Here is a 57,248-nt window from a genome sequence, read left to right on the forward strand (position 1 = left end):
GACCCACCATTTCAAAAAGAAAAAACTGACTGACACCATCCTTCGTCGAGGCTTAAGGCTCGGGTTTCGTGTCAAAAAAGTGAATCCGGCATATACCAGCGTCATCGGACGTTTCAAGTATATGAAAAAGTATGGGTTATCCGTCCATGAAAGCGCCGCTTTGGTGATTGGCAGACGGGGATTAGGGTATCAGGAACGATTGCCAAAAGAACTCATTGATATCATCAAAACGAAAGTGAAGCGCCATTTGATTGCGGTGTTAGGGTCGATGGAAGAATCCTACAAGCAATCGAAAAGCGGAACAAAACAACGACAATATTTAGGGATGATGTTAAAAAAGATAGAGAACTTCAAAGAGGAACATGAATGGTCATTATGGAACATCTTGCACAAATTCTGTTGGCTGAACCAGGATCAAATTCAACTGAAGGAGGTGTAGACCTGGTTACTAAAATCGTTGTCGTGTACGGACCGATGGAAGGAATGGTGCACGACAGGCGCCGTCGCTGACAGCGAGCCACGGGATGTCTTTCACAGCAGGTGAATGACAAGGGAAATTCCCTTCCTGATGGAACTCGGTGAGAATCCGAGCGGCAAGCGATGTTTCCTGGTTCCATCGCGATGAGTCGGTTTTTATAGATTTTAGTAACCAGGTGAAGAGGCGTGAGGCTGCCAAAATGGTTGCGTAAAACGCTCGTTGTTGCCATCACCGCCTGTACGTTTGGGCTCGTTACCCCGCCGTCTTCCTTAATGGCAGCGGACGAGCCGACCGCTGATGATGCCCCGTCTTCCGATTGGCAGCATGGCGGTCGCGTCTCGCAAACCGCATCTGTTGCGGTGGAATCGGCAACGCAAGCTCTGCCTGTTACCCGTGAGCAATTTATCGAACAGACGATGGAGAAAGCCACTCGGCAATCGTACGAAAAGTTCGGACGCAAAATCGCCCCCGTGATTGAAGACGAGTTTTGCGATGTAATTTTACCGCGCATCGAGGAAGTAATCGCTTCACTTGCCGAGCAATATCCGGAAGAACAGCTGCAGTATTTGGCGGTGACGGAAAACCCATCAGGCGGGATGGGAGAGCGCATTTTTCATATTTACCGCGTCGACACAGGAGAGGATATTATCCGTTTTCACGTCAGGCGCGAACACCCGCCGCAAGATGGGTATTGGTTTCAATTTCATTACCATACGTGCCACGACAATTTCCAAACCCATTACGAGCTAGGAAAAATTTATTGGGATAAAAATACGCCGCCGCAATGGCGGACGTGAGCAGTTTTTCCAATCCGTTTCTATGAACGTTTCCCGGTGATCCCGTTTCCTTTATTTTACACGTTTGTTCCCGTTTTCGCGTGTGCTATAATTTAATAGAAAAAAAGATTCTGAAATTGATAGTAAAGAAGCGGGGGAAAGGTTCATGAAACGGGTTCTTTTTTGGAGCATGGCGGTGTTGGCGATCGTTCCGCTTCTTTCGTTTTCCCCATATCCGGCCGCACACGGCGTTTTGCTTGATGATAGCAATATGGACATACAACATACAATGCCGTACGATATATTAAGAAAAATGATCATTGTTCCGGAGACGAACTTTTCCCATAAAGAAGCGAAAAAAATAATTGATACGCTTGCTCATATCGACCCATCCATATTGCAAAAAGCGGCGGATCATCATATTTATATTCAGCTGTTGGATGGGAAGATTACCGATGAACCATCGGCGAAACACTTACGCGGGAAAACGCCGCGCGGGTATTTATCCTCTTCGGCAACGTGGGATGATGTCCCAGGGCTTGGCGGCTCGCATTTAGTGCTTGTTAAAATTGGCCACAGTGAGAGGGGAAAAGGGCACGGCTCGATTAATTTGGAGTTGCACGAGTTCGCTCATTCCATCGATTATATCGTGTTCGATCATATTCACGAGACTGCGGCTTTCCATTCAATTTGGCAGGAAGAAGCAGCAAAACTGTTTCCGCATCACTATTATTTCCTTACGTATCCGGAAGAATATTTTGCCGAGTCGTTTGCTTATTACTATTACAACGAGAACACGCGCAAGCATTTGCAATCGACCGCTCCAAAAACGTATCAATTTATCCAGGATCTAGAACAAAGAGCTCGACGATGAGCTCTTTTTTATTGCTTTTTATGTCCGATAAATTTGTTATTTTCCATTTTGATAGAATGAGGTGAGAACAAAAAGTACATAAGTTGTATGCAGTTCATTGCTAACTTTCTATCATAAAATTTTCAATTGAAAAACAAATATATTAGCAATAAAATAAATAAAGAAAAGAAGCATTTTCGTATAAAAATAAAAGGAGATGACACCATGCTTTCCAATATCGGTGTACCTGGTTTAATTTTAATTCTCTTAATTGCGCTGGTTATTTTTGGACCGAAAAAACTCCCGGAAATTGGACGAGCTTTTGGAGAGACGTTACGCGAATTTAAAAAATCAACCAAAGGACTGAGCGATGAAGTGTTAGAAGAATTAGATCATAAAAAAGAGGCGCACAAATCATAATTGTATGAGGAAACGGCAACATCTTTCGTTGCCGTTTTTAACATCGGGAATTTAAATAAAGGTTGGTGCTTACGTTCGTGAAAAAAAAGCAATTGTACAATCAGGAAATGCCTTTAATTGAGCATTTAAATGAATTAAGAAAACGACTCATTATTGTAGCTGTGGCATTTATTGTTTTTTTTGTGTTAGGGTTTGTTTTTGTGCAAGATATTTATCGTTGGATGATTCAAGATTTAGAGGTTAAATTAACCATTTTAGGACCAACGGATATTTTATGGATCTACTTTATGTTGGCTGGCGTGTTTGCGATTACATTAACCATTCCAATATTTGTTTGGCAAACATGGCTATTTGTAAAACCAGCATTGACGCCAAAAGAACGGAAAATTACGCTCTCTTATATTCCAGCTACGTTTATCTTATTTGTATTAGGGCTATGTTTCGGATATTTTGTTGTTTTACCAATTGTGTTTCGTTTTCTTGTCGGATTAGGAAATGACATGTTTGCAACGATGTTTACAACCGAAAAATATTTTCGTTTCGTTCTGCACATGACAGTACCGTTTGCCGTTTTATTTGAGCTTCCAGTCATTGTCATGTTTTTGACAAACATTGGACTCATTAATCCATATGCGCTACAAAAAGTTCGCAAGTACGCTTATTTCGTTCTCATTGTTGTTGCTGTATCAATCACGCCACCTGATTTTATTTCCGATTTTCTTGTGACGATTCCGCTTTTACTGCTATATGAAATTAGTATATCCATCTCTAAATTTGTTTATAAAAAAAGAGAAAATAGTATGTAAACAAAAGTGCCTGTTTTATATGAGGCACTTTTTTGTATTTTTAATTTTTAATATAAACACTATGTTAATATAATTAAGAATATTTTGTGAAATATTTTTTTATATGCCATAAAAATGTCAAGAATATGTTATAGTGAGGTGTAAACGTTACCATGCAAAGGGGGAGGAATTACATGAAAAGAAAAACAATTTTGGAAACCGTTTTAGATCGTGGCTTTACAAGACGTGATTTTTTAAAAATGTGTACGGCGCTAGCGGCAACAATGGGGCTAGATTTCTCCGAAACAGATAAAGTTGTTGCAGCGATGGAAAAAAGCGCGCGTGTTCCAGTCATCTGGTTACAGTTTCAAGACTGTACAGGATGTTCGGAATCATTTATTCGTTCTACACATCCAAAAGTGGAAAGTGTGCTTTTCGATATGATCTCGCTCGAATATACAGAAGTTTTATCTGCTGCTTCCGGACATCAAGTTGAAGAAGCGAGAAAACATGTGATGAAAGACTATTATGGAGAGTACATATTGGCGGTGGAAGGCAGCTTGCCAATGGATGATGCGTTTTTGACCGTTGGCGGTATGTCGGCAAAAGAAACTTTCATTGAAGCAGCAAAAGGGGCGAAAGCGATTATCGCTTACGGAAGCTGTTCGTCATGGGGAGGTATTGCGGCCGCTCATCCAAATCCGACGAATGCCAAACCAGTTACGCACTTTGTAAAGGACAAGCCGATTGTAGTAGTTCCTGGATGCCCGCCGATTGCTGAAGTGATGACAGGGGTTATTGCCCATATTATTACGTTCGGTACATTACCGGAATTGGACCATCTAAGAAGACCGAAAGCGTTTTATCGTCATCGTGTTCACGATAAATGCAACCGTCGGGCGTATTTTGACGCAGGATTGTTTGCGGAGTCATTTGATGATGAAGGTGCAAAACAAGGATATTGTTTGTATAAACTCGGCTGTAAAGGCCCAACTACATATAACTCTTGTGCAGAAATGCGTTGGAATGGTGGGGTGAGTTATCCGATTCAATCTGGCAATCCATGCATCGGCTGTTCAGAAAAGGGATTCTGGGATAACGGGCCATTTTACGTTCGTCGTGCAAAAATCCCCGCATCACAAACGACGATTAATCCAGAAACGGTTGGTGCGATTGCAGCTGGTGTAACGGCGGCAGGAGTTGCCGCACATGCAGCGATCACAGCGGTAAAGAAAAAAGATCAAGAGAATCATGAATGAGGTGAACGGAAATGACAGAACGAATTGTTGTAGATCCAGTAACGCGAATTGAAGGTCATTTACGCATTGAGGCGGACGTTGATGAAAAAGGGATCATTCAAGATGCATTCAGCTCTGGTACAGCGGTGCGAGGAATTGAACTGATTGTTCGCGATCGCGATCCTCGTGATGTATGGGCATATGTGCAACGGATTTGCGGTGTCTGTACAACGGTACATGCGTTAGCATCAATTCGCGCCGTTGAGGATGCGCTTGATATTAAAATTCCAAGAAACGCTCATCTTATTCGTGACATTATGAATGCAGCTATTTTTTTACACGACCATGTTGTTCATTTTTATCACCTGCACGCATTTGACTGGGTGGATGTATTAAGTGCATTAAAAGCAGATCCAAATGAAACGAGTCGCATTGCGCAATCCATTTCGGACTGGCCAAAATCATCACCGGGATATTTCAAAGAAATTCAAACAAAAATCCAAAAAGTCGCGGAAAGCGGCCAACTTGGCATTTTTGCAAACGGATATTGGGGACATAAAGCTTATAAATTGCCGCCAGAAGTCAACTTGTTAGCGGTTGCACACTATTTGGAAGCACTTGATTGGCAAAAAGAAATTGTTAAAATTCATACGATTTTTGGCGGAAAAAACCCTCATCCTCACTATGTTGTCGGTGGAATGGCGACGCCGATCGATATTAACAGCGACAATGCGGTTCATGCGGAACGATTGATGCATGTTTCACAAATTATTGATGGAGCCATTGAATTTGTTAATAAAGTGTATATCCCGGATTTGCTTGCCATCGGCTCTTATTATAAAGATTGGACATACGGCGGTGGCTTAAATAGCTACTTATGTTACGGTGACTTTTCAACAGGAGACATTCGCGAGGTTAAACTTTACCGCTTCCCGCGCGGCGTGATTTTGAACGGAAACTTCCATGAAGTGCTAGATGTTGATTTGAAAGATCCAGAGCAAGTGAAAGAGTTTATTGATCATTCATGGTACACCTATGACGGAAAAGAAGGCGGAATTGGCAAACATCCGTGGGAAGGGGAAACATCGCTCCGTTACACAGGTCCAAAACCTCCGTTCAAAACGTTAAATACAGATGAAAAGTACAGCTGGATTAAATCTCCACGTTGGAAAGAGCATCCGATGGAGACGGGACCGCTCGCGCGTATGCTTGTCGGCTATGCGTTAAAACGAGACGAATTTGTCAGTTTAATAGACGACACATTGAAGAAATTGAATTGGCCGCTTGAGGCGATGCAATCAGCGTTAGGAAGAACAGTTGCGCGTGGATTGGAATCAGTTCTTGTTGCAAAATGGATGCGCGATGACATGGATGCGTTATTAAAAAATATTAAAAATGGCGACCAAGTCACCTTTGACCGGACAAAATGGGAACCAGAAACGTGGCCGAAGAAAGCGAAAGGAGTAGGCTGGATGGAAGCGCCGCGCGGGTCTTTAGGCCATTGGATTGAAATTGAAGATGGAAAAACAAAAAACTATCAAGCGGTTGTACCAACAACGTGGAACGCTTCACCGCGCGATCATAAAAATCAAATGGGTGCATACGAGGCTTCATTAAAAGGCACACCTCTTTTAGATAAGGAAAAACCGTTAGAAATTTTACGCATTATTCATTCGTTTGACCCATGTTTAGCATGTTCCGTTCATTTAACAGATGTTACTTCCAAACAAACGACTAATATTTACATTGGGTAGGGAGGGAAGCATTATGTCGATCCCGACAAATCCAAAAATTGAAAAAGAAACAGTGAAAATAGTTTGGAAAAAATCGCGCAAGCGCAAGGCTAAAACGATTCCGCTCAACGATCAAATGGTGAAAGTGTACGTCTGGGAGTTGCCTGTTCGCATTTTCCATTGGATTAATGCATTTTCCATTTTCATTTTAATGATTACGGGCGTGTTTATCGGCCGCCCGTTTGCTTCCGCTTCCATTCCAGAAGAAGCGTATTATTCCTATTTAATGGGATGGGCACGATATGTCCACTTTTTTACCGCGTTTGTCTTCACCATTAATTTGGCTGTGCGCTGGTATTGGGTGTATAAAGGAAACGAACATGCGACTTCGAACTTGCTTCGTCTCTCTTTCTGGAAAGAAACATGGGAAACTATTAAGTATTATTTGTTTTTAAAAAATAAAAAGAAACATTATATCGGTCACAACCCGCTTGCCCAATTAAGTTACTGGATTTTTATCGGTCTTGGCTCCATCATTATGATTCTCACAGGCTATTATTTATTATTTGAACCACAGCCGGAGTCGGTTTACGGAAAAATGTTTATGTGGGTTGCTCATTTGTTTGGCGGGGACAGTTTCTCTGTTCGATCATGGCATCATTTAGTCGCATGGGGATTTATGATCTTTACCATCGTCCATGTCTATATGGCGTTCCGTGAAGACTATTTACAGCGAAACGGCACAATGTCTTCTATTGTCACAGGCTACAAGATGGAGCGTAAAAAAGAAACTTTAGGTGAACAGGATGAGAAGTAAACGGAAAATTACTGTTCTTGGCATAGGGAATTTACTCTATTCGGATGAGGGAGTTGGCATTCATCTTTTGCCTTTATTAGAAGAACGGCTTTCTCACTACGAAAACGTGGAAGTGATAGAAGGTTCAACAGATGGGATGAGATTGTTGGGAACCATTGAAGAAACGGATTATTTAATTGTTGTTGATGCGGTGAATGCGGGGAAGGATGCTGGGACGATCGTGACGCTTGTCGATGATGAAATTCCTGCTTACTTTGGAGTGAAAATGTCGATTCATCAATTAGGGTTTCAAGAGGTTCTCTCTGCGGCAAAAATTCGGGAAACATGTCCCAAACATATGATTTTGTTTGGCGTCCAACCCGCTTCACTTGAACTTGGATTACAATTATCCCCCATTGTTCAAGCACAACTTCCTCAGTTAGCAGAAAAAGTGGTTCAACAAGTGAAAAAGTGGTGGGAAGCTTTATGAATCGCTTGCAGTTTTTAAAAGAAATGCGGAACAGTTTAGTTGAAACAATTAAAGAAGCTTCGGCCCCATTATTAGAAGATGAGATAAAAAAAATGAAAGAAATTTTCTCATCTGTTCATTGTAAGTGGCATCTTCTTGGGATGTACGATGCTAATGAATTAAAAGGGGCGGAAGTGAAGCACGTTCATCATGTTCCTGTTGTTATTTATGCACAAAATGGCGAGATAAAGGCGAGAAAAGCTATTTGTTCTCATTGTCATGTCATGCCGCATTATATCCAGTTAGAACATCGTTTTATCTGCTTATATTGTGACCGTGAATTTGATTTGGCATCGGAGATGGGGACATTAAAGATGCCGTTGCTTGCGACAAAAAAAATAAAAAACGAATGGCACGTCCAACTAGAAAGGGATTTATATGCATGAATTGGCTTTAATGGAGGAAATTGTCCGTTTGATTGAACAAGATGCGGCCAAACGAAACATCGGTTCTGTTACAAAAATAGAATTGCTTGTAGGAGAGCTTAGCAATGCGCTTCCTGAAGCTTTAGAAATGGCGTTTGCTGCTTATAAGTTGCAAAAAGATAACCGATTAACTGAAGACGCGCAGCTGATCATTCATTTTGAACGGGCGAAAGCGTTTTGTCCTATTTGTGAGCGGGAATATCTGCCGCAATCGAGACTCGTTCAATGTCCGTCGTGTCTGTTGCCGAGCGGCCGAATTATTGCTGGAGAGGCATTTCGAGTATTGACATACGAAGGGAGTTCGACAGCATGAAAGTAACGCTAGAGGTAGATGTTTTAACGAATAACAATCGCGCCGCAGAGTTTAACCGTCGTCTGTTTGAAGAATCGAAAACGCTTGTCATTAATTTGATGAGTTCCCCGGGAGCGGGAAAAACAACGATTTTAGAAAAAACGATTGAAACATTGGCAAAAGATTTTCGGATCGGTGTCATTGAAGGAGATTTAGCAACGGAAAAAGATGCCGAACGAATTCGTGCACTAGGCGCGCAGGCAGTACAAATTAATACGCATGGCGGCTGCCATTTAGACGCACGAATGATTGCTGCGGTTTTGCCACAATTTGATTTCAATGAAATCGACCTTTTGTTTATTGAAAATGTTGGCAATCTCGTCTGCCCTTCTGGCTACGATTTAGGGCAACAGCATAAGGTCGCCGTATTAAGTGTTCCTGAAGGAAATGATAAAATTCCAAAATACCCGACGATGTTTATGCGTACCGAACTTGTTTTACTAAATAAAATTGATTTATTACCTTATCTCGATTTTGATGTGGAACAAGCGAAAGAGGACTTAAAAGGCATTAACCCGCAATCTTTGCTTATTCCGTTATCTGCGAAAACCAATGAAGGAATGGACCAATGGTTCCATTGGATTCGAGAGGGTATTGCACGATGCAAAAATCAATAAAAGTGACGATTAAGGGACGGGTTCAAGGCGTCGGGTTCCGTCCCTTTGTCTTCCAACTCGCTCATCGCTATCACATAAAGGGAACGGTTCAAAACAACATGGACGGTGTTACCGTTTTTGCAGAAGGAGAAGAGAAGGAGCTGCAGTCATTTTTACTTTCATTACAGACGGAAGCCCCTCGTTTATCTCGCATTGATCAATTGAACGTTTTGGAGGTAGCCTATCAAGGTTTTCAACAATTTTCCATTATTGAAAGTGAGCGAAAGGGGGCTTCTTCCCTTGTCATTCCAATCGATACAGCTGTTTGTGATGATTGCTTGCAAGAAATGAACGATCCTAATGATTATCGCTATCGCTATCCGTTTATTAACTGCACCCAATGCGGACCGCGGTATACGATTATTGAGCAGCTGCCTTACGATCGCCCGTATACGTCGATGAAATCCTTTCCAATGTGCGAACGTTGCCGGAAAGAATACGAAGACCCGCTGAATCGACGTCATCACGCGCAACCGATTGCTTGCCCGGTATGCGGACCGCGCGTTACGCTCATCGATTGCAATGGCCAAACGCTTGATGGGGATGCGATTGAAAAGGCGAAACAACTGTTGTTATCGGGAGCGATTGTAGCGATTAAAGGATTAGGTGGTTATCATCTTGCGTGCGACGCTACAAATGAACAAGCTGTGCAACAATTACGAACGAGAAAGCGACGACCGAATCGCCCATTAGCGGTGATGGCAGCCTCCCTCTCCGTTGCAGAGCAAATGTGTGAGGTGAAGGAAGAGGAGAAGCGGATGTTAAAGTCGCCTGAAGCTCCGATTGTTGTTTTAAAAAGAAGGAAAACGTATCCGCTCGCTCCGTCGCTTGCTCCGGGATTACAAACGGTTGGAGTGATGCTGCCTTATACACCGCTTCATCATTTGTTGCTAGATGAAGAACATATGCCTGTATTAGTGATGACAAGTGCGAATCGGTCGGGCGTACCAATCTTGTATAACGATGAGCAAGCTCTTCAAGATTTAAAGGCGATTGCTGACTATTTTCTTATCCATAATCGGCCAATTGTTCATCCGATTGATGATTCGGTTGTTCAAATTCAACATGGCAACGTTGATTTTTTACGTCGGGCACGTGGGTTTGTCCCTGATCCATTTTTTACAACAAGCGATGTTCACGAAGTGGCCGCTTTAGGCGGACAACAAAAAAATGTGTTTGCTTTTGGGCGAAACGAACAAATTTTTCTCGGACCACATATTGGGGATTTGCAAAATATGGAGGTCGTCGAACATTTTCAGCGCGAATATGAACATTTACGAACATGGATGGGAGTAGAGCCGAAAGTCGTTGCTGTTGATATGCATCCAAACTATGAAACATGGAACATTGTAAAAGAATGGGATGTTTCAGTTATTCCGGTGCAGCATCATCATGCGCATATGGTGTCATGCATGGAGGACAATGGTATAAAAAGCAGCTGTTTCGGGTTGATTTTGGATGGAACAGGGTATGGAGAAGATGGACATATATGGGGATTTGAACTTCTGTATGGCGATGCTTCTCATTATCAACGGCTCGGACATTTAACGTACACCCCGTTGCCGAGTGGGGAGCGATGCATCAAAGAACCGTGGCGTACTGCAGTCGGGATGTTAGGGTTTTATTTAGGAGAAAAAGGATATGAACTGGCTATAGAACGTTTTCCTGATAAACAGTATGAAATTCGAATTTTAAGACAGATGATGGAAAAGAATATCCACGCTCCGAAAGCTGGAACGTGCGGGCGATTATTTGACGCAGTGAGCGCTTTTCTACATGTTTGCACGCAATCCACATATGATGGAGAAGCAGCGATTCGTCTAGCAGAATTGGTGGATGAAGAGCATATATATGAACCTTACCCGTTTAAATTAAAAGAAAACAATATGATGGAAATCGATTTAGCAGCGATGTGGCTTGCGATTGCAGAAGATGTAAAGCGAAACAAAAACATCGAAACCATTGCGGGGCGATTCCATCAAACCGTTGTGTCCGCAGCCATTGAGATGATTCGTAAAGCGATAGAGAAGCATTCGCAATATCATCGTAAAATTGTCTTATCCGGCGGCAGTATGCATAATCGTTATTTGGTTAAACACCTGATCACAGGCTTAAGAAAATTAGGTTTTATCGTTTATACCCATCAAAAAGTTCCGTGCAATGATGGTGGATTAGCGCTTGGTCAATTAATTATTGCCGCGAATCGAAGGGAGAGAAAATAATGTGCGTTGGTGTTCCTGCCAAAGTGATTGAAATCAATGGTTTCTCTGCATTAGTCGATGTTATGGGGTCACAAATGAACGTAGGGATTATTTTTGTTCCAGAAGTAAAAATCGGCGACTATGTCATTGTTCATGCTGGACAAGCGATGTCTATTATCGATGAAGAGTACGCAAAAGAGAGCCTGGAAGAATGGAGGAAGCTAGCCGATGCATGGGCTGATTGATCCGTCTACGAGTTCGAAAATTAGTCGGGCGTTATTAGATGAAGTAAAAGAGTTGGCGAAACAATTTCAAAGAAAATTCCAACGCATCCCTGCATTTATGGAAGTATGTGGTTCACATACGATGTCTCTTGCAAGAACAGGAGTGAAGAAAGCATTACAAGATGATATTCGGCTCATTTCAGGACCGGGGTGCCCGGTTTGCGTGACGGACCAAGCTGCCATTGATGCGATGATTTCTCTTACCGGTGGAGATGACCGCATTATTTGTACGTTTGGAGATATGATGCGTGTTCCAGGTTCTAACGGAACATTGATGCAAGCAAAAGCAGAGGGCAAAGATATTCGTGTTGTTTATTCGCCGATTGATGCCGTTCGCATTGCGGAGCAAAATCAACAAAAAGAAGTGATTTTTTTAGGGATTGGTTTTGAAACGACCATTCCGATTTTAGCGGCAGCGCTAAAAGAAGCAGAAGAAAACGAGGTTCGTAATTTTTCCATCTGGATGTCGACCAAATTAACGGAACCGATTTTACGCCATCTTCTCAATAACAAAGAAGTAGCGTTAGATGGCTTTCTTCTCCCTGGTCATGTTTCGATGGTCATGGGGCGAAAGCATTTTGAATTTTTAGCTGCGGAATATCATTTGCCAGGAGTTATAAGCGGATTTGAAGCGATTGAGTTGCTTAGCAGCTTGCGTCGATTACTGGTGTTGGCGCTGGAGCAAAACGCGCTTGTGATGAACGAATATCGAAATGTCGTATCCGAAGAAGGAAATAAACATGCGAAATATTGGATGAATCATTATTTTTCGTTATGCGATGAACCATGGCGCGGAATCGGCATCATCCCTCAAAGCGGGATGGATTTCCGCGAGGAATATCGTCAATTTAATGCAAAAGAAAAGTTTTCCGTTCCTATGCAAAGTCCACGAAAAACAAAATGCCGTTGTGGAGAAGTTATTCGTGGGTTAATCGATCCACCTGAATGCGCCTTATTTGGAAAAGCGTGTACACCACTGAATCCAATCGGACCATGCATGGTTTCATCCGAAGGCAGCTGTGCGGCTTACTATCAGTATATGAGGGAGGAATAAAGATGGATCGTATAACGCTCGCCCATGGAGATGGGGGGGAGTTGGCGCATCAACTCATTCAGCAAGTATTTGTTGCCTATTTTCATAACGACGCTTATGCAAAGTTTGATTCGGCTCTTTTTCCTATCGAAAAAGGCCAAATCGCAATGACAACCGATAGCTTTGTTGTGAAACCGATCTTTTTTCCAGGGGGCAATATCGGAAAACTTGCCGTAGCAGGAACGGTAAACGATTTAGCTGTATCAGGAGCAATTCCAAAAATGATGACATGCAGTTTTATCATTGAAGAAGGTTTTCCGCTAAACGATTTAAAACAGATTGTTCGTTCCATGGCGGAAGAAGCGAAAAAAGCGAATGTGCAAATCATCGCAGGCGATACGAAAGTGGTCGAACGTGGATCCGCGGATGGCATTTATATTAACACAACAGGGCTTGGTGTTGTCCCTCAACCATTAACCGCTTCTATTCAAGAAGGAGATTCCGTCATTATTAGCGGTTCGGTCGGTGATCATGGCATTGCCGTTTTGACTGCTCGAGGGGGACTTGGATTAATGACAAATGTAGAAAGTGATTGTGCTACTTTATATCCGATGATTTCAGCCGCGATGGAGGCATCAAAGAACATTCGAATCATGCGTGATCCAACTCGGGGTGGTTTAGCGACTGCTCTTGTTGAAATTTGTGAAGATTTTCAAGTGACGATTGAATTAGAAGAGGAAGCGATTCCTCTAAAAAGAGAAGTAGAAGGGGCATGTGAGTTGCTCGGATTTGAACCAATCTATTTAGCGAATGAGGGAAAAGTGATTTTCATCGTCGCTAAAGAAGATGAACAAAATGTTCTTGATGCGATTCGTTCGTTTCCAGAAGGAAAAGATGCCGCTGTCATTGGTACTGTGCGTTCGACGGACAAAGGCCAACTATTATTGAGAACACCGCTCGGAACAACGCGAAGATTATATCGATTATCAGGTCTTTTATTGCCGCGCATTTGTTAGTCACGGGAGTGCTCCCGTGATTTTTTTCTAGTGTTTACACCTGCTTTTATATATAATATTTGAAAGTAATACGTCAGAAAGGATGAAGCGGAGATGAGGCAGTATTTAGATTTACTTCAAGATATTTTAGAAAATGGCGTACATAAAGAAGATCGAACGGGAACCGGGACGCTTTCTGTATTTGGGAGACAATTGCGTTTTAATTTGCAGGAAGGATTCCCTCTCTTAACGACAAAAAAATTACATATTCGTTCGATTATTTACGAATTATTATGGTTTTTAAAAGGCGATACGAACGTTCGGTATTTGCAGGAAAACGGCGTGACGATCTGGGATGAGTGGGCGGATGAAAACGGCGATTTAGGCCCGATATACGGTGCGCAGTGGCGTTCTTGGAAAGGGGCCGATGGCAAAACGGTGGATCAAATCAGCTGGGTCATTGAAGAAATTAAACGAAACCCAAATTCCCGCCGCTTATTAGTAAACGCATGGAACGTCGCGGAATTGGACAATATGAAATTGCCGCCTTGCCATTATGCGTTTCAATTTTACGTCGCCGATGGAAAGCTCTCTTGCATGTGGCAACAACGTTCTGTCGATACGTTTTTAGGATTGCCGTTTAACATCGCCAGCTATGCGCTGTTAACGCATATGATCGCCGAGCAGTGCGATTTAGACGTCGGCGAATTGATTTTTAGCGGTGGCGATGTGCATTTGTATAAAAATCATTTGGAACAAGCAAAACTGCAGCTAGCAAGAGAGCCGCGCCCGCTTCCGAAGCTGGTGATCAAGCGGAAGCCGGCATCGATTTTTGAATACGAATTTGCCGATTTTGAAATTGTTGACTATGATCCTCATCCGCATATTAAAGCACCGGTTGCGGTATAAAGGAGAGATACGATGATTTCGCACATTTTCGCCATGGATCAAAACCGCGTCATCGGCAAAGACAATCGCTTGCCATGGCATTTGCCGGCCGATTTAGCGTATTTTAAAAAAGTAACGATGGGCCATGCGATTGTGATGGGACGCAAAACGTTTGAATCGATCGGCCGGCCGCTTCCCGGCAGAGAAAATGTCATTGTCACGCGCGATCGCTCGTTTCAACTGGAAGGATGCAAAGTGCTGCACTCGATTGAGGAAGTGAAGCGGTTTGCCGCAATGCGCGATGATGAAGTGTTTGTCATTGGCGGCGCGGAGCTGTTTCGGGCGACGTTGCCGGTTGCCGATCGTCTTTACATTACGAAAATTGAGGCGAGTTTTCCGGGTGATACGTTTTATCCGGCTTTCGATGAGTCAGAGTGGCAGCTCGTTTCCTATACGAAAGGAATAAAAGATGAAAAAAATCCATATGATTATGCGTTTATCGTGTATGAACGCAAACGTTAACGTGTTTCGCCGTTTGGCGGGACACGTTTTTCTTTATGATCGAATAGAAGCAGCGCAAAAAAGGAACGATAACAGTAAACAATGAATGGAAATGGAGGAGTACGGATGAAGCATATCGTTCCATTGCTCGTGAAATTCGTTGGCTGGAGCATCGCGCTGCTTTCTATTTTTGCGATTTTTAACGCCCCGCCGCTGCTCGTTTTGCTCATGGCGGCAGGAACCACGCTCGCCTCTTATATCGTCGGCGATTTAATGATTTTGCCCCGCTTTGGCAATTTTGTCGCCGTTATTGCCGATCTTCCGCTCGCGTTTTTAATGATTTGGCTGACAAGCTATGCGCTCATTGAACCTACGATAAACATGGCATACGCTTCCTTTTTCTGTGCACTGGCCATCGGCGCCATTGAAGCGTTTTTTCATTTGTTTATGGAAAACCATATTCTTGAAGAAGCGAGAAAGGAAGAGAAGTACCGCTGGTATGACGAAGGGAGATGGGCGACCGAGTTTGCCGAGGAATATGAACAGGAGAAAGACGACCGCACGTAAGACGGTCGTCTTTCTTTTTAGTAAATCATCGCGCTAAATGTTTTTATAAACTTTTTGAAAATTCCCTTTTCTTTTTTTAAATTTGTGCTATAATTTACAAATTAAAAAAACAACTTAGAAAGAAAGGGAACGAAAGCATGGAACAACAATTGAAACGAAAACAAGGGACCGTTTACGTGGAAGACATTTTAATTGCTTATCATACGTTAAAAGACGTTGTCTATCATACTCCGCTGCAAAAAAATCCGCTGTTGTCGGAACGGTACGAATGCAACGTCTATTTAAAGCGCGAAGACTTGCAAGTAGTCCGTTCGTTTAAAATTCGCGGCGCTTACAATCGAATGAAGCATTTAAGCGAGGAAGAACGGAGAAAAGGAATCATTTGCGCGAGCGCGGGCAACCATGCGCAAGGGGTCGCGTATTCATGCCGGGCGCTCGGTGTGCATGGCAAAATATACATGCCGGCAACAACGCCGAGACAAAAAGTATCGCAAGTGCAACTGTTTGGAAAAGATATGGTAGAAATTGTGTTAGTAGGCGATACGTTTGATGATTCCTTTAATGAGGCTATGAAATGTGCGAAGGAAGAAGGCCGTACATTCATCCATCCGTTTGATGATGAGTATGTCATTGCTGGTCAAGGAACCATCGGCGTTGAAGTGCTCAATGACTGCGAAGAGCCGATCGATTTTGTGTTTGCGAGCATCGGTGGCGGCGGATTGATGGCTGGGCTTGGTACATATATTAAGAGCATTTCCCCGGCGACCAATATTATCGGAGTGGAGCCGGCAGGAGCCCCATCGATGAAATCCGCTCTTGAACAAGGTCATGTCGTGACATTAGAGGAAATCGATAAATTTGTAGACGGTGCGGCGGTCAAAACGGTTGGCGAAAAAACGTTTGCCCTTTGCAAGGAAATCCTTGATGACGTCGTTGTTGTGCCGGAAGGGAAAGTATGCACGACGATTTTGGAATTATACAATGAAAACGCGATCGTCGCGGAGCCGGCGGGGGCACTTCCGATCGCGGCGCTCGATTTTTACAAAGAGAAAATCCGCGGCAAAACGGTCGTCTGCATTGTCAGCGGCGGTAACAACGATATTGACCGGATGCAGGAAATTAAAGAGCGGTCAATGATTTACGAAGGGCTGCAGCATTATTTTATTGTGAATTTTCCGCAGCGCGCCGGCGCACTGCGTGAGTTTTTGGATGAAGTATTAGGACCGACCGATGACATCACCCGTTTTGAATACACAAAGAAAAACAATAAAGAAAGCGGTCCGGCTTTAGTCGGCATCGAGCTAAAGCGCCGCGAAGATTATGCGCCGCTGATTGAACGAATGAAGAAAAAAGGCTTCCCGTTTCAAGAAGTGAATAAAGATCCGAATTTATTCCACTTGCTCATTTAGGCTCGAAAAAAGTCGGAAAGATTTCGCGCATTTCTGACATACTTTTTCACCGATTTGGTGTATAATAAAAATAAATCGGTGAAAAAAGAGGATTGATATTTTGCTATTCAAAAGCCTAGAGTTTAAAAATGCTTATGGGCAGAAGGTGAAGATTATCGAAATTCCTGTATTGGAGGAAGATAACACGTACCGATTTATGATTCAACTCCGTTTAGAAATGTTTATTGCCAAAGTATATCGATCCCCAAATGCTCGTTCTGTGTATTCGTTTCGCGAATATTTGAAAAAAGTATTAAAATGGCCGGTGTACGAACAAATTTTTAAAACAAATGTGTTGAAAAACAATGCCTAACATCTTCGAAAGTTGTTTTGCCTCGGCAAAACAACTTTTTTCTTTGGCGCTTTTGTATAGGAATTTTTCTCATTTCATTATATAATTGTACAGAAAGCTATATTTAGGAGTGAATGCATGAAAAGCGTGAAAATTGTAACCGACTCGACGGTGGATTTATCGAAAGAGGTACTCGAGGAGCACGGGATTGAAGTCGTCCCGCTTCATTTTACGATTGACGGGGAAGCGTTTATTGACCGCGTCACGATTACGCCTGATGAGTTTATGAAAAAAATGAAAGCGGCAAAGGAACTGCCGAAAAGCTCGCAGCCTTCTGTCGGTGAGTTTCTCGAAGTCTACGATCGTCTCGGCGAAGATGGAAGTGAAATCCTTTCCATTCATATGTCTGGCGAGCTAAGCGGCACAGTCCGCTCCGCCCAGCATGCCGCTACCATGTCCAAAGCGAACGTAACGGTCGTCGACTCCCAGTATATTTCGTTTGCGTTAGGTTTTCAAGTGCTGGAAGCGGCACAATTGGCAAAAGAGGGAAAAAGCGTAGCAGCCATTGTCAGCCGTCTGCAAGACGTTCGCCGTCATACCCGATTATACGTCGTGCTTGATACGCTCGAAAATCTCGTAAAAGGCGGACGGGTTGGCCGCGGGAAGGCACTGGTCGGTTCGCTTTTAAATATTAAACCGATCGCCGCGCTGGCCGATGGCATGTATACGCCGATCGCGAACGTGCGCAGCTATTCGCAAGCTATTAAATATTTGACGAATCAATTGATTTCAGATATCGCGGATAAAACGGTGCGGAAGGTGGCAATTGCTCATGTCGATGCGTTCGCTTTCGCAGAACGGCTGAAACAATCGATTATCGAGGCGATAGGATACCAGCACGTCTATATCGTTCAGACGACGCCGGTCATTTCGATTCATACCGGAGCGGGGGCGATTGGACTTATGTATTATACCGACTAAGATATAGAATAGAATATGGAGGAACGAAAAGATGAAACGAATGTTGCTTCTTCTTGCTATCGTTCTGCTTGCTGCATGCGGAAAAACAATTCCTGATGCCAAAAATTGGCCGATTGCTGATTTTACGTTTACCGACCAAAATGGGGAGTCATTCGGTTTAAAAGATTTAAAAGGAAAAGTATGGGTTGCCGACTTTATTTTTACAAATTGTGAAACGGTCTGTCCGCCGATGACAGCCCATATGGCCAAGTTACAAAAAATGGCGAAAGAAAAAGGGCTCAATGTTGAATTTGTCTCATTTAGTGTGGATCCGGAAGTAGATACACCGGAAAAATTAAAAGAGTATGCGAAAAAATTTGACGGTGATTTATCAAACTGGCATTTGCTTACAGGATACAGCCAGCAAGAAATTGAGAAATTTGCCGAGAAAAATTTTAAAACGATTGTAAAAAAACCGGAAAATGAGGATCAAGTGATCCATGGAACAGAGTTTTATCTTGTTGACCAAAACGGTACGATTGTTCAATCTTATAGTGGAGTACAAGATGTTCCGTATGATAAGATTTTAGAGCATATCGAAATTTTGCAATCGTCCTAAAGGGCAAAAATGTAAGGGCATTTTTGCCTTTTCGTGTTTTCTCCGTTTTGCGGTACAAGGTAGGTGTAGATTCATGAAAAAATGGGGATTGCTTTTTTTGTTATTATTTTATTGTGCGGGATGTTCCGCCAATCAGGCCATCGGCGACACCAGCTTGCCGGAGCGGCAAATAGAACTCAGACCTCATGAAGTTGCCGCTGATTTTTTTCCAAAAGATGTTCGCCTTCTTGCCCTTGGCGATTCGTTAACGGAAGGGGTAGGGGATCGCCAGGGACAAGGAGGCTATGTTGGTCGCTTGCAGCAACAGCTCGAACAGCATAAAGGGGTGCGGACGGTTTCCGTCATCAATTTAGGAAAGCGGGGATTGCAGCTGAACCAGCTTGATGAGGTCATCGATCAATATGCAACGCAAATAGAACGAGCCGATTTAATTTTGATTACGATCGGTGGCAATGACATGATGAAAGTTGTCCGTTCACATTTTTTTGATTTATCATACGAGCTGTTTGCTAAAGAACAAAAGCGGTTTGCCGCACGGCTCGATCATTTATTGGCCTCGATTCGTGCCGCCAATCCCGATGCTGCCGTTGTGCTTGTTGGATTGTATAATCCGTTTGCTAATTCGCTTCCAAACATTCCGGAAATCGATGAAGTGATTGAGCTGTGGAATAATGGCAGCAAACAAGTATTAAAACGCTATGATCGTACGATATTTGTCAACGTGAAAGATTTATTTGACAATCGCGATGATGTGTTATACAGCGACGAGTTCCATCCAAATGAAATCGGCTATGAACAAATGGCAAGACGAGTATATGACGAGCTAACAAAACACGAAGAGATGTGGCTAAGGAGATCGGAACAATGAATTGGAAAAAGTGGTTTTGGGCATTAGTGATACTGGACATTGCCGTTGTCGCGCTGCTTGCCGCGTGGCTGTTTCAGCCGGTTAAGCCGATTTCGGTGCCGCCGCCAAAAAAAGTAAAAGGGGCGACGTTTACGGTATATTCGCACAAAGAACATTTGAATACGGTGATCAATGATTATATTCGCAAAAAGACAAAAGATCATCCGCTGCAATATCGCGTCTGGCTGGATGACCGCGTGTATGTGGCAAGCAAGCTCCCGGTGTTCGGCCGGGAAATTGACCTCGTCGTTTCCTTTATTCCGAAAGTGGTTAAAGGTGGAAATGTGGAGCTGCAAAGTCCGGAAATATCACTGGGAGATTGGGAACTTCCCGTCACCTATGTGTTAAGATATTTGCGAAAACATGCGTCGCTGCCGGATGAAGTGATCATTGACCCGGCGGCAAACCGTGTGTATGTAGCGCTCACCGATATTCGTTTCGGCAACGGTTACCAAGTTTCCGTCCAGAAAATGGATTTGGCAAAAGATGAAATTGTATTCACATTGACGATTCCGACATCGGCAAAACAATAAGGGCCGCTTATGAGCGCGCCCTTTTTCTACACCATTCGCAATCCTTTCGGATAAAAGTTTTTCACCGTGCCTTTTACCTCTTTTCCCCAGCCGAGAGGATAACCATCAACGGTCACAAGCAGCCAGCCGCGGTCTTCACTTGTCTGGATTGTTTCCCCGCGCAAATATTTTAGACATTCGACGCTGTCGCTTGACAAGTCAAGGGAGTAGCGAACTTCTTGCGGCTTTAGCGATAAGGCAAGCGCATGGTTCGGCTCAAACCGCTGTTTTTTCGCTTCTCCTAAGTGAAGACCTGCTCGTACGACTTTCAGGCCATCGAAGTTCGGGCAATGATCAGGCAAGGCGAAAAGATGGTGTTGAAAGGCATACATTGGTTGTTCGATTTCTTTTTGCAATACTTCTTGTTCAAACTGTCGATACTCCCGAACCATTTGTTTGGAGACGTTTGGCTTGGCATAGCGCCCATTCCACGAAGGGGACGGGCCTGTTTTTTTTATTTTCGCGACAAAATGACCTTCCCCTTTTAACGAATGCGGCCATAGCCGGGCCGTTCTCTCTATTTCCTCTAAGTTGGCATTCGTCCATTCCCGTCTTCCCGGCTGAATGCCATGAACTTTTTCAATCGATAACAATTCAAGATCATCGTATGTTTGTAAAAAAGCTTCTATTGTCTGTTCGTTTTCTTCCGGAGAAAACGTGCAAGTGGAATAAACGAGGATGCCTCCTTCTTTTAGCATCTCGTATGCACAGTCTAAAATATGCCGTTGTTTGATGGCGCATTGTTCGACGTGCGCTTGGCTCCAAAATTGAACAGCTTCTTCGTCTTTTCGAAACATGCCTTCCCCTGAGCATGGAGCGTCTACTAAAATTTTGTCAAAAAATCCAGGGAAATATTTCGCGAGCTTTTCCGGTGTTTCATTCGTAACAAGCGCGTTTGTAATGCCAAACCGCTCGATATTTTCCGAAAGGGCTTTGACGCGCTTCGGATGAATTTCATTGGCGACAAGCAGCCCTTGATTTTCCATCATCGCCGCAAGCTGAGTCGTTTTTCCGCCAGGTGCGGCACAAAGGTCAAGAACAAACTCCCCTGGATTTGGCTTTAACACTTCAGCTACAAACATTGCGCTCGGTTCTTGGATATAATAAAGCCCGGCCGCATGATACGGATGCTTTCCAGGTTGTTCGTGTGCATCATAATAAAAGCCAGTTGGGCAAAAAGGAACAGGGGAAAGCACAAACGGGACGAGCGTTAAAAACGTTTCGCGGTCGATTTTCAATGGATTAAATCGTAACCCGTTTGCTTTTTCTTCATGATAGGTGGAAAAAAAACGAGAAGCTTCGTCTTGCAAAAGCCTCTCCATTTTTTCGATGAATTCGCTTGGTAATTTCAATGACCAAACTCCTTTCCTGCAGATCAAATGGCTTGTTTTTATTATGCGCTTGATCGTGTTAACGATTTTTGTACTATTTTCCACCCAGCCATTTGATTTTTGGTTCCGTTTTGTTAATGATGCGTTTAATATTCGCGCGGTGGCGGTAAAAGATAAACGCCGTTAATAACGATACTGCGATCATGAGTGGAACGTCATCCGTAAAGAAGATCGTATAAATAACCGCATATACACCGGCTAACATAGAAGATAGTGAAACATATTTGGAAATATACAAAACAATGAAAAAAACAACAAGAAGGGAAACGAAAAAGAACGGTGAATAAAACAACATTACACCTGCTGATGTTGCGACCGCTTTTCCGCCGCGGAATTTCGCGAAGACCGGGTAAATATGTCCGAGAACCGCGCACACTCCTGCTAAAAGCGGATGTATGTGCACGGAGAATAATACAGGCAAGCTTGCCGCTAATGTTCCTTTCAAAATATCTCCGCATGTGACAATCAATCCCGCTTTTACTCCAAGCACACGAAAGGTATTTGTCCCTCCTAGATTTCCGCTTCCATGCTCGCGAATATCGATTCCGTAGCCGATTTTCCCGACAAGAAGCGCAAACGGAATCGACCCAAGAAGGTAAGCTGCGATCAAAATAAGTGCTTTTTCCATCAATCTCCTTACACCCTTTACTCATCAAATTCGTGCATGCTTTTATTTTACCATGCATGAAAAAAAACGCTAGATCAGAAAATAGAACATATCAACGGAAAGGTATTTTTTTTGCATTTATTTTTTTGGCAAAGTAAACTAGATGATAACATTGTTGTTTTATCACTGGAATTGAAAGAGGAGGAAGAAAAAGTGCAAGCAAAAGTGAAATGGAACGGACAAATGTCGTTTACAGGGATGAGCGCGTCAGGAGTGCAAATCCCGATCGATGCTTCCAAAGAAGCAGGAGGACAAGATTCCGGAGCGCGACCGATGGAATTGATTTTACACGGGCTTGCCGGATGTACGGGAATTGACATCATATCGATCTTGAAAAAAATGCGGCTTGAGGTTCGGTCGTTTTATATAGAAGTGGATGGAACCCGTGCGGACGATCATCCAAAACGGTTTACAGATATTCACATTCATTACGTGTTAGAAGGGGATTTGCCAGAGGACAAAGTCGTCCGCGCTATTCAATTGTCTAAAGAGAAGTACTGTTCTGTATCCCATTCGTTAAATGCCAACATTACGGCAAGCTACTCGATTAATGGTGTGAAAGGGGAAAAACAGTTGTAAAAATCCAACAAGTCACGATTCACGCCAATGCAAGCGAATTTTAAAAGGGGCTGATTGGAAAGCAATTCTGCTTTTCGGTCAGCCCCTTTTTCTTGGATTACTAAAACGGATAGCGTCGATACTCTTTTTGAATCGATACCCATTTTGTCATCGTAAACTCTTCCACAACCCACGGGTTTCCGAACCGTCCGATACCGCTGGATTTTGTGCCGCCAAACGGAACGGTTGGGCTATCATTGACCGTCTGATCGTTAACATGTGTCATACCGCTTTCAATTTGTAAGGCTAATTGTTCCCCTTCGCTTAAATCTTCGGTGAAAATCGCTGAACTTAAACCGTATTCGGTATCGTTCGCCATCGCGATCGCCTCGTCATCGGATTCGGCTTTAATAATGGTTGCGATCGGGGAGAACAATTCGGTTTGTGCCAGTTTGCTGTTATTATCGACATCGACAAATACAGTCGGCGTTAAAATGTTGCCGATTCGCTTTCCTTCGAGCGCCATTTTGGCGCCTTCTTTTTTCGCTTCTTCAATGATCGCCAATGCTTTTTCGATTTGTTTTTCGTTAATCAGCGGACCGATGATCGTTTTCGGATCACGCGGGTCGCCATACGGAAGTTTTTTCGCCCGTTCGACGAATTTTTCGACAAATTCATCATAATGGTTTTTATGGACAATGATGCGGTTAATAATCATACAAATTTGCCCTTGATGGATAAACTTGCCGAATATTGCTGCGTCAACGGCACGGTCCACATTGGCATCAGCAAGAACGATAAACGGGTTGTTACCGCCAAGCTCTAGCGCGACGCGTTTTAACATTCCGCCTGCAATCGCTCCGATATGCTTGCCGACAGCGGTCGAACCAGTAAAACTAATAAGCTGTGAATTCGGATTGGTCAACATGTCGTCGCCGATTTCATCGATATCGGTGAGAATGATGTTTAAAACTCCTTTTGGCAATCCAGCATATTCAAAGGCTCTTGCGATGATGGAGCCGCCTGTGAAGCATGTTTGGATATCCGGCTTATGTACGACGCTATTTCCTAACGCAATCGCTGGGGCGATCGTTCTCATCGACAAATTCATCGGAAAGTTAAACGGAGAAATCGATGTGATGACCCCTAATGGCAGGCGATAAATCCGGTTGATTTTCCCTTCTGTTTCTGACGGGACTTCCCTCACTTTTGTCAATTCATCGACCATGTTGATTGCTTCTTCGACAAGCCCAATCGATAAATCGACTTCCACATTCCCCTTAATGATGCTCCCGCCTGTTTCGCGGGCGATCATATCAATAATTGCATCCCGATTGGAACGTAAATATTCCGCCGCTTTGCGGAGCACTTCCTTTTTCTCTTCTGGGGGTGTGTTCGCCCATTCTTTTTGAGCTTGTTTGGCGACGTCAAACGCTTCGGCAAGCTGTTTTTTCGTTGCCAGACGAATGGTTGCAATAACGGAATTGTCATACGGGTTTAAGTTATCATATGTCCGTTCGCTAAGTCCATCGATCCATTCGCCGTTGATGAAGCTTTTGTTGAATTGTTCATATCGTTCCATTAGAGACACCTCCTTTGTATACAGTGGCAATCCTATTTTTTACATTCATGATTTTTGTTATGCATTGTTAACGTTATTCAACTTTTAGGATAAAACGAGTGAATGACAAAAGATTTTTTCGTAGATTCATAGACAATCTACTATAAAAATTTATGAAAAATTTACAATAGTTTAGCAGAAAATAAGTCATTTGACTCTATTATTTTGATAGAACGAAAAATTATGCTGAATAGTAGAAAAACAAAAAGGGGGAGTGAATGTGATGAAAATTTCTTCTTTAAAATGGCTGAAGACGGCTGTCCCTGCCTTGATGTTATCGACGATGATCGCTTCGGGAAATGCCTTTGCGGCTGGAAAAGCTGGCGATGAAGGAAAACAGCTGAAAGCGGATGCGTATCAACATCGCTATATGGATGTGCAATTGCTGGGAATTAATGATTTTCACGGACAGCTTGATGTAACAAGAAACGTTGGGGGAAGAGCAGTCGGGAGAGCGGATTATTTAGCTGCGTATTTGAAACAACGGGAAGCGGAAAACAAAAATACGCTGCTGGTGCATGCGGGAGATATGGTTGGGGCAAGCTCACCCGTATCGGCTTTATTACAAGACGAGCCGACAATAGAGTTTTTAAATAAACTGGGATTTGATGTGGGGACACCCGGAAACCACGAATTTGATGAAGGGGTCGACGAAATGCTTCGCCTCATTTATGGAGGAACACATCCAAAAACCGGCTATTTTCGTGGCGCCGACTTTCCATACGTAAGCGCGAATGTAATCGATAAAAAGACGGGCAAACCGATTCTTCCGCCTTATGTTATTAAAAAAGTGAAAGGGGTGCCGATTGGCTTTATCGGAGTAACTTTATCCGATACGCCAAGCATCGTCATTCCAAGCGGTGTGGCAGGGGTCGCGTTTACAGATGAAGCAGAAGCGATTAACAAAGCGGTGAAACAGTTAAAGCGGAGAGGGGTACGTGCAATCGTTGTCCTCGCGCATAATCCAGGGGTTTCGAATAAAGATGGTTCCAATGCGAGTGGTGAAATTGTGGAAATTGCGAAAAAAGTAGATGATGAAGTCGACGTGATTTTTGCCGGCCATAATCATGCGTATTTAAATGCAGAAGTGGATGGCAAACTGCTTGTTCAATCGTATTCTTATGGAACTGCTTTTTCTGATGTCGATTTAAAAATTGATCGGCGAACAAAAGACGTTGTTGCGAAAAAAGCAGAAATCGTGACTACCTATCAAGATAGCATTAAGCCTGATCCGGAGATTACGAAACTAATTAACAAGTATGAAGAAAAAGTCGCGCCGATTATTAACCAAGTCGTCGGTACGGCAAAAACGACAATTAGCGCTGAGCAAAATGCAAGTGGTGAATCGGCTTTAGGAAACTTGATTGCGGACGCGCAGCGGACAGCGATGAAAACCGACTTCGCCTTTATGAATCCTGGCGGCATTCGCGCCGATGTGGAACAAGGGGAAGTGACATGGGGAGAGCTGTATAACGTTCAGCCATTTGGCAATCAACTAGTAAAAATGACGCTTACGGGAGAACAAATCCGCAAACTGTTAAATCAACAATGGCAGTCGAATCAAACGCGCATGCTGCAAATTTCCGGTCTCACGTATACTTGGGATGCAAGCAAACCGATAGGAGACAAAGTTGTCGATATTTATTTGCCAAACGACACCAAACTTGATCCAAATGCGGAATACACCGTTACGGCAAACAGCTTCCTGGCTGATGGGGGAGATAACTTCACGGTATTTACAGAAGGAAAAAATCGGGAAGTAGGACCGGTCGATCTAGATGCGCTCGTCGATTATATTAAACAGCTTCCGCAGCCATTTGATGCCCGCATCGAAGGGCGCATTCAAAAGCTGCACTAAAAAACAAAGCTGGTTCCAAGCCACTGTTTGGAACCAGCTTTTATGTTACGCTTTTTGCTCGAACAGCTTGATAATTTCAATAATCACATTTGTTGCTTTGATCATGTTGTCGACGGAAATATATTCGTAGCGGCCGTGGAAGTTTTCGCCGCCGGCAAAGATGTTTGGCGTCGGCAGTCCCATGTAGGAAAGCTGCGAACCGTCCGTTCCGCCGCGGATCGGCGAAATTTTCGGCTCAATATTTAAGTTTTTCATCGCTTCATAGGCGATATCGACGATTTCACGGACAGGTTCGATTTTTTCTTTCATGTTATAATATTGGTCTTTTATTTCAATCATGATTCGCTCTTTTCCGTACTTTTCTTGCAATTTTGCCGCGATTTCCTGCATTTTTGCTTTGCGTGCTTCAAATTGTTGGCGGTCAAAGTCGCGGATTATGTAATGAAGCATTGTTTCTTCGACATTTCCTTGGAAAGACAGCAAATGATAAAATCCTTCGTATCCTTCCGTATGCTCAGGCGCCTCGTTAGCAGGAAGCTGTCCGTGAAATTCCATCGCAATTTTCATCGAGTTGATCATTTTTCCTTTGGCAGTGCCGGGATGGACGTTTTTCCCTTTGATCGTGATTTTTGCTTCCGCGGCGTTAAAGCTTTCGTATTCCAATTCGCCGAGCGGGCCGCCGTCGACTGTGTACGCAAATTTAGCGCCGAACTTAGCGACATCAAACTTATGCGGGCCTCTGCCGATTTCTTCATCCGGCGTAAAGGCGACGCGCACTTTGCCGTGTTTAATTTCCGGGTGCTGAATTAAATAAGCCATCGCCGTCATAATTTCGGCGATTCCTGCTTTATCGTCTGCTCCCAATAACGTCGTGCCGTCGGTGGTGATGAGCGTATGGCCTTTATAGTTGGCCAATTCCGGGAAATCTTTTGGCGACAGGACAATGTTTAACGAGTCGTTTAAGACGATATCGCCGCCGTCATAATTTTCGACGATTTGCGGATTGACGTTTGCCCCCGTAAATTCGGTCGCTGTGTCCATATGGGCTAAAAAGCCAATGGTTGGCACATCTTTATCCGTATTCGCCGGCAATGTTGCCATCACGTATCCGTTTTCATCCATTGTCACTTCTTCCATACCGATTGCTTTTAATTCTTCCACCAACATTTTTCCAAGCTCCAGCTGGCCAGGTGTGGAAGGGCAAGTATCGCTGTTTGGGTCGGATTGCGTGTTGACTTTCACGTATTTCGTAAAGCGTTCGATGATTTCCTGTTTCATTTAGCCACTCTCCTTACTATTTGCTATCTTTTTCCGTTTTTATTTTATCATAAAAATGTTGTGCAAATAAAAAACTTTATTGCATAAAAAATGGTAGACAGAATTTATATAAAAATTGTATACTAAATGTACAATCGCATATAAAAAAAGATACGATTCATCTTCGGGGCAGGGTGAAATTCCCGACCGGCGGTGATGAAGCGATTGCGCTTCTCAGCCCGCGAGCCGCAAGGCAGGATCCGGTGCGAGTCCGGAGCCGACAGTATAGTCTGGATGGGAGAAGATGAAGGTTTGCCGGCGTTCGAATGTTGTGCACTCGAACGTCTATTTGAGCATACCCTTTTTCTCCCTTAAGTGTGAACACTTAAGGGTTTTTTATTTGACGCTCAAGATGGCAGCCTTCTTTCTTGTGAGGATGAATCACGAGAAGGAGAGGAGAATCGACATGAGAAAAATGAATGTCCGAGCGCTTGTCTTGATTGGGGTATTTAGTGCCATCTCGTATTTGCTGATGCTGTTAAACTTTCCGCTCCCGCCGTTTCCAAACTTTCTTTTGGTGGATTTCAGCGACGTTCCGGCATTGATCGCCGCGCTTTTGTACGGGCCGCTGGCGGGAGTGTTCGTGGAATTGCTAAAAAATGTGCTAAATTATTTCATGGTCGGCAGTCCTACCGGCGTTCCGGTCGGACATATCGCCAACTTCATGGCCGGGATTACGTTTATTTTGCCGACGTATTATGTGTACCGCAAAACAAAATCGAAAAAAGGAATGCTGGCTGGATTGGCCACTGGCACCGCCGTCATGGCGTTGATGATGAGCGTATTGAACTACTATGTGTTTCTGCCGGCATATACGATCTTTCTAGGCGCACCGGCGATGAGCGCGCCGGAAACAAAGGCGCTTGTTGTTTCGGCTATCTTGCCGTTTAACGCAGTGAAAGGATTGATGATCACGATTGTATTTATGCTCTTATTTGTTCGTTTGCATCAGTGGCTGCAAAAACAAACTGTGGCTAATCATGTTTAGTCATAGCAAAACGAGGACCCTTCCTGAGCGAAGCGGTCCTCGTTTTTTGTTCGGAAAGCTCCGTCACCATCACTTAAACGTGTCGGCTGGATTGGCAAAGCGTTCTTCTTTAAACGGATTGGCCGTCATCGAATAACCGCGCTGTTCCCAATATCCCGGCTCGTCTTTTTTCATAAACCGGATCCCGGATGCCCATTTCGCCCCTTTCCATAAGTAAAACGATGCGGGTGGAATAAAGCGGAGTGGATAGCCATGTTTTGGGGAAATATCCTGCCAGTCATGATGTTTATCTTTCCAGCGGTACACAAACAGCGCATCATCGCCCATCAGCGCCTCCAGCGGCAAGTTTGCCGAATAGCCGAAGCGGTCTCCGTTCAAATAGCCGTAAATTTTCACGTATTTCACATCTGTCTCCAGCTCAACAAAGCGCAAAAACTCGCGAAAGGCGATTCCTTCAAACGTTGTATCAAACTTCGACCACGTCGTCACGCAATGCATATCGATCGTCGATATTGTTTTTGGCAGCTCCATTACTTGCTGATAGGAAAGAGAGACTTCTTCTTTTACATCCCCAAATAAGCGGAATTCCCATGTTGATTCATCAAATGGATAGACATCTCCCTCATGGAGAATCGGCCATTTGTCGGTTTCGAATTGGCCTGGTGGCAGTTGTTTTGTCATCGGTGTGCACCCTTTCTATGTATGAATTTATATAAAATGATACGGCGAGAAAGCGGTGTACGCAACTATATTGGCAGGAAATAAATAGACATAGAGTGATGCCAGAAGCATTTTCTTGTATTGCTGCGATTGTGAACATGCAGAGTGTACCAGATAAAAATTCGAGCAGAAAATGGAAAAATTCGGAAAAAGACTTCGTGAAGTAAAAGAACGATTGAAGATGGAAGTATGTTGCTGATGGGTATCATGCTAAATCGGCTGAGTAACAAGTTTTTGAGTTGAGGAGAAAACATAAAAGTAATTGCAAAGTTCATTCCTGTTGAGACAGTTATTTATAAATTAATTCACAAGAAGTTCATAGTTTTACCACAAATGTTGGATATATTTTAAGAAGCAGCTTTTTCTTAAACATTGTGATTATAGGGAAAATGATTATGTACAAGGAAAGGAGAAAACGTGATATGAGTTTACAACAAGAGAGGCTGGATTATGCAAAAGAAACTGTCGCCAAACATGAAATCTCAAAGGCACAGTCGCTCTATCGCGCAGTCTGGCGCTGGCATTTCTATGCAGGTATTGTATTTGCACCATTTGTTATTTTACTAGCAATTACGGGTATTATTTATTTATTTAAACCACAGATTGAAAATGTAATGTACAAAGATTACTATTTTGTACAACCACAACCCGCACAAGAGAAGTTAACACCAGAACAACAAATTGAAGCAGTCAAAAAAGCCTATCCAGATGCCTCTGTAACACGGTATAAACCATCCTTTGAAGCAGATCGTTCCGCAGAAGTTGGAATTGCTGGAAAAGATGGAATGATGACGGTATTTGTTAATCCTTATAACGGTAAGATCATTGGGGATATAAAAGATGATGAAGAGTTCATGAATAAAGTGAGAAGACTGCATGGTGAGCTTATGATTGGAACAACAGGAGATCGTATTGTGGAAATGGCATCTTGTTGGGCCATGATTCTGCTCATCACAGGATTATATCTCTGGTGGCCTCGCAATAGGAAAGGTATATTTGGTACGCTTATTCTAAGGTTCTCAAAAGGAAAACGTACGATGCTACGAGACCTTCACGCTGTTCCTGCTTTTTGGTTTTCTTTATTTGTCGCCATGTTCATTTTAACAGGTCTTCCATGGTCTGGATTATGGGGGGATTTAATCAATCGTGTTGCAACCGCTACACAAACAGGGTATCCGACAGGCTTATGGGATGGAAATTTACCGAAGTCCACGATTCCTTCTAAAGATGTTGCTAAAGTACCTTGGGCGGCTGAGAATCTTCCTGTTCCAGAGTCAGGCCAATCAGGTGTAGCCGCTCCTTTATCAGTGTCGCAGATTATGAAAGTGGCCAATGAAAACAAAGTAGAGAAGGGCTATTCGATTACCTTCCCGCGAGGAGAAAAAGGAGTATATACGGTGTCTGTTTCTCCTGATAAACCGAAAGGACAAGCTACTTTGCATATTGACCAGTATAGCGGAAAGGTTCTGGCAGATTTACGTTTTGCAGATTACGGGGTGTTGGCAAAAGCCATCTCAATTGGGGTAGCGCTGCATGAAGGACATTACTTCGGATTAGCCAATCAACTCTTAGATTTAATTATTTGCCTTGGCTTGATTGGTAGTTCCGTTACGGGCATAATGATGTGGTGGAAACGTAAGCCATCTGGGACACTAGGGGCACCTTCATTACCTGAGAATTTTAAACTCTTAAAAGGTATAGCTGTCTTAATTATCATCTTAGGTATTGTATTCCCGCTTGTTGGAATTTCTTTACTTGTTGTTCTTGCTTTAGATTGGCTTGTAATCAAGAGGATTCCAGCAGTAAAACAATGGTTGGGATAAGTAAGAAAGAGCAGACTTTGTATATCGTCCATTTTACAGAAGGAATATGATGAAAAAAGCAATGGTAGCATTGCTCATCTTGACTGTTCTACACTCAAAATAATAATTGTTAATTGTTCTACCAGTCAACTAGAGGACACTGAATGTGCTAAATGCTTGTTTGGTGTCCTTTTTTATTGAAATAACGTGCAGAAGTGTTCAATATGAAATACAAACTAGGCAATCATGCCCAGTTATTTGTTTATTTATATTTAGTTCCTTTTATCCATTCTCGAAAAACATATAATCTATTATAATGATAATCAATATCAAATAAAAATGATAATCATTATCGAAGGAGGTTTTTTTGTGGTAATTAAATTCTTACGGGAAAATGTTTATGCTTCTTATGTACTCTTAGTATTGCGATTGTATCTCGGTTGGTCATGGTTGCAAGCTAGCTGGGGAAAAATTGTTGGCGGCAATTTTGATGCTACTGGATTTCTAAAAGGAGCATTAGAAAAAGTATCTGGTGACCATCCAGCAGTTCAACCTTGGTGGGCAGACTTTATCAGTGGTTTTGCATTACCTAATGTCGGACTTTTTAATATACTTGTTCCTTGGGGAGAATTTTTAGTTGGTCTTGGACTTATTTTAGGTATTTTTACTACTTTTGCAGTGTTAATGGGGCTGGTTATGAATTTTTCCTATATGTTTTCAGGAACGACCAGCACAAACCCGCAGATGGTTTTAATCGGAATGTTTATCATTATTGCCGGTTTTAATGCGGGGAAAATTGGGTTAGACCGTTGGGTAATTCCATTTATAAATAAACGGATACTAAAAAAGAAGAAGCAAGGAGATTTGCCCCAAAGCGCTTAATTAAATAAATCTATTATTTATATCCTACTGCAATAAGTATACAAAGAAGTACAAAATAAATCGGGAATAATTCGTTAGACAAAACTCGTTCAGAAGGCTGGAGTCTTACTCCGCCTTCTTTTTTATCTCAGTGGGAAGGGATTTCAGCGACATAAGAAGAAAATGTATGAAACAAATAAAAGCTAGACCGAATCGCAAATGCGCTTCAAAAAGAAACGATTTCGAGAAAGTAAGGGGGATAGGAGTGAACATTCACATCCATAGAGATTTATCCAATGCCAATTGGCAAGAGATGAAAGAAGTGTATGAATCCGTCGGCTGGACAAAACATACGGAAGAAGTCATCCAGCAGGTATTTAAAGCAAGCAATGTCATCGCACTTGCCCTTTGTGACGGCCGTATCGTCGGATTCGGCCGTGCACTTTCCGATGGGGTGTTTAATGCCGCGATTTATGATATCGTCGTTCATCGCGATTTTCAAGGGCGTGGCATCGGGAAAGCAATCGTCGAAGATTTGCTTGACCAGCTGCAGCATATTTCCTGTGTTCATTTGATTGCCACGACGGGGAACGAGCCATTTTACCAGCAAACAGGGTTTAAAAAGGTAAAAACGGCGATGGGGCGGTATCGTAGCCGCGATTTAGCGCAGGAATATTTGGAGGAGGATGGAAAAAGATGAACGTAAGGCATGCGACGGTAGACGATGCGGAAGAATTGGCACACCTTATCTTGCAAGTAGAAAAAGAATCGGACTTTTTGCTGTTTGAGGCAGGTGAACGAACACTCACCCCGGAGCAGCAGCGAAGCCAAATTGAAGCGATGCAGAATCAGGAAAACTCCACGATATTGGTGGCAGAGGCGGACGGGAAGCTCGTTGGGTATTTAGTCGCAAGGGGCGGGCGCGCCAGACGAAATAAACATACGGTATATATTGTCATTGGCGTGTTGGCTTCGTACAGAGGAAAAGGAATCGGTACGATGCTGTTTGCCGAATTGGAGCGTTGGGCTCGCACAAAAGGTATTCATCGGCTGGAATTAACGGTGGTCGTCGACAATCAGCGCGCCGTATCGTTGTATCGCAAAATGGGATTTGAACGAGAAGGAATCAAGCGGCATTCTCTTTTGATAAACGGAAAATATGTTGATGAATATTATATGGCAAAATTGTTGTAATGTGAGAAAGCAATCGTTTTTCCACGACAATGGAGTCGAATTTATATGATGATTAAAGCAGTGTAAAAGGATAGCATAAGTTGGACGAGAGGGGGGAACTGTCGATGGAAGAGATGAAGCTAATTGTTCGAATCGCTTTGCATCGGATGTATGATCATTATCTTCCTAAACTGCTTCATTCCATTCAAGCATTAAATACAGAACAGCTGTGGGAGCGCCATGGGCGGGGAATCAACTCAATCGGGGGCATCGTATTGCATATTTGTGAGCATGTAAAGCGGAATACAATCCGTTACTTGCATCCCAACAAAAAGTTTGATACAGGGATCGAAGAATATTTTCCGCAATGGGATGTTGAGCCAAACGTGCTTTGTACCATGGTCCAAGAGGTTTTTGATAACTGGAAGCGTGAGTTGGTTAACATTATTAATAAAAACGAATGTAATACCGTTGATATACATAGCCTTTTCCATTTAGTTGAACATACAAGCTACCATTTAGGACAAGTTGTCGATAGAGCGAAGAGAATGACGGGAATTTCATTTCAGTTTTGCCAAAACGGATTAAATGAAAAAACGTTACGGTTGATTATTGAAAGTGAAAAGTTCTGATTGGTGCTTTTTGTTATAAGATGTGTAAAGGTGGCAAGAAGTTTCTTGCCACCTATGATTTTTAAACAGTTAATGATGTAGATAAGTATATGGCGAGTTCGCGAATTTTTTCGTCCGTTTCTCTTTTCTTTTTCTGTTGGTCTGGATCTATAGTATAAAAAGTATCACCTTTGATAATGTGATCGGATAAATTAAGGAGCGCGACGGCTTTTTTGCCAAATTTTTTCGCCACGGCTAAGGTTGTCGCTGTTTCCATATCGACCCCAATATGCCCTTTTTGCGCCCACGTTTCTGCCATTTCTTTTGTCTCCATCATGATGGCTCCGGTTGTAAAGACCGTTCCGGTGACATAACGATACTGTTTCTTTTCGCAAAATTGGACTGCCGCTTCTACTAGTTGTATATCGGCTTGGACCATTTGTTGATCCGGCAAATACCAATGGGAAACACCGTCTGCCATTTCCGCTCCAGTAACAATGAAAATGTCGCCAAACTGTACATTGTGCGACAGACCTCCAAAGTAGCCAGTCTGAATAAACCGCTGCGTCCCAAGGGAGGCAAATTGGTGACAAATCACGGCGGCGCTTGGACCTCCAAACACATTGGCAAAGCCGATCCGCTCATGCTTCCAAAGACCGACGACACAGTTCCAATGTGGGCGCCATGTTGTTTCGTGCAAAATTTGTTTCCATTGTTGCAAGTTTGTTTCGTGTTCCCAAGCTCCATGGACAATCATGGCAGACGGCACGTCCTTTTCATCAATGCGAAAGGCTTGTAGCCAATCATGTTTCGTAAACTCTCCGTATAGCTTCAAATTACCTCTCCTTTATTCTAATGTTCTAATCATTTTTTCGCTTTTAGTGAAAGATTCCTATTTTTATTTTAAAATACGAATATATATTCGTATTTTTTGGGATTTATGGTATAATAAACATGCACAGCTACATGCAGGGTGGGCAGTGGCTACTCCCTTGAAGAGAGGGGGTGCTGCTGATGATGAACGTTACTGATGCGCTGACGTTAATGATTGCGTTTGCATCGCTAATCGTAGCCGTCATCGCTGTATCTAAAGACAAAAAGTAACCCACCCTGCTCGGCCTAAGTAAGGGTAGGTTACTATCCGCTTTCCGGGCCACTGCACTTCTTGCAGTAAGCTGTGTATCGATGGGACATTGGTTGCCGCCAATGTCCTGTTTTTATTTTATGCTATTCAACTTTATTATACGCATACTGTGTGTGTCATGACAAGAAAATTATCCGTTTTTCTGTAGAAAACAAGAGGAGAAATGGTTAAGAAGAAGGAATTTTAGATTATTCGCAAAATAGATTTAGTATAAGAAGACTGTGAAAAGGAGGGATGAACATAGGAAATGGTCACTTTTTACCAGCTCCCCTAGTTTTATCGCGAGTTTATTAGTCAAAGAGCTCATCAACAATGGCAGCTGGACAAGATCTATTTCTTGTGTTCCCTAGCATGAAAGAAAAAGTAGAACGAGAAATGGATAAAATTGCTTCTGCCAACGGCTATGTGCGTGAAAAATGGCCATTATCGCAGGGATATTACAAAAGCGATTCTTTCGTTTTTCATAAAATTTGATAGATGAATAGGGTTTTTTATGGTATAATTATCACAAGATTTGCAATTATTTAATTATTATTTTGGCAGCTAGCAAATAAGACAACGGTGTTGCCAAAATGACTCGCTTTTTATTCTGTGGAAATCGGGAAGGAGGAATCATAATGGGGGAAGCTGGGAAAGGAGCGGTCATGGAGACGACAATTGATCACTTGTTGGTTGAAAAGCTTTCAGATCCGCGAACGATAGAACAACTAATCCGCCTGCTCGATAAGCTGGAGAGTGTAACGTTTCTGCTAGATATGCTGGAAAATTTTCTTCGGCGCGGACCTGAATTTGCTGATTCGATCAACGAACTTGTTATTCTTTTGCGACAAAGCTTATCCAGACCAGAATATGTTACACGTTTCGAGCATGCCTTAACTGCGTTGCAGCGAATGCAAGAATTTCTCGATTCTCCGCAAGTTCAAGAGCTGTTCAAATCCGATGTTTTGGACGTGCGTTCGGTGCAAATGATTGGAAAAGTGTCTCGTTCATTGCTTCAGGCCTCTAAAGAGGCGGCGGAAACGGGAACGAAACGTGTGGGAATCATTGGTCTGATGCGGGCCTTAAGTGATCCCGAAGTGCAGCCAGCGCTTAATTTTGTCCTTAATTTTGCGCGACACTTATCAAAGGAGATCAACGATGCATGAGTTATCTATTGCCCACAGTTTAGTTGAATTAGCGATGGAAGCGGCGGAAAAGTCGGGAATAAAGCAAGTCAAAGCGCTGTATCTAAAACTCGGCGCTTTGTCGGGAGTCGTAAAAGAAGCTTTAGAATTTTCCTTCGATGTCGTCGTTCAAGGAACTTCTTTGGAAGGAGCAAAACTGGTCATTGAAGATGTTCCCGTAACAGTTTTCTGTCCTGACTGTCAAGAAGAGCGGATTTTGCCTGAACCGTTTCCTATGCGTTGCCCTGTATGCGGGACAAAAACTGGTCAAGTGATCGCGGGACGAGAGATGGAATTGTACGCTTTGGAAGGTGGGGAAGAAATTGCAAGAGCTGACGTTGAATCCTCGAATTGTTGAAATTCGTCAGAATGTTTTGAAGAAAAATGACCTTCTTGCTAGAGAATTACGGAAGCGGTTTCAGAAAGCAGGCGTTTATGTCGTCAATCTCGTTTCCAGCCCTGGAGCGGGGAAAACGACACTGCTTACAGAAGTGCTTACCCGCCTTGGCAAACGATATCGAGTCGCCGCTTTAGTTGGCGATTTGGCCACGGAAAACGACGCGGATCGCTTGCGGCAAAGCGGGGCAAAAGTACGCCAAATTACAACCGGCACCGTTTGCCATCTGGAAGCAGAAATGATTGAGCGAACGTTGCAAGATTGGGACTTGGAAAAAATCGATTTCCTTTTTATTGAAAATGTTGGGAATCTCGTCTGTCCTGCAAGTTATGACTTGGGAGAAAACCAGCGTGTCGTTCTCTTTTCCGTGACAGAGGGCGAGGACAAACCGGTAAAATATCCAACCATCGTCAACAGCGCTGATACAGCGATCATCACAAAAATTGATTTAGCGGAAGCGGTAGGTTTTCAACGAAACCGTTTTTACGAAGCGCTGAATGAGGTGCGGCCAGGCATTCGCATTCATGAAGTTTCTGCTCGCACCGGAGAAGGCATCGACGAATGGATTTTGCGTTTAGAGGCGGACAAATCAGCATTTCATATGTCCAGCTCCGTATAGATTATATAGAAAGGAGAGGAATAAATCCGAAAACGGTTGTTTAAAAGTAACGAAGATACATGTAAAGGGAGCATGCTTTAACGAAGATGAAAAAAGACTTGAATGTTTTTTAATTATTCACAACCTAGTCTAAAAGACTCATATTTTTATGGAGGTGGAGAAAGTGGTAAATCTCCTTTGGATGCACGGCGGTGCGTGCAATGGAAACACGCAATCGTTTTTAAATGCGGAAGAACCGACGGTCATTGATTTAGTTACCGATTTCGGCATTAACATTTTGTATCATCACTCTTTATCGATGGAGTTTGGCGAGCAAGTCCGTCGCCTTTATGAACAAATTCTCAATGACGAAATCCCGCTGGATATCTTGGTGGTAGAAGGGACAATTATTCAAGGGCCAAACGGAACCGGGCGCTATGATATGCTCATGGATCGTCCGAAAAAAGACTGGATTTGGGATTTCGCCCATAAAGCGCAATACGTTGTTGCAATCGGTGACTGCGCGTGCTGGGGAGGAATTCCGGCGACAAAACCGAATCCGTCTGAGTCGATTGGCCTTCAATACATGAAAGAAGAACGCGGGGGATTTCTCGGAACACAATTCCGTTCGAAAGCAGGATTGCCGGTCATTAATATTCCTGGTTGTCCGGCTCATCCTGACTGGGTGACACAAATTCTTGTTGCTATTGCTACTGGCCGTTTGGAAGACGTTGTTTTAGACGATCTTCAACGTCCGCAAACGTTCTTTAAAACGTTCACCCAAACTGGGTGTACGCGTGTGCAATATTTCGAGTGGAAAGAACCGGTCGAAGAGTTCGGACAAGGTACGCGAAAAGGATGTCTCTTCTATGAGCAAGGCTGTCGAGGTCCAATGACTCACTCGCCATGCAACCGCATTTTATGGAACCGTCAATCTTCGAAAACTCGGGCAGGAATGCCTTGCATTGGCTGTACGGAGCCTCAGTTCCCGTTCTTTGACCTGGCACCGGGAACCGTGTTTAAGACGCAAAAAATTCTTGGTTCGATTCCAAAAGAAGTGCCACAAGGCAGCGATCCGCTCAGCTACTCTGTGAATGCGGCATTGGCGCGGGCAGTGGCGCCGAAGTGGGCAAAAGAAGATATGTTTGTGCCGTGATAAAAACCGAAAGATCGAGACTTGAGCCATCGGGATGAAGTGGGAATCGGTTTTGAACCGAGCCAACAGGACGCAAAGCACCAACGAGGTGTGTGTCCATGACACTTAACGGAACATCTACACGAAGGTGTAGAAGCAACTCTTTTGTACGCTAGACATCGTGCAGAGGTTCAGATGCCATTTAAGGGAAACCATTTTAGAAGTGGGGTGCTTAAAGAGCATGAAAAAACAAGAAACAATTGTAAAAACAAACAAAATGGAAATTAAAGTACATTCTCTAGGCCGTGTAGAAGGCGATTTGGACGTAAAAGTAGCCATTGAAGATGGAGTGGTTGTGGACGCTTGGACGGAAGCAACGATGTTCCGTGGTTTCGAGATGATTTTAAAAGGAAAAGATCCGCAGGCCGGTTTGATTGTTACCCCGCGGATTTGCGGCATTTGCGGCGGAAGCCATCTCACGAAAGCAGTTTATGCGCTCGATACGGCTTGGGGCACGGAAGTACCGCCGAATGCGACGCTCATCCGCAATATTGCCCAAGCGGCGGAAACGATTCAAAGCATTCCTCGTTGGTTTTATGCTTTGTTTGCGATTGGTTTGACGCATCGAAATTACGCTTCTTCCAAGTTGTACGATGAAGTGGTTCGTCGTTGGGCTCCTTTTGAGGGAGAACATTATGAGATTGGCGTCGTTGTTTCAGCTAAACCAGTGGAAATTTACGCGATCTTTGGCGGACAATGGCCACATTCTAGCTTCATGGTCCCTGGAGGCGTTGTTAGCGCGCCAACTTTGTCCGATATTACCCGCTCTATCTCGATTTTGGAATATTATCGGGAAACCTGGCTGGAAAAAATTCTTCTTGGTTGTTCTGTCGAGCGCTGGCTGGAAAACAAGACTTGGGCCGATGTTCTTGCATGGCTCGATGAAAAGCCGGAACACCGCGATTCCGATCTTGGCTTGTTCATTCGCTACAGCATGGAAATCGGCTTGGACAAATATGGAGCAGGTCCGGGACGCTATTTAGCTGCTGGAAACTTTTTTAATCCGCAGCAATACCGCTATCCGACGATTGAAGGGCGCAATGCTGCATTGATTGCCCGTTCCGGCATATTTGATGGAGAAAAGTTCCATGATTTTGACCAAGCACGGATACGGGAAGACCATACCTATTCTTTCTATCGTGGCAGCGGCTCTTACCATCCGTTTGAAGGAGTAACCGATCCACTTGATCCGGTCGAAGGACAAAAAGAAGGAAAATATACGTTTGCTAAAGCACCACGTTATGATATTCCGGGCATCGGAGAAACTCCTCTGGAGGTAGGTCCGTTGGCTCGCCAAGTAATCGCTGGTCGCCCTGGTGCGCAAGAGTGGCAGGATTATGATCCTCTATTTTTGAACATTATTAAAGAAATCGGGCCAAGTGCGATGGTGCGCGTGTTGGCTCGCCTTCACGAAGCCGCGAAATATTATTTGCGCATGAAGGAATGGTTGAAGCAAATCGATTTAAACGAGAAATTTTATATCAAGCCGAAAGAATTGCCTGAAGGGCGTGGATTCGGGGCTACGGAAGCGGCTCGCGGCGCTTTGGCTGACTGGATTCAAATTAAAGATGGAAAAATTGAAAATTATCAAGTTGTTACTCCGACAGCATGGAACATTGGACCGCGAGATCGTCACGGTCAGCGCGGACCTATCGAAACAGCGATGATCGGTGTACCTATTAAAAATCCTGAAGATCCGGTCGAATTGGCTCATATTGCCCAAAGCTATGATTCGTGTCTTGTTTGCACCGTTCATGCTTATGACGCTAAGTCGCGTAAAGAGTTAGCCAAATATGAAGTGATTAAAATGTGTTGATATCTCGAATATGTGAAGTTTGCGATAAAGCGTTTTTCTGCCGTGCCAGCATTCACGTACAACTGTAATCCTAATAGTCTAGTAAAACATTGAAAAAGGGAACGATAATGGGAATGGCAGCTCCTTGAAGTGGTGTGCTTGCAAAAGGAAGTATAAGCAGTTTGTTAAACATCTATAAAAATGTATGAAATCATGTCTCCTGTTATTGGACGCGGAGAGGTGGATGTTCTCCATCTTTTCCATTGTCTCCTGTCTTATGATAAAAAATCATCTCCCTCTTCCGCATGTAAAATGGTCATTAGGAATATCTTGCACCAATTCTGCTGGCTGAACCAGTACCAAATTCAACTAAGGGAGGTGTAGACCTGGTTACTAAAATCGTTGTCGTGTACGGACCGATGGAAGGAATGGTGCACGATAAGTATCGTCGCTGACAGCGAGCTACGGGGTGTCTTTCACAGCAGGTGAGACATTAGGATTCCCTTTCTGATGGAACTCAGGTATTTCCTGGTTCCATCGCGATGTATCGATTTTTATAGATTTTAATTTTAGTAACCAGGAATTCGTATGACCGTTATTATTGGATGTGGCAATTTGCTCCGAAGTGATGATGGAGCAGGACCTATGCTGATCCGTAAATTGTGGGAACAGGGGGTTCCCACGGGAGTCCGTTTGGCTGATGGTGGAACTGCTGGCATGGATGTAGCTTTTCAAATCGGGGATGCAGATGAACTGATTCTTGTAGATGCCTGCAAGTCAGGAGCTGAACCGGGCACGATTTTCGAAATTCCGGGTGAAGAGGTGGAAACTCCTCCCCTAAAAGATGTAAACCTTCACGATTTTCGCTGGGATCATGCGATTGCCTTAGGTAGGTGGCTTCTAAAAAGTCGCTTTCCGAAGAAAGTGACCGTTTTCCTGATCGAAGCTGAAAACTTATCGTACGGATTTGGATTGTCTCCAACCGTGGAAGCAGCCTTAGATCGTTTGGCGGAGGAGTTACTTCAACGCTTAGGAGGAAAAAGAAGTGAAGCTTGAACTGACGTCAACGGGTTATCTACATATTCCCGCCGAAGAAGCGGTGCGGTTCCCTACGGGAACCGCCATCGCTTTAGTACGTGGCGAAGAACTGTGGGTGATGCCGGTAAGTCATTTGGGAGCGGGCGGATTACTGTTAAAACTACGCAATCCTCGTGGAGATCGAAGCATGTTTGTCCAAGAATTTTTGCCTGAAGGTGTGACGCCGGGAATTCGCGATGCCGTATGGGATGACCAATATGGAGCGCTTCGCATACCACTTTTTTGTTCCGACACGATGACGGAGAAGTAATCATTACAAAAATATATAGCCACAAAAGCCCATGACTATGGTGATCGGGATGAAGCGGAAAACGGTTTTGAATCGAGCCGACAGCTTGCTAAACACCAGTGAAGTGTTTGTCCATGATACTTAACGGAACAAAAGGGAGTGCAAAACTCTTTCGTACGCCAGAATCTACCGACTTTAGTCGGGCAGAGGTTCAGTTTTCGTTTCCACATTTAGTTTTATAAAAGGGGGAATAACAGTGCTGCAGCCACAGCCAATCGGTGTTTTTCCTGGAGCGGCAGGTTTTTTTCTTTTACCACCAGTTCCAGAAGCAGATCAATTCATATCCCTTCTTCTCCGCGGACATTTTCCCGATAGTTGGCCGGAGAGCTGGCGCTTTTTTGCTGCGGCGATTGAGGGAAAAAGCGAAGAAGAGGTTTTAACATTGTTGCCGGAAGGGCCGGAAGCTGCTTACAACCGTTTTATTTTAGATCCGCAAGCACATACGTATACTTTGGCCAAAGAAGTGGTCACAGGGGATCTTTCCCTTCTTTTGGATGCAGTGGCGTGGCGCCTTAAATTGTGTGAAACTCCCCCGCCGCTTGGTGATACTACAGGAGAAGTACGGGCGTTTTTACTGGCAACTCAAGCGTACGACGCGTTTCAACGAAAAGATTGGCCGACGGGGCTTCCGCTTCTTTTCGAAGCCGCCACTATAGTCGAGGACGTGTCTCCTGTTTTTTCCGCTCGGCTTTATGCGGAATGGGCGGCGACAAAACAAATGCTTGGTGATCACGGAAAGGAAACGGTAGAAGGATACCAAAAAGCTCTCGCTCTTTTAGAAACGTCGTCCTTTCAGGAAGCTAGGGCTGAGCTGTGGTTTCAATTAGGCTCAGTGTATCAAACTGGAGCCGAAGGACGGAAAGGTTCTCTTCTAGAAGCGGCCAGATGTTATCATGAAGCACTGAAAGTATATCGAAAAGATAGTTATCCAGAAGAGTATGCAACTGTTCATATGAATCTTGCATTAGCGTATTTAGCCATGCCGTCTTTAGACCACAGCGCCTATTTGCGCACGGCGACAGCGATTCAGTCATTGAGAGAGGCTTTGCGCATTTTTAAAAAAGATACACACCCGGAACTTTGGGCAAGCGCCACGGTCAATCTAGCCAATGCACTGCAGCATGTGAAAACATCTCATCTCGAAGAAAATCTTTGGGAAGCGGTAGCTCTTTATGAAGAGGTGCTTGAAGTGCGCCGTCCTAAAGATGATCCGCTAGGATATGCCCGTGTCTTAGCCAATCAAGGGAATGCTTTGGCACATCTAGGCGCATTTTCTCGAGCAGTACCTCGATTGGAAGAGGCATGTCGATTGTTTCGTACATATGGAGAACATGAGGCAGCGAATGCCGTCGAAGACATATTAGCGGAAATTGCCCAAATGAACAGGAGAATGTGTGAAAGAGAGGAAGAATAGCATGAATCCCCACGAACAACAATACTTTAATCTTTTGTTGGCTATGGCGGTTGACCGTTTTAGTGAACGCATCATCCAACGAAATGAAGGGGTGCAAAAAGCGCTAGAACGGCTTCGCGCAAATCCTGATGGAGAGGGAATATGGCTGAATGAATTTGTGGACGCTTTCTTTCGCGACGCTCTTCTTGATAATCCGGCGGGTTCTTGCTTGATTTTGCAGGCTTTAGCCAATCAGCGTGTCAATGATCTTTCTAACATTGTTGAACGTGTTACGGTTGGAGAAATGTTGCAGGAGATGGCCAAACAAACATTTGCCGTCCTATTGCATCGGAAAACCGAAGAAGCGCTTGAGCAAACGTTGGCTTTTGGAGGTGAGTGATCATGAAAATTCAGCAAGAAGAGGATTTTCAAGCTTTGGCCGAACGGGTGGACCGGGTGTTGGACTCGATTAAGGGACTGCCAGAAGACGCTCGGATGAAGGCGATGGAATTGAAAAAAGCCATCGAAGCGTTTCACGAACATGCTCTTAGAAAGCTCGTCCGTACGTTTCGTGAAACGGAGGCGGGAAAAGAATTGCTGCTGAAGGCAGTAGAAGATCCTTCTATTTATGCGATGTTTTTGATGCATGGAATCATTAAACAAGATTTGTTTACCCGTGTCGCTGCCGCGCTTGAAGAAGTGCGTCCTTATATGCGTTCGCATGGCGGTGGCGTGGAACTAGTGAAAGTAGAAGGAAAGACGGTTTATGTCCGCCTCCAAGGAGCCTGCTCCGGTTGTTCACTATCTGCTGTGACGCTGAAAAACGGGGTTGAGGAAGCGATTAAAGCCCGTGTTCCGGAAATCGAAAATGTCGTCATGGTCGAAGAGGAAGTGGCCTCCGGCTACTTGCCGTTTCACGTTATGGATGATACCGGCAATTTAGAACAAAATGGATGGGTGCAAGGACCATCCGTTTCAGAACTGGAAGAAGGCCGCCCTGTTTGCTTTTCACATGAGGAGCACGACGTTTTGCTAGTGCGCATGGATGGAAAGGTAATGGCATTTCGCAATCAGTGTCCTCATATGGGGATGCCTCTTGACGGAGGAATGGTGGACGGCCCTATTATTACGTGTCCATGGCATGGCTTCCGTTTTGATTTATCAACCGGGGAATGCATGACGGCACCTCACGTGCAACTAGAACCATTTCCAGTGCGGGTGGAGGATCAGAAAATATGGATACGATTAGGTTGACCGCTTATCCTGAACGGTGGTTGGGGGGACCGGCCCCGGGTGGTCTTGCGTTGCCTCCGGCTCAGCCAAACCGGATTCATCTTTATGCGCCGCGTGGAGTGTATATAGACGATGATGTTGTAGTGGTGGCCGACAGCGGCAACCATCGCGTGCTCATTTGGTACGGTTGGCCGGAGAACGATCATGCGCCGGCTGACATCGTTTTAGGTCAGCCTGATTTTGAAACAGAGGGACCAAAACTGTTTCATCTCCCAACTGGTGTTGCGGTCATTGAAGGAAAGCTATTTGTCGCAGATGCGTGGCACCATCGTCTGCTCATTTGGGAAACATTGCCGAAAATAAATAACCAACCTCCCGATTATGTTTTAGGACAGGCCGATTTGTCCGAAACATCCCCTAATCGGGGAGGAAAAGTCAGTCCGATGGGATTTTATTGGCCATATGGTTTTGCTTACATTAATGGATGGTTTTACGTAGCTGATACGGGAAATCGCAGAGTTTTAGGGTGGAAAGGTTTGCCGGAAGATGACCGTGTTCCCGATTTGATTCTTGGACAACCCAATGGTTATGCGAACAGCGAAAATCGGGGAAAAGGCGTAGGAATGGATACATATCGCTGGCCTCATGCTATTGCCGGCGATAGAAATACGTTATATGTTGCGGATGCGGGCAATCACCGCGTCCTCGGTTACACGCCACCTCCAGAGATAGATCGGCCAGCTGATTTAGTTCTCGGTCAACAAGATTTTACTCAATCATTTGAACTTCCCCATGTCCCGCAAGGTCCCCGGCGATTTCGGTTTCCTTACGGGATCGCGCTATGCGGCAATTTGCTTGCGGTGGCAGATACGGCCAACAGCCGCATCCTTCTTTTTACTGAGTTGCCGCGAAAAGGCACGTATCATCCTGCTTCGTACGTTATTGGTCAGGCGGATTTCGAAGGGATGGGAGAAAACCGCTGGCAAGCCGTAACAAGGGATTCACTATGCTGGCCGTACGGGATTTGGTGTCATCAACATCGGCTGGCCATCGCTGATTCGGGAAATAACCGCGTCATCATTTGGCGTCTTGAATTCAGATAAATATAAAAGCATAGGGAATTTTCTAGTTTGAGGGAACTGTGTAGTTGCAAGAAAGAATTTCGTCTTTTTTATTAAAATTTAACGTCCGAAATTTCGAATTTATTATAAAAAAGGGAGGGACGCATCCATGTGTTTGGCTATTCCAGGCCAAATTGTAGAAATGTTTGATGATGATCATCATTATGCCGTGGTCGATGTTTGTGGTGTGCGCCGCAAAATTAACATTGACTTATTGAAAAAGGAGCGCCTCCTTCTTGGAGACTGGGTGCTCATTCACGTTGGATTTGCGATGAGCAAAATCAGTGAAGAACAGGCGGCCGAACAATTGAGATTGCTTAGCATGTTAGATGAATCGGACGAAGCGATAGAGGAAGTAAAAGGCTATCAATTTGATAAAGAAAAAGTTTGAACCATTATCTTTTTTGCATAAATAGACAACGTTGGAGGCTTGATACAACAAAAGACAGATTGTTTGTCGATGATGACTCGTTCAGTATAAGGCGATATGTATGCAGATAGGTGTTGGTGATCCAAATATGGGAGGTGTAGTTTTATGACGACGATGAAATATGTTGACGAGTTTCGCGATCCAGAACTAATCCGCAAGATATCCGAAGAAATCCACCGTCTCGTCGATCCAAATTATCATTATCGTTTTATGGAAGTTTGCGGAGGACATACCTTTTCTATTTTTCGATTTGGATTGCAAAATCTGCTGCCGGAAAATATTGAACTTGTTCATGGACCGGGATGCCCTGTCTGTATTCTTCCAATGGGACGCATGGATGATGGACTGTCTATTGCCCAGCAGCCAAACGTCATTTTCACCGCTTTCGGTGATGTGATGCGTGTTCCCGGGAAGCATGGAACGCCTCTCGAACTAAAAGCTAGAGGGGCCGATATTCGCATGGTTTATTCTCCTTTAGATGCTTTAAAAATAGCGCTGGATCATCCTGATCGGCAAGTTGTGCTGTTTGCGATTGGTTTTGAAACGACCGCTCCGTCAACGGCATTGACGCTGATGCGCGCTCGTGAACTGGATGTGTCCAATTTTTCTGTATTTTCCAATCACGTCCTGATTATACCTGCGATTCAGGCGATTTTGGATTCTCCGGATATGCGCATTGACGGGTTTATTGGGCCTGGTCATGTTTCATCGGTAATCGGCGCCCATCCTTATGAATTTATCGCGAAAAAATACCGAAAACCTATAGTCATCTCCGGTTTTGAACCGCTCGATTTATTGCAATCGATCCTTATGCTTGTGAAACAAATGCGCGAAGGGCGGTTTGAAGTCGAAAATCAATATAGTCGTGTCGTTCCATCCGAAGGAAATATTTCAGCGCTTGACGTCATGAAAGAAGTTTTTGAAATTCGGCCTCTTTTCGAATGGAGGGGACTTGGGACAATTCCGCAGTCTGCGCTAAAATTGCGCCCTGAATTCGCTAAGTGGGATGCGGAGGTACGTTTCCAAATCGAAGGAGCCCGTGTGAACGATCCGCAAATGGCGCAATGTGGAGAAGTGTTAAAAGGTGTGTTAAAACCACATCAATGCAAACTGTTTGGCAAAGAATGCACTCCGGAACATCCTGTGGGCGCTCTCATGGTGTCATCGGAAGGAGCATGCGCTGCCTATTACCATTACGTTCATTTGCAAGATACAGTGGGGAAATAAAAGAAAGGAAGGGGCGAACATGAAGACTGCCAAAGTGCATTTTACTGATTCTTGCATTGAATTGGCCCATGGCGCCGGTGGGAAAGCAAGCCGAAGACTGATCGAAGGGCTGCTAGTTCCTTATATGATGGGGGACAAGCCGACAGAATTAAATGACGCGGCGTATGTTGACGCAGATGGATGCCGATTGGCGTTTACAGCAGATAGCTTTGTTGTCAATCCACGCGTCTTTCCGGGAGGGTCTATCGGCGAACTTGCCGTCAATGGAACGATAAACGATTTGGCGATGGGGGGAGCCAAACCGTTAGCTTTAGTGACTACACTTATTTTAGAAGCGGGGTTGGCGACATCGGAACTGGAGCGGGAAGTGGCAGCTATAGCTAAGGCGGCCCAACGCGCTGGAGTGCCTGTGGTCGGGGGCGATACGAAAGTAGTGGAGCATGGAAAAGCGGACGGGCTGTTTATCACTACCGCCGGCATCGGCCTCACAGATCCACGCGTTTCTCTTTCAGCCAAAAACGTTCAACCGGGTGATCAAGTCATTCTGTCTGGTCCGATTGGAGACCATGGGATTACTGTTCTCTTGGCTAGAGGGGAATTGGATTTGGAAGCCGATCTTACTTCCGATACTCGTCCGCTCTGGCCGTTTGTATCAGCGCTTATTGAGGTGGCAGCTCCGGGGTTGCGATGGTTGCGCGATCCAACCCGCGGCGGCGTGGCGACGGCATTAAATGAATTAGCACGGGATGCTCAGGTGGCTGTTATGCTCGATGAAGAGGCAATTCCAGTACGCCCGGCAGTACGCGGTGCCTGTGAAATTTTAGGATTGGATCCCCTTCATATTGCGAATGAAGGGCAGTTTCTCGCCATCGTTTCGCCGGAATACGCCGATATCGCGTTAAAAACGCTGAGAAGCGTGCCAGGCGGAGAGGATGCGCAGCGCATCGGCGAAATACAGGCAGAACCAAAAAAAGCAGTTTTAGCACGTTCCCGGTATGGAGGCACGCGAATGATTGATATGCTGATCGGCGACCCATTGCCGCGTATCTGTTAATCAATCATGAGAATTCTTAATCTCTCTTTGGAGGCTGAGAATAAAGATGCTGGAACTTTATGGTGCGAAAGGATGTCCTTATACGAGGGAATTGCGAGAAAGTTTGTTATGGGACGAAAACGAATTTATAGAGTACGATGTCGAAGAAGACAAAGAAGCGTTAAAGCGGCTCCTTGCTTTGACGGGAGGAGGCACCGTCCCCGTCTTAGTGGAAGATGGGCGAGTCATTCAAGTAGGGGTTTCCGGCCGCGGGTGTGTTGTTGCGTTACCGTCCTCAATGGATTAAATAGGCGAGAAGACTCCCGCTTCTAATGGGCAGGATGTAGCCAAATGAAAACGGGAGATAAATCGCCTTTTCTTTTCGTAGAAACAAACGAACATATGTCCCGTAATCAAAGTACAGATTGCTCTGTGAAAACGGAAGATGTGGGGGCAGGAAAAGATCTGTCACGTAACATCTTCCACCATCATGCGCCCATGTTAACCGAATGCGAGAACGAAGCGATACGTCAACGTATCAAGTTCAACGTACATTCAAGGTTGGGACAGTTCGCAGAGCTTCGTCCACTTCTCTTCGTTAGAAGGGATCGCCCAAGAATCTCCCGCTCAAAACGAAGTGAAAGTAGGTGATTCATCATGAAAATAGCGCAGCGTATTTGCATCTATGGTGTTGTGCAAGGGGTTGGTTTTCGTCCTTTTGTCTTTCGTTCCGCAAAACGGTGGAAGCTCAGCGGATGGGTGCGCAATGGAGAAAGCGGCGTGGAGATTCATGTGGAAGGAGATGTGAGCGCCATTCGACAATTTGTTCAAGAAATTACGGAGCGCCCCCCTTCTTCAGCGAAAATAACCAATTTGGAAATCAAGGATGCGGCTATACAAGGAGCGTCTGATTTTGAAATTTTGACAAGCACGCGCCATGATCGGCCGACGGTGCAAATTCCTGCGGATCTTGCAGTCTGTTCGGCATGTTTGTCGGAACTATTCGATCCGGTTAACCGCCGCTATCTTTATCCGTACATCAATTGCACGGATTGCGGCCCTCGGTATACGGTCATTGAGCGTCTACCATATGACCGTCCTTATACAACGATGCGCGCGTGGCCCATGTGCCCGGCTTGTTCGGCAGAATATCATGAGCCGACAGATCGCCGGTTTCATGCCCAGCCGACTGCTTGCCCCGAATGCGGTCCTCATTATTATGTTCGGTGGCAGGAAGGGGAAATTTATGGTGATGAAAAAGCATTGAAAAAAATGGTAGAGCTCCTCCGTTCCGGGCGCATCGTAGCGATCAAAGGGCTTGGCGGTTATCATTTGGCGTGTGATGCTGAAAACGAAGAAGCGGTATGGGAGCTTAGAAGGCGAAAACGCCGCGGCGAAAAACCGTTCGCATTGATGGTGAAAGATATCGAGACGGCAAAAACCCTTATCGATATATCAGCGGAAGAAGAGGATCTCCTTACATCGTCCGTCCGTCCCATCGTATTGGCGCGGGCGCGCCGATTGCTCCCGGGAGTAGCGCCTGATAATTCCGATTTAGGGGTGATGCTTCCGTATACCCCTCTCCATCATTTACTGTTTCACTTCGATGCCCCGGCTGTGCTCGTCATGACGAGTGCCAACCGTTCTAGTGAACCGATCATCTATGAAGATGAAGAAGCGATCAAGGCGCTTGAAGGGATTGCTGACGCGTGGCTTATTGGAGAACGTCCTATTGCCCGCCGCGTCGATGATTCCGTTGTTCGCGTCAGCCCATTTGGCCCTACCGTACTTCGGCGGGCGAGGGGGTATGCGCCGCTTCCTGTTGCCAAATTGCCCAGCGATCGGCCAATTCTTGCCGTCGGATCCGACTTGAAAAACACCGTCACATTAGTGGTGAATGGACAGGCGATCATTAGCCAGCATTTAGGGGATTTGATGAAATACGAAGCATATATGTCATTTGAGCAAACGGTCTACGACCTTTTGTCGATGTATGATGTTTCATTCGAGGAAACGATTGTGGCGCATGATCTTCATCCTGATTATCGTTCTACCGCCTTTGCTCACGGTCTAGAAGCTTATCAACGTATCGGCATTCAGCACCACCGTGCTCATGTGGCGTCCGTGCTGGCGGAGCGAAGCGCTTTTGAAAAACAAGTGGTTGGAGTTGCGTTCGATGGAACCGGATTTGGGGATGATGGAGCAATCTGGGGTGGCGAACTGTTTGTCGGAAGCGTCACAAAAGGATTAGAACGGTGTGGCCATCTTCGTTACGCCATGCTTCCTGGCGGGGATGCGGCGGCTCGTGTCCCGCTTCAAGCGTTGGCTGGTTTCTTTGTGGATGAGACAGAATTGGCCATGACCATCGGAAAGCGGCTTTCGTTCCCTGAACGTTTTTTCACGGCGATAAAGATGGTAGAAAAACGATTGCGCACCTTTCCTACGACGTCTGTTGGCCGATTGTTTGACGCAGCAGCTGCCCTTTTAGGATTTACCGGCGTCATTTCGTTTGAAGGTCAGGCAGCCATTTGGCTCGAGCATTTAGCTCGTACAGCTCCATTAGAGAAGGTATATCCTTTTCCATGGGACGGAAAAGAGCTTGACTACCGTCCTCTTTTGAAGGGAATGGTGGAAGACCGTTTGAACGGTAAAGATGTGGCGGTTATTGCTCGCGCGTTTCATCGAAGCATCGCCGAAGGCGTATTTAGAAGTGTTCGTTCTTTAGGAGCGACCTATGGGATTGACACAGTTGTGTTATCCGGCGGCGTATTTCAAAATTCGCTTTTGTTAACCGATTTGAAGGAGTTGTTTCTTAAAAGCGATATGCACGTTTGGATCGGCGAAAGGGTTCCGCCTAACGACGGCGGCATTAGTCTCGGGCAGGCGGCGCTCGTGGCGGCAACGCGTTCGAGTTCATGAGGAGTTAATTAATAAAATCGGTTTTGGTGTAACAACGCTAATGTTTTTTGAGTGTACCGCTGTTTACAACGCAACCGAGGCGAAAACGGTGCTGCAAAAAGCTGCCCTGACTTTCGCGATGTTATTCCGGTGATGGTACGTTATTATCGCGAGCATAAACATGATAAAACGAAGCAAATCCCAATTCGTTAATAGAATTGAAACTTTTTCCACTCTTCTTTCGTCTACTATTATTCGGAGAGGAGTGGGGCATTTTGGAGAAATTGTTGTTATTTTTCGTCGTCGCATTGATTGGGATCGCTTTGCGGTTTTTCATTTTAGGAAAATTTGAATGGGACCAGCTGCTTATTGCCTCGAGTTTTCTAGCCGGGGCGCTGTTGATTTGGGGAATCGAATGCTGGCAGAATTGGCGTGATGCCCGTTATGAAGGGGCGGAAGACGAAGATGTTTGGCATACGCATATGGCGGAACGATTTTGGACTGGAAAAAAGCGCTTGTTTAAGGGAGCCAAACAGATGGGGGAGTTTCGGCGCTTCTTTCCACGTCCATGGCAGCGCATTGTCAATAGTATTTTTTCCGATCGAAATCAGTGGTACTTAAATTTGTCGTTTACATTTGCGGATGGAACTTCGGTACAAATTATAGAGCAGCGGGAAAAGTTGTTTCGTGTGAATGATACGTGGCATATTGCACAAAATGGAGCGGTTGTCGCATTGGCGCGTACGGATTATTCATGGAAAAACAAGTTGAAGCTGCGTGAGCGCATGATAGTAGAGATAGAGGGAAAAACGCTGTTTTTTCAGTCACCGGAAATGGTTTCTCGCACGGAAGTCTGGTTAGATGAAAAAATGATCGCTGAAGGGAAACGTTCGCAGCTGTTGCGCTGGCGTTATACGTTTCGAGTGAACGAAGGCTATGAAGAATGGGAACGATTGCTTGTTGCGGCATATGTGCTATTCAATTACGCATATCACCAGTAAAAGTGGCGCCTCCCGGATGTTTGCGGGAGGCAAATTTGTCAATGAACATATTTTCCATAATCCGGCACGGCGATCCGGTCAAACTCGCTTGCTAGCTTCGCTAATCCTTCCCGCAGTTTTTCACCTGATACTGGCACGCCATGTCCTGTAATAGCTGCTTCTGGCTGCAATGCCGCCAGTTTCTTTACCGATTCGCGAGCGGCGGTCCAGTCGGTCGTATAGTAGCGCGGCGGTCCGCTAATTTCCATTTCTTGCGTGAACACTTTGTACAAGGAATCTTGGCGGACGGTGACAAACGCATCTCCGGCAATTAGTGAGCGGTCTCTGTCGCGAAACAGCGATATATGGCCTGGCGTATGTCCAGGCGTATGAATCCAGCGGAAATCCGGCAAGTGCGGTACCGTGCCATCGCTAGGCAGCGCTTGAACATGATCGCCTAAATCGATCGGTTCATTTGGGAAAAACGCTGACATTTTCGCCACCATTCCGCCTTCCACCGACGGGTCTGGCTCCGGATAGCGCGCTTTTCCTGTTAAATAAGGCATCTCTGCTTCATGAGCATAAACAGGAACGTTCCAATGTTTCACAAGTTCAATAATCGCCCCGACGTGGTCAAAGTGGCCGTGTGTTAAGATGATCGCCTGCGGTCGGCTGTTGGCGCCAAACCGCTTCTCGGTGACAGCGATGATATCGTTCGCTGATTTTGGCATTCCGGCATCCACCAGGACAAACTCTTTTTTGTCAGGATCGCCGACAAGGCAAATGTTGACAATTTGAACCGTATGGCAATATAAATCCGGCCGTATTTCCACGCTCATCCCGCTGGTGACCGAAGTGGCAGGGATAAATTTATAATCCTCGCCGTAACGGAGTTCTTCCTTTGGCATTTCGTCTGCCTGGTTACTAAAATCTATAAAAATCGACACATCGCGATGGAACCAGGAAACACCGCTTGCCGCTCGGATTCTCACCGAGTTCCATCAGGAAGGGAATCCCCTTGTCATTCACCTGCTGTGAAAGACAACCCGTGGCTCGCTGTTAGCGACGGCACCTGTCGTGCACCATTCCTTCCCTCGGTCCGTACACGACAACGATTTTAGTAACCAGGTCTACACCTCCCTTAGTTGAATTTGATACTGGTTCAGCCAACAGAATTTGTGCAAGATGTTCCATAATGACCATTCATGCTCTTGTTTGAAGCTCTCGATTTTGCGTAACATCATGCCGAGATATTGTCGTTGTTTCGTTCCGCTTTTCGATTGCTTGTAGGATTCTTCCATCGACCCTAACACGGCAACCAAATGGCGTTTCACTTTCGTTTTTATGGTGTCCATGAGTTCTTTTGGCAATCGTTCACGATACCCTAATCCTCGTCTGCCAATCACCAAAGCGGCACTTTCATGGACGGATAGCCCATATTTTTTCATATACTTGAAACGACCGATAACACTTGTGTACGCCGGATTCACTTTTTTGATGCGAAACCCAAGCCTTAAGCCCCGACGAAGGATCATTTCCGTCAGTTTTTTCTTGTTGAAATGATGGGTCAAGCGATTGAATCGTTTGTCTGTATCGTGCTGCTGTCTTAGTTGGATGTTTTCGATGACCACTGCCCCAACATTCTCTTGAAGCAGCCAGTCATATACATCGCGCACCGTTTCACCAATGAGGTTATTTCTCTTATTCGCTCTTACGTATTCCAGTTCATGACAGTAAAACACCTTTGATTGAAGAAAGTTTCCTTGTTTTGAAACGATGCTTACGGCGATTCGATCAATATTGATATCAATCCCAGCGATCCGTTCCGCTTGAATCGGTTCATCATAGGCAAGTTCCCTGCCATATACCTCTTCTTCATAGATAAGATGGACATAATATTCTCCGTTTTTGCGTTTGATTTCAACAGTATATGGTTGATATTCGATGATCGGCTTTCCTTTTGCATTTACTCCGACTGGTTCTCCCATGACGAGATCGATGATTTCCTCTTCATATTTTTCAGGTACAGACACAAGTAACCTCAAGCGGGGAGCGTGTTTTCCTTTTTGTTGTCCAAGTGGATTCGCAATTTCTACATAACATTCATCAGTGTGATCGTCATACACGAGGCGAATATTTAAATTTCCTTTTTTGCTTTTATCGCCTCTGGCATACAACTGATTGGAGCGCAAATCTTTCCATTCTTCGTTCGTGATGTTTCCTTTCAAGCGCTTGTAAAAGTTTTGTTTTCCGCCAAAAATCACACGTGGAATCGTTCCTTGGTCGAGATGGTGTTTTAGCTCGGCTTCTTTGGATTTCAGTTTTTCTAATCGTCGGTGTAATCCGGCTAAACATGTTGGAAGATCGACTTTTTTCGGTGTTTTTCGACCATGTTGATACTCATCGATTTTCTTTTCCGTTTTCTCGATTTTCGCTTGCACATCCTCCAGCCTTATTGGAAGCAGCTCACGTTGGGAAGAAATCAGCGATTGAGCAAGCAAGACCGCATCTTCGGCAAACCGTTTGTTAAGCCGAAATGGGTGCGGAAGGTGCTTGATGATGTCTTTTGCGTTCCTTCCCTCCAGCAAGCGGTTGAACGCGTATCGCTTCGCGGAACCAAAGACGCGCATCAACTCATCTAATGAACGAAGTTGTGCTTCATCATTGGAAACGATTTTCATCCCCCGAACCGTTTTCATCCCCTTGCCTTCCTCCTTGTTTGGATCCTTCAGAACATATATTCGCCAAATCTTCTTCATTTCCTTTTTACATGCGGAAGGGGGAGATGATTTTTTATCATCAGACAGGAGAGGGTGGAAAAGATGGAGAACATCCGCCTCTCCACGTTCAATAACAGGAGATATTTACATGATTTCATACATTTTTTTATAGATGTTTAACAAACTGTTTATACCTCCTTCCCACCGAATGTCCAATGATACTATTCCACTTCCTTTCGCCCGCTATGCGTTTTCGAAAGAAGACAAAGCTTGTTTCATAAAAAGACAGTCTAAAAGGAAAACTAACCAAAGTGACATGTGCGAGGAGGGAGTTCATGAAACAATTGGTGTTGGCTTTACTCTTATTTGGATCTGTCGTTTTCAGTCCTATGCAAACAAAGGCCGCTTCATCTGTGTCTGTCCCTTGCAGTTTAATATTAAAGCCAGTAGACAGCGGTTATCCAAACGCGATGGGGGCGGCTCTCGTGTATAAAGTAAAATTAACCCCAAGTTTTCCGCGCGCCAGCATTAGCATTCATGCTCTTCATTTGCCTAAACCCTCCTCTTTCGGAGATTATGATCGCTTCGAAGGTTTTGTCTTCATCCCAAATGTCATAAGCTGGCGTTTCCCGCTTTATCCAACCCCGGAAACGGATGGTCCAACATGGGCTGGGCGTCTAGACAATATAACAGCGGGATTGGAAAACATTCAAATACAAGTACGGCTTTCTAACGCAAAAACAGGGAAGCTGGGGTCAGTGATTTTAGCGAACAGCATCAACTACTGTAAGTAGTTTATGGTTAGCATTACTTCTTTGTTTTATTTGCTAATGCGGATGGGTAAACGAAAAATGAAGGGCGCTTTCATTGCGAATGGGAGAGCTCGACACAAGATTGTGAAAGTGGTATCATGTTGTAAAAATTAAAAGGAGGCCGCATCCATTATGAGCATTCTCAAAAAAGGGCTGGCGTTTGGACTCGGATTGGCGTTAGCGAGCAAGGAACAAGTAGAAAAGCTAATTGACGAATTGGTGAAAAAAGGGGAATTGTCGCTCGAAGAATCGAAGGATATTATCGATCAGTGGAAGCAGCAAACAGAAGAAAGAAAAGCAGAATTGCAACGTATCGTGCGCGAACAGATCAAACAAGTGATCGATAAATTCGATTTGGTAACGAAAGACGAGCTGCAACAATTAGAGCAACGAATCCGCCGCTTAGAAGAAAAAGAAGACAAGTAATCGAACGGGGCCACCCATGGCTCCTGGCCATTAAAGGGGATGGACGGATGATTGGCAAAAGAATGCGTCATATGAGCCGTTATCGAGATATCGCTGTTGCTTTGCTTCGCCATGGCTTTGAAATGGTGGTCGAGGAAATCGGATTTTCTCAGTTTCTTCCCCTTCCGCAACGGCTGCGTGTGGACAAAAAGGAGAAGAATGGAAAAACGATTGGCGAGCGCATCCGCCTTGTGCTCGAGGAATTAGGACCAACCTTCGTGAAATTAGGCCAGCTGGCCAGCACACGACCCGATTTAATTCCAGAACAAATTATTCGTGAACTGGAAAAATTGCAAGATCAAGTCCCGCCTTTTTCGTTTGCCGATGTTCGCCGTATTATCGAGGAGGAGCTGGGAGGGGAGCTGGACCATATTTTTCGGTCTTTTGAGGAAGCTCCCCTTGCCGCTGCTTCAATCGGACAAGTTCATCGGGCGGTCCTTCATTCCGGCGAAAAGGTGGCGGTGAAAATCCAGCGCCCGCATATTGCCGCGATCATTGAAACGGATTTGGAGATTCTTCAAGATTTGACCGTGCTCGCGGAACGCCGCTTAGAGTGGGCGGTGCGATATCGCATCCGTGATATATTGGACGAACTATCGAAATCGCTTCGTCTAGAACTCGATTACACCGTAGAAGCGCGCAATGCCGAGAAATTTTCCAAACAGTTTCAAAGCGATCCGACGATTTATGTGCCAAAAGTGTTTTGGGACTATTCCACAAAAAAAGTGCTGACGATGGAATATGTGGAGGGCATCAAACTTGGAGAACTGGAGTGTCTGAAACAGGGCGGCCATAACTTAAAAATTCTCGCGGAGCGGCTGGCAAAGGGAATGTTCCAGCAAATTTTTATGGAAGGCTTTTTTCATGGCGATCCCCATCCGGGAAATGTGTTAGCTTTGCCAGGAGACGTGATTGCGTTCATTGATTTCGGCATGGTGGGGCGAATCACTCCGGAAATGAAATATCACTTATCGTCCCTCATTATCGCTTTGATGCGCCAAAGCACTGATGGAGTCATGAAAGCGATCGGGGATATGGGCTTGATGCCAGATGAGGTAGATGTAAGCCAACTGCGTCAGGATATCGAGCAAGTAAGAGAAAAATATTATCATATTCCGTTGAGCCAAGTCAGCCTCGGCGAAGCGGTTCAGGATTTGCTTCACGTGGCGTTCCGCCACTCGATCCGCATTCCGAGCGATTTAACGTTGTTAGGGAAGGCGCTGCTGACGGTGGAAGGGATCGTGGAAAAACTGGATCCCGACTTTAGCGTTATCGACTTTGCCGAACCGTTTGGTCGCCAGCTGCTAAAGGAGCGGATGCGGCCGAAAAACGTAGCGGAAATGGCATGGAAACGCCTTTCCGATTATGGGGAACTGTTCGTG

At 44.6% G+C, this 57,248-nt stretch carries 63 protein-coding genes and 1 riboswitch (2 of these 64 cut by a window edge); of the genes, 55 read left to right on the forward strand and 8 right to left on the reverse strand.

What is annotated here, in order from left to right; translation table 11 throughout:
- From AC1WMD_RS11280 to AC1WMD_RS11400, 25 genes are all read left to right on the forward strand, one after another.
- Positions 1–439, forward strand: the end of a protein-coding gene (locus AC1WMD_RS11280) for an SSO2105 N-terminal domain-containing protein (RefSeq protein WP_494257274.1). Its footprint begins 1,130 nt before the window's first position; only the last 439 of its 1,569 coding nucleotides appear in the window; the start codon falls outside the window, past its left edge; its stop codon occupies positions 437–439.
- A gap of 230 nt (positions 440–669) precedes the next feature.
- The gene (locus tag AC1WMD_RS11285; protein ID WP_494257386.1) at positions 670–1,275 is read left to right on the forward strand and encodes a YpjP family protein; all 606 of its coding nucleotides are present in this window, start codon (positions 670–672) and stop codon (positions 1,273–1,275) included.
- A 145-nt stretch (positions 1,276–1,420) separates the two neighbouring features.
- Positions 1,421–2,128 carry an anthrax toxin lethal factor-related metalloendopeptidase gene (locus AC1WMD_RS11290; RefSeq protein WP_494257276.1) on the forward strand — a complete coding sequence of 236 codons (708 nt, stop codon included), beginning with the start codon at positions 1,421–1,423 and terminating at the stop codon, positions 2,126–2,128.
- Positions 2,129–2,332: 204 nt separating this feature from the next.
- Positions 2,333–2,527 (forward strand): twin-arginine translocase TatA/TatE family subunit, encoded by a 195-nt coding sequence (locus AC1WMD_RS11295; RefSeq protein ID WP_043904573.1) that lies wholly within the window; start codon positions 2,333–2,335, stop codon positions 2,525–2,527.
- Between the two features lie 107 nt (positions 2,528–2,634).
- Complete coding sequence (gene tatC, locus AC1WMD_RS11300; protein WP_494257387.1) at positions 2,635–3,333, forward strand: twin-arginine translocase subunit TatC; 699 nt, start codon at positions 2,635–2,637, stop codon at positions 3,331–3,333.
- Positions 3,334–3,506: 173 nt separating this feature from the next.
- Entirely contained in the window at positions 3,507–4,571 is a 1,065-nt protein-coding gene (locus tag AC1WMD_RS11305) for a hydrogenase small subunit (protein ID WP_494257277.1), read from the forward strand.
- An 11-nt stretch (positions 4,572–4,582) separates the two neighbouring features.
- A complete protein-coding gene (locus tag AC1WMD_RS11310; RefSeq protein WP_043904576.1) occupies positions 4,583–6,304 on the forward strand; it encodes a nickel-dependent hydrogenase large subunit in 1,722 nt (573 codons plus the stop codon).
- 13 nt (positions 6,305–6,317) lie between these two features.
- The gene (cybH, locus tag AC1WMD_RS11315) at positions 6,318–7,100 is read left to right on the forward strand and encodes a Ni/Fe-hydrogenase, b-type cytochrome subunit (protein ID WP_494257278.1); all 783 of its coding nucleotides are present in this window, start codon (positions 6,318–6,320) and stop codon (positions 7,098–7,100) included.
- Positions 7,090–7,569, forward strand: coding sequence for a HyaD/HybD family hydrogenase maturation endopeptidase (locus tag AC1WMD_RS11320; protein WP_043904578.1), 480 nt, complete (start codon positions 7,090–7,092; stop codon positions 7,567–7,569). The genes cybH and AC1WMD_RS11320 overlap by 11 nt, the downstream gene beginning before the upstream one ends.
- Positions 7,566–7,994 carry a Rieske 2Fe-2S domain-containing protein gene (locus AC1WMD_RS11325; protein ID WP_494257280.1) on the forward strand — a complete coding sequence of 143 codons (429 nt, stop codon included), beginning with the start codon at positions 7,566–7,568 and terminating at the stop codon, positions 7,992–7,994. The genes AC1WMD_RS11320 and AC1WMD_RS11325 overlap by 4 nt, the downstream gene beginning before the upstream one ends.
- The gene (locus AC1WMD_RS11330) at positions 7,987–8,346 is read left to right on the forward strand and encodes a hydrogenase maturation nickel metallochaperone HypA/HybF (RefSeq protein WP_043904580.1); all 360 of its coding nucleotides are present in this window, start codon (positions 7,987–7,989) and stop codon (positions 8,344–8,346) included. The genes AC1WMD_RS11325 and AC1WMD_RS11330 overlap by 8 nt, the downstream gene beginning before the upstream one ends.
- Positions 8,343–9,002, forward strand: coding sequence for a hydrogenase nickel incorporation protein HypB (gene hypB, locus AC1WMD_RS11335; protein ID WP_043904581.1), 660 nt, complete (start codon positions 8,343–8,345; stop codon positions 9,000–9,002). Before AC1WMD_RS11330 ends, hypB (AC1WMD_RS11335) begins: the two co-directional genes overlap by 4 nt.
- Positions 8,987–11,263, forward strand: coding sequence for a carbamoyltransferase HypF (gene hypF, locus AC1WMD_RS11340; RefSeq protein ID WP_043904582.1), 2,277 nt, complete (start codon positions 8,987–8,989; stop codon positions 11,261–11,263). Before hypB (AC1WMD_RS11335) ends, hypF (AC1WMD_RS11340) begins: the two co-directional genes overlap by 16 nt.
- Positions 11,263–11,487 (forward strand): HypC/HybG/HupF family hydrogenase formation chaperone, encoded by a 225-nt coding sequence (locus AC1WMD_RS11345; protein ID WP_043904583.1) that lies wholly within the window; start codon positions 11,263–11,265, stop codon positions 11,485–11,487. The genes hypF (AC1WMD_RS11340) and AC1WMD_RS11345 overlap by 1 nt, the downstream gene beginning before the upstream one ends.
- Positions 11,471–12,580 (forward strand): hydrogenase formation protein HypD, encoded by a 1,110-nt coding sequence (gene hypD, locus AC1WMD_RS11350; protein WP_494257282.1) that lies wholly within the window; start codon positions 11,471–11,473, stop codon positions 12,578–12,580. Before AC1WMD_RS11345 ends, hypD (AC1WMD_RS11350) begins: the two co-directional genes overlap by 17 nt.
- A 2-nt stretch (positions 12,581–12,582) precedes the next feature.
- Entirely contained in the window at positions 12,583–13,575 is a 993-nt protein-coding gene (gene hypE / locus AC1WMD_RS11355) for a hydrogenase expression/formation protein HypE (protein WP_043904585.1), read from the forward strand.
- A gap of 93 nt (positions 13,576–13,668) precedes the next feature.
- Complete coding sequence (thyA, locus tag AC1WMD_RS11360) at positions 13,669–14,463, forward strand: thymidylate synthase (protein WP_043904586.1); 795 nt, start codon at positions 13,669–13,671, stop codon at positions 14,461–14,463.
- A gap of 12 nt (positions 14,464–14,475) precedes the next feature.
- Positions 14,476–14,964 (forward strand): dihydrofolate reductase, encoded by a 489-nt coding sequence (locus AC1WMD_RS11365; protein WP_043904587.1) that lies wholly within the window; start codon positions 14,476–14,478, stop codon positions 14,962–14,964.
- 105 nt (positions 14,965–15,069) lie between these two features.
- A complete protein-coding gene (locus tag AC1WMD_RS11370; protein ID WP_494257283.1) occupies positions 15,070–15,510 on the forward strand; it encodes a YndM family protein in 441 nt (146 codons plus the stop codon).
- Positions 15,511–15,647: 137 nt separating this feature from the next.
- Positions 15,648–16,919: a threonine ammonia-lyase IlvA gene (gene ilvA, locus AC1WMD_RS11375; protein ID WP_043904589.1), complete on the forward strand. Its 1,272-nt coding sequence runs from the start codon at positions 15,648–15,650 to the stop codon at positions 16,917–16,919.
- A gap of 100 nt (positions 16,920–17,019) precedes the next feature.
- Positions 17,020–17,271 carry a YpmP family protein gene (locus AC1WMD_RS11380; RefSeq protein WP_043904590.1) on the forward strand — a complete coding sequence of 84 codons (252 nt, stop codon included), beginning with the start codon at positions 17,020–17,022 and terminating at the stop codon, positions 17,269–17,271.
- A gap of 117 nt (positions 17,272–17,388) precedes the next feature.
- Entirely contained in the window at positions 17,389–18,231 is an 843-nt protein-coding gene (gene fakB / locus AC1WMD_RS11385) for a fatty acid kinase binding subunit FakB (protein WP_494257284.1), read from the forward strand.
- Between the two features lie 31 nt (positions 18,232–18,262).
- On the forward strand, positions 18,263–18,829 hold the full coding sequence (locus AC1WMD_RS11390; RefSeq protein WP_043904592.1) for an SCO family protein: 567 nt from the start codon (positions 18,263–18,265) through the stop codon (positions 18,827–18,829).
- A gap of 73 nt (positions 18,830–18,902) precedes the next feature.
- The gene (locus AC1WMD_RS11395; RefSeq protein ID WP_494257285.1) at positions 18,903–19,697 is read left to right on the forward strand and encodes an SGNH/GDSL hydrolase family protein; all 795 of its coding nucleotides are present in this window, start codon (positions 18,903–18,905) and stop codon (positions 19,695–19,697) included.
- Entirely contained in the window at positions 19,694–20,269 is a 576-nt protein-coding gene (locus AC1WMD_RS11400) for a YpmS family protein (RefSeq protein WP_043904594.1), read from the forward strand. Before AC1WMD_RS11395 ends, AC1WMD_RS11400 begins: the two co-directional genes overlap by 4 nt.
- Positions 20,270–20,295: 26 nt before the next feature.
- On the opposite strand, the gene AC1WMD_RS11405 is transcribed toward AC1WMD_RS11400, so the two are convergent.
- Positions 20,296–21,660: an RsmF rRNA methyltransferase first C-terminal domain-containing protein gene (locus AC1WMD_RS11405; RefSeq protein WP_494257287.1), complete on the reverse strand. Its 1,365-nt coding sequence runs from the start codon at positions 21,658–21,660 to the stop codon at positions 20,296–20,298.
- A gap of 73 nt (positions 21,661–21,733) precedes the next feature.
- Entirely contained in the window at positions 21,734–22,327 is a 594-nt protein-coding gene (gene plsY / locus AC1WMD_RS11410; RefSeq protein ID WP_043904596.1) for a glycerol-3-phosphate 1-O-acyltransferase PlsY, read from the reverse strand.
- Between the two features lie 222 nt (positions 22,328–22,549).
- Here plsY and AC1WMD_RS11415 point away from each other — a divergent pair, with 222 nt between their 5' ends.
- Positions 22,550–22,945, forward strand: coding sequence for an OsmC family protein (locus AC1WMD_RS11415; RefSeq protein ID WP_409994237.1), 396 nt, complete (start codon positions 22,550–22,552; stop codon positions 22,943–22,945).
- Between the two features lie 100 nt (positions 22,946–23,045).
- On the opposite strand, the gene AC1WMD_RS11420 is transcribed toward AC1WMD_RS11415, so the two are convergent.
- Entirely contained in the window at positions 23,046–24,506 is a 1,461-nt protein-coding gene (locus tag AC1WMD_RS11420; RefSeq protein ID WP_043904598.1) for an aldehyde dehydrogenase family protein, read from the reverse strand.
- A 262-nt stretch (positions 24,507–24,768) separates the two neighbouring features.
- On the opposite strand from AC1WMD_RS11420, the gene AC1WMD_RS11425 reads away from it, so the two are divergent.
- Positions 24,769–26,403: a bifunctional metallophosphatase/5'-nucleotidase gene (locus tag AC1WMD_RS11425; protein ID WP_494257289.1), complete on the forward strand. Its 1,635-nt coding sequence runs from the start codon at positions 24,769–24,771 to the stop codon at positions 26,401–26,403.
- A gap of 45 nt (positions 26,404–26,448) precedes the next feature.
- Here AC1WMD_RS11425 and pepT read toward each other — a convergent pair whose 3' ends face one another.
- Positions 26,449–27,681 (reverse strand): peptidase T, encoded by a 1,233-nt coding sequence (pepT, locus tag AC1WMD_RS11430; RefSeq protein ID WP_494257291.1) that lies wholly within the window; start codon positions 27,679–27,681, stop codon positions 26,449–26,451.
- 155 nt (positions 27,682–27,836) lie between these two features.
- Positions 27,837–27,970, forward strand: a riboswitch (FMN riboswitch).
- A 156-nt stretch (positions 27,971–28,126) separates the two neighbouring features.
- Here pepT and AC1WMD_RS11435 point away from each other — a divergent pair.
- Complete coding sequence (locus tag AC1WMD_RS11435) at positions 28,127–28,708, forward strand: ECF transporter S component (protein WP_043904602.1); 582 nt, start codon at positions 28,127–28,129, stop codon at positions 28,706–28,708.
- Positions 28,709–28,777: 69 nt separating this feature from the next.
- Here the strand turns inward: AC1WMD_RS11435 and AC1WMD_RS11440 are convergent, their stop codons facing one another.
- Positions 28,778–29,389, reverse strand: a complete 612-nt coding sequence (locus tag AC1WMD_RS11440) for a sulfite oxidase-like oxidoreductase (protein WP_494257292.1) — start codon at positions 29,387–29,389, stop codon at positions 28,778–28,780.
- Between the two features lie 461 nt (positions 29,390–29,850).
- Between AC1WMD_RS11440 and AC1WMD_RS11445 the strand changes: the two genes are divergently transcribed.
- The 5 genes from AC1WMD_RS11445 (at position 29,851) to AC1WMD_RS11465 (ending at position 33,896) form a co-directional block, all read left to right on the forward strand.
- Positions 29,851–31,251 carry a PepSY-associated TM helix domain-containing protein gene (locus AC1WMD_RS11445; RefSeq protein ID WP_494257294.1) on the forward strand — a complete coding sequence of 467 codons (1,401 nt, stop codon included), beginning with the start codon at positions 29,851–29,853 and terminating at the stop codon, positions 31,249–31,251.
- Positions 31,252–31,599: 348 nt separating this feature from the next.
- The gene (locus AC1WMD_RS11450; protein WP_494257295.1) at positions 31,600–32,112 is read left to right on the forward strand and encodes a DoxX family protein; all 513 of its coding nucleotides are present in this window, start codon (positions 31,600–31,602) and stop codon (positions 32,110–32,112) included.
- A 292-nt stretch (positions 32,113–32,404) separates the two neighbouring features.
- The gene (locus tag AC1WMD_RS11455; RefSeq protein ID WP_409994238.1) at positions 32,405–32,791 is read left to right on the forward strand and encodes a GNAT family N-acetyltransferase; all 387 of its coding nucleotides are present in this window, start codon (positions 32,405–32,407) and stop codon (positions 32,789–32,791) included.
- Positions 32,788–33,285, forward strand: coding sequence for a GNAT family N-acetyltransferase (locus AC1WMD_RS11460; RefSeq protein WP_043904606.1), 498 nt, complete (start codon positions 32,788–32,790; stop codon positions 33,283–33,285). The genes AC1WMD_RS11455 and AC1WMD_RS11460 overlap by 4 nt, the downstream gene beginning before the upstream one ends.
- Positions 33,286–33,398: 113 nt before the next feature.
- Positions 33,399–33,896, forward strand: a complete 498-nt coding sequence (locus AC1WMD_RS11465; protein WP_043906535.1) for a DinB family protein — start codon at positions 33,399–33,401, stop codon at positions 33,894–33,896.
- A 61-nt stretch (positions 33,897–33,957) separates the two neighbouring features.
- On the opposite strand, the gene AC1WMD_RS11470 is transcribed toward AC1WMD_RS11465, so the two are convergent.
- Positions 33,958–34,710, reverse strand: coding sequence for a nucleoside phosphorylase (locus AC1WMD_RS11470; RefSeq protein WP_494257296.1), 753 nt, complete (start codon positions 34,708–34,710; stop codon positions 33,958–33,960).
- Positions 34,711–34,889: 179 nt separating this feature from the next.
- Between AC1WMD_RS11470 and AC1WMD_RS11475 the strand changes: the two genes are divergently transcribed.
- From AC1WMD_RS11475 to AC1WMD_RS11565, 19 genes are all read left to right on the forward strand, one after another.
- The gene (locus AC1WMD_RS11475; protein ID WP_260676131.1) at positions 34,890–34,979 is read left to right on the forward strand and encodes a putative holin-like toxin; all 90 of its coding nucleotides are present in this window, start codon (positions 34,890–34,892) and stop codon (positions 34,977–34,979) included.
- Between the two features lie 352 nt (positions 34,980–35,331).
- Positions 35,332–35,493, forward strand: coding sequence for a hypothetical protein (locus AC1WMD_RS11480; protein WP_494257298.1), 162 nt, complete (start codon positions 35,332–35,334; stop codon positions 35,491–35,493).
- 143 nt (positions 35,494–35,636) lie between these two features.
- Positions 35,637–36,164: a helical membrane plugin domain-containing protein gene (locus AC1WMD_RS11485; protein ID WP_043904608.1), complete on the forward strand. Its 528-nt coding sequence runs from the start codon at positions 35,637–35,639 to the stop codon at positions 36,162–36,164.
- A complete protein-coding gene (hypA, locus tag AC1WMD_RS11490; protein WP_043906536.1) occupies positions 36,157–36,540 on the forward strand; it encodes a hydrogenase maturation nickel metallochaperone HypA in 384 nt (127 codons plus the stop codon). Before AC1WMD_RS11485 ends, hypA begins: the two co-directional genes overlap by 8 nt.
- Positions 36,506–37,198, forward strand: a complete 693-nt coding sequence (hypB, locus tag AC1WMD_RS11495; protein WP_043904609.1) for a hydrogenase nickel incorporation protein HypB — start codon at positions 36,506–36,508, stop codon at positions 37,196–37,198. The genes hypA and hypB (AC1WMD_RS11495) overlap by 35 nt, the downstream gene beginning before the upstream one ends.
- A 163-nt stretch (positions 37,199–37,361) precedes the next feature.
- A complete protein-coding gene (locus AC1WMD_RS11500) occupies positions 37,362–38,333 on the forward strand; it encodes a hydrogenase small subunit (RefSeq protein ID WP_043904610.1) in 972 nt (323 codons plus the stop codon).
- 220 nt (positions 38,334–38,553) lie between these two features.
- Complete coding sequence (locus AC1WMD_RS11505; protein WP_043904611.1) at positions 38,554–40,188, forward strand: nickel-dependent hydrogenase large subunit; 1,635 nt, start codon at positions 38,554–38,556, stop codon at positions 40,186–40,188.
- A 567-nt stretch (positions 40,189–40,755) separates the two neighbouring features.
- A complete protein-coding gene (locus tag AC1WMD_RS11510) occupies positions 40,756–41,223 on the forward strand; it encodes a hydrogenase maturation protease (protein ID WP_043904612.1) in 468 nt (155 codons plus the stop codon).
- Positions 41,213–41,515: a hypothetical protein gene (locus AC1WMD_RS11515; RefSeq protein WP_043904613.1), complete on the forward strand. Its 303-nt coding sequence runs from the start codon at positions 41,213–41,215 to the stop codon at positions 41,513–41,515. Before AC1WMD_RS11510 ends, AC1WMD_RS11515 begins: the two co-directional genes overlap by 11 nt.
- Positions 41,516–41,750: 235 nt before the next feature.
- Positions 41,751–42,968, forward strand: a complete 1,218-nt coding sequence (locus AC1WMD_RS11520) for a tetratricopeptide repeat protein (protein WP_494257300.1) — start codon at positions 41,751–41,753, stop codon at positions 42,966–42,968.
- A 1-nt stretch (position 42,969) separates the two neighbouring features.
- On the forward strand, positions 42,970–43,347 hold the full coding sequence (locus tag AC1WMD_RS11525; RefSeq protein WP_043904614.1) for a hypothetical protein: 378 nt from the start codon (positions 42,970–42,972) through the stop codon (positions 43,345–43,347).
- A 2-nt stretch (positions 43,348–43,349) separates the two neighbouring features.
- Positions 43,350–44,201: a NifU family protein gene (locus AC1WMD_RS11530; protein ID WP_494257301.1), complete on the forward strand. Its 852-nt coding sequence runs from the start codon at positions 43,350–43,352 to the stop codon at positions 44,199–44,201.
- On the forward strand, positions 44,183–45,283 hold the full coding sequence (locus tag AC1WMD_RS11535; RefSeq protein WP_494257302.1) for an NHL repeat-containing protein: 1,101 nt from the start codon (positions 44,183–44,185) through the stop codon (positions 45,281–45,283). Before AC1WMD_RS11530 ends, AC1WMD_RS11535 begins: the two co-directional genes overlap by 19 nt.
- A gap of 127 nt (positions 45,284–45,410) precedes the next feature.
- Positions 45,411–45,692 (forward strand): HypC/HybG/HupF family hydrogenase formation chaperone, encoded by a 282-nt coding sequence (locus AC1WMD_RS11540; RefSeq protein ID WP_043904617.1) that lies wholly within the window; start codon positions 45,411–45,413, stop codon positions 45,690–45,692.
- A gap of 144 nt (positions 45,693–45,836) precedes the next feature.
- Positions 45,837–46,958: a hydrogenase formation protein HypD gene (gene hypD / locus AC1WMD_RS11545; protein ID WP_260676133.1), complete on the forward strand. Its 1,122-nt coding sequence runs from the start codon at positions 45,837–45,839 to the stop codon at positions 46,956–46,958.
- 19 nt (positions 46,959–46,977) lie between these two features.
- Entirely contained in the window at positions 46,978–48,012 is a 1,035-nt protein-coding gene (gene hypE / locus AC1WMD_RS11550) for a hydrogenase expression/formation protein HypE (RefSeq protein ID WP_494257304.1), read from the forward strand.
- 46 nt (positions 48,013–48,058) lie between these two features.
- A complete protein-coding gene (locus AC1WMD_RS11555) occupies positions 48,059–48,298 on the forward strand; it encodes a Uxx-star family glutaredoxin-like (seleno)protein (protein ID WP_494257305.1) in 240 nt (79 codons plus the stop codon).
- A 350-nt stretch (positions 48,299–48,648) separates the two neighbouring features.
- Positions 48,649–50,910: a carbamoyltransferase HypF gene (gene hypF / locus AC1WMD_RS11560; RefSeq protein ID WP_494257306.1), complete on the forward strand. Its 2,262-nt coding sequence runs from the start codon at positions 48,649–48,651 to the stop codon at positions 50,908–50,910.
- Between the two features lie 254 nt (positions 50,911–51,164).
- Positions 51,165–51,890 (forward strand): tubby C-terminal domain-like protein, encoded by a 726-nt coding sequence (locus tag AC1WMD_RS11565; RefSeq protein ID WP_494257307.1) that lies wholly within the window; start codon positions 51,165–51,167, stop codon positions 51,888–51,890.
- A 38-nt stretch (positions 51,891–51,928) separates the two neighbouring features.
- Here the strand turns inward: AC1WMD_RS11565 and AC1WMD_RS11570 are convergent, their stop codons facing one another.
- Both AC1WMD_RS11570 and AC1WMD_RS11575 read right to left on the reverse strand, forming a co-directional pair.
- Positions 51,929–52,777: an MBL fold metallo-hydrolase gene (locus AC1WMD_RS11570; RefSeq protein ID WP_043906539.1), complete on the reverse strand. Its 849-nt coding sequence runs from the start codon at positions 52,775–52,777 to the stop codon at positions 51,929–51,931.
- 222 nt (positions 52,778–52,999) lie between these two features.
- The gene (locus tag AC1WMD_RS11575) at positions 53,000–54,568 is read right to left on the reverse strand and encodes an SSO2105 N-terminal domain-containing protein (protein WP_494257308.1); all 1,569 of its coding nucleotides are present in this window, start codon (positions 54,566–54,568) and stop codon (positions 53,000–53,002) included.
- 356 nt (positions 54,569–54,924) lie between these two features.
- Here AC1WMD_RS11575 and AC1WMD_RS11580 point away from each other — a divergent pair, with 356 nt between their 5' ends.
- The 3 genes from AC1WMD_RS11580 to AC1WMD_RS11590 all read left to right on the forward strand — a co-directional run.
- Positions 54,925–55,383: a YoqH family protein gene (locus AC1WMD_RS11580; RefSeq protein WP_043904622.1), complete on the forward strand. Its 459-nt coding sequence runs from the start codon at positions 54,925–54,927 to the stop codon at positions 55,381–55,383.
- A gap of 150 nt (positions 55,384–55,533) precedes the next feature.
- Positions 55,534–55,827, forward strand: coding sequence for a phasin family protein (locus AC1WMD_RS11585; protein ID WP_043904623.1), 294 nt, complete (start codon positions 55,534–55,536; stop codon positions 55,825–55,827).
- Between the two features lie 47 nt (positions 55,828–55,874).
- Positions 55,875–57,248 carry the 5' portion of an ABC1 kinase family protein gene (locus AC1WMD_RS11590; protein ID WP_043904624.1) on the forward strand. 303 nt of this gene lie beyond the right edge of the window, so only the first 1,374 of its 1,677 coding nucleotides appear in the window; the start codon lies at positions 55,875–55,877; its stop codon lies off the right edge, out of view.

Source organism: Parageobacillus sp. NEAU-HV-2 (assembly GCF_059115485.1).

Coding starts and splice junctions, on each gene's coding strand:
- AC1WMD_RS11440 (WP_494257292.1), bottom strand. CDS start 29,389: ATGACAAAACAACTGCCACCAGGCCAATTCGAAACCGACAAATGGCCG.
- hypA (WP_043906536.1), top strand. CDS start 36,157: ATGCATGAGTTATCTATTGCCCACAGTTTAGTTGAATTAGCGATGGAA.
- AC1WMD_RS11480 (WP_494257298.1), top strand. CDS start 35,332: ATGGCAGCTGGACAAGATCTATTTCTTGTGTTCCCTAGCATGAAAGAA.
- AC1WMD_RS11510 (WP_043904612.1), top strand. CDS start 40,756: ATGACCGTTATTATTGGATGTGGCAATTTGCTCCGAAGTGATGATGGA.
- hypE (WP_494257304.1), top strand. CDS start 46,978: ATGAAGACTGCCAAAGTGCATTTTACTGATTCTTGCATTGAATTGGCC.
- AC1WMD_RS11365 (WP_043904587.1), top strand. CDS start 14,476: ATGATTTCGCACATTTTCGCCATGGATCAAAACCGCGTCATCGGCAAA.
- plsY (WP_043904596.1), bottom strand. CDS start 22,327: ATGGAAAAAGCACTTATTTTGATCGCAGCTTACCTTCTTGGGTCGATT.
- hypB (WP_043904581.1), top strand. CDS start 8,343: ATGAAAGTAACGCTAGAGGTAGATGTTTTAACGAATAACAATCGCGCC.
- ilvA (WP_043904589.1), top strand. CDS start 15,648: ATGGAACAACAATTGAAACGAAAACAAGGGACCGTTTACGTGGAAGAC.
- AC1WMD_RS11505 (WP_043904611.1), top strand. CDS start 38,554: ATGAAAAAACAAGAAACAATTGTAAAAACAAACAAAATGGAAATTAAA.
- AC1WMD_RS11395 (WP_494257285.1), top strand. CDS start 18,903: ATGAAAAAATGGGGATTGCTTTTTTTGTTATTATTTTATTGTGCGGGA.
- AC1WMD_RS11475 (WP_260676131.1), top strand. CDS start 34,890: ATGATGAACGTTACTGATGCGCTGACGTTAATGATTGCGTTTGCATCG.
- AC1WMD_RS11345 (WP_043904583.1), top strand. CDS start 11,263: ATGTGCGTTGGTGTTCCTGCCAAAGTGATTGAAATCAATGGTTTCTCT.
- AC1WMD_RS11295 (WP_043904573.1), top strand. CDS start 2,333: ATGCTTTCCAATATCGGTGTACCTGGTTTAATTTTAATTCTCTTAATT.
- AC1WMD_RS11435 (WP_043904602.1), top strand. CDS start 28,127: ATGAGAAAAATGAATGTCCGAGCGCTTGTCTTGATTGGGGTATTTAGT.
- AC1WMD_RS11445 (WP_494257294.1), top strand. CDS start 29,851: ATGAGTTTACAACAAGAGAGGCTGGATTATGCAAAAGAAACTGTCGCC.
- hypF (WP_494257306.1), top strand. CDS start 48,649: ATGAAAATAGCGCAGCGTATTTGCATCTATGGTGTTGTGCAAGGGGTT.
- thyA (WP_043904586.1), top strand. CDS start 13,669: ATGAGGCAGTATTTAGATTTACTTCAAGATATTTTAGAAAATGGCGTA.
- AC1WMD_RS11320 (WP_043904578.1), top strand. CDS start 7,090: ATGAGAAGTAAACGGAAAATTACTGTTCTTGGCATAGGGAATTTACTC.
- AC1WMD_RS11400 (WP_043904594.1), top strand. CDS start 19,694: ATGAATTGGAAAAAGTGGTTTTGGGCATTAGTGATACTGGACATTGCC.
- AC1WMD_RS11585 (WP_043904623.1), top strand. CDS start 55,534: ATGAGCATTCTCAAAAAAGGGCTGGCGTTTGGACTCGGATTGGCGTTA.
- AC1WMD_RS11535 (WP_494257302.1), top strand. CDS start 44,183: ATGGATACGATTAGGTTGACCGCTTATCCTGAACGGTGGTTGGGGGGA.
- AC1WMD_RS11555 (WP_494257305.1), top strand. CDS start 48,059: ATGCTGGAACTTTATGGTGCGAAAGGATGTCCTTATACGAGGGAATTG.
- hypD (WP_494257282.1), top strand. CDS start 11,471: ATGCATGGGCTGATTGATCCGTCTACGAGTTCGAAAATTAGTCGGGCG.
- pepT (WP_494257291.1), bottom strand. CDS start 27,681: ATGAAACAGGAAATCATCGAACGCTTTACGAAATACGTGAAAGTCAAC.
- AC1WMD_RS11390 (WP_043904592.1), top strand. CDS start 18,263: ATGAAACGAATGTTGCTTCTTCTTGCTATCGTTCTGCTTGCTGCATGC.
- AC1WMD_RS11580 (WP_043904622.1), top strand. CDS start 54,925: ATGAAACAATTGGTGTTGGCTTTACTCTTATTTGGATCTGTCGTTTTC.
- fakB (WP_494257284.1), top strand. CDS start 17,389: ATGAAAAGCGTGAAAATTGTAACCGACTCGACGGTGGATTTATCGAAA.
- hypF (WP_043904582.1), top strand. CDS start 8,987: ATGCAAAAATCAATAAAAGTGACGATTAAGGGACGGGTTCAAGGCGTC.
- AC1WMD_RS11455 (WP_409994238.1), top strand. CDS start 32,405: ATGAAAGAAGTGTATGAATCCGTCGGCTGGACAAAACATACGGAAGAA.
- AC1WMD_RS11370 (WP_494257283.1), top strand. CDS start 15,070: ATGAAGCATATCGTTCCATTGCTCGTGAAATTCGTTGGCTGGAGCATC.
- AC1WMD_RS11415 (WP_409994237.1), top strand. CDS start 22,550: ATGTCGTTTACAGGGATGAGCGCGTCAGGAGTGCAAATCCCGATCGAT.
- hypD (WP_260676133.1), top strand. CDS start 45,837: ATGACGACGATGAAATATGTTGACGAGTTTCGCGATCCAGAACTAATC.
- AC1WMD_RS11570 (WP_043906539.1), bottom strand. CDS start 52,777: ATGCCAAAGGAAGAACTCCGTTACGGCGAGGATTATAAATTTATCCCT.
- AC1WMD_RS11425 (WP_494257289.1), top strand. CDS start 24,769: ATGAAAATTTCTTCTTTAAAATGGCTGAAGACGGCTGTCCCTGCCTTG.
- AC1WMD_RS11540 (WP_043904617.1), top strand. CDS start 45,411: ATGTGTTTGGCTATTCCAGGCCAAATTGTAGAAATGTTTGATGATGAT.
- AC1WMD_RS11460 (WP_043904606.1), top strand. CDS start 32,788: ATGAACGTAAGGCATGCGACGGTAGACGATGCGGAAGAATTGGCACAC.
- AC1WMD_RS11485 (WP_043904608.1), top strand. CDS start 35,637: ATGGGGGAAGCTGGGAAAGGAGCGGTCATGGAGACGACAATTGATCAC.
- AC1WMD_RS11420 (WP_043904598.1), bottom strand. CDS start 24,506: ATGGAACGATATGAACAATTCAACAAAAGCTTCATCAACGGCGAATGG.
- tatC (WP_494257387.1), top strand. CDS start 2,635: ATGCCTTTAATTGAGCATTTAAATGAATTAAGAAAACGACTCATTATT.
- AC1WMD_RS11465 (WP_043906535.1), top strand. CDS start 33,399: ATGAAGCTAATTGTTCGAATCGCTTTGCATCGGATGTATGATCATTAT.
- AC1WMD_RS11525 (WP_043904614.1), top strand. CDS start 42,970: ATGAATCCCCACGAACAACAATACTTTAATCTTTTGTTGGCTATGGCG.
- cybH (WP_494257278.1), top strand. CDS start 6,318: ATGTCGATCCCGACAAATCCAAAAATTGAAAAAGAAACAGTGAAAATA.
- AC1WMD_RS11325 (WP_494257280.1), top strand. CDS start 7,566: ATGAATCGCTTGCAGTTTTTAAAAGAAATGCGGAACAGTTTAGTTGAA.
- AC1WMD_RS11330 (WP_043904580.1), top strand. CDS start 7,987: ATGCATGAATTGGCTTTAATGGAGGAAATTGTCCGTTTGATTGAACAA.
- AC1WMD_RS11575 (WP_494257308.1), bottom strand. CDS start 54,568: ATGAAAACGGTTCGGGGGATGAAAATCGTTTCCAATGATGAAGCACAA.
- AC1WMD_RS11310 (WP_043904576.1), top strand. CDS start 4,583: ATGACAGAACGAATTGTTGTAGATCCAGTAACGCGAATTGAAGGTCAT.
- hypE (WP_043904585.1), top strand. CDS start 12,583: ATGGATCGTATAACGCTCGCCCATGGAGATGGGGGGGAGTTGGCGCAT.
- AC1WMD_RS11290 (WP_494257276.1), top strand. CDS start 1,421: ATGAAACGGGTTCTTTTTTGGAGCATGGCGGTGTTGGCGATCGTTCCG.
- AC1WMD_RS11305 (WP_494257277.1), top strand. CDS start 3,507: ATGAAAAGAAAAACAATTTTGGAAACCGTTTTAGATCGTGGCTTTACA.
- AC1WMD_RS11530 (WP_494257301.1), top strand. CDS start 43,350: ATGAAAATTCAGCAAGAAGAGGATTTTCAAGCTTTGGCCGAACGGGTG.